The organism is Natrinema pallidum (assembly GCF_005890195.1).
GTDB lineage: Archaea > Halobacteriota > Halobacteria > Halobacteriales > Natrialbaceae > Natrinema > Natrinema pallidum.
In genome coordinates, this window is sequence record NZ_CP040637.1 from 1,570,872 (window position 1) to 1,624,172 (window position 53,301).

The 53,301-nt window shown below is 65.8% G+C and carries 64 protein-coding genes (2 of these 64 running past the window's edge); 28 read left to right on the top strand and 36 right to left on the bottom strand.

Features of this window, described 5'->3' with window-relative positions:
* Together FGF80_RS07745 and hemA are read left to right on the top strand one after the other, a co-directional pair.
* Positions 1-51, top strand: partial view of a precorrin-2 dehydrogenase/sirohydrochlorin ferrochelatase family protein gene (locus FGF80_RS07745; protein WP_006185914.1) — the final stretch only. Its footprint begins 606 nt before the window's first position; the window shows 51 of its 657 coding nt (coding positions 607-657); the start codon falls outside the window, past its left edge; it ends in the stop codon at positions 49-51.
* On the top strand, positions 51-1,397 hold the full coding sequence (gene hemA, locus FGF80_RS07750) for a glutamyl-tRNA reductase (RefSeq protein WP_006185915.1): 1,347 nt from the start codon (positions 51-53) through the stop codon (positions 1,395-1,397). The genes FGF80_RS07745 and hemA overlap by 1 nt, the downstream gene beginning before the upstream one ends.
* A gap of 403 nt (positions 1,398-1,800) precedes the next feature.
* Here hemA and FGF80_RS07755 read toward each other — a convergent pair whose 3' ends face one another.
* The 5 genes from FGF80_RS07755 to FGF80_RS07775 all read right to left on the bottom strand — a co-directional run bounded on the left by FGF80_RS07755 (position 1,801) and on the right by FGF80_RS07775 (position 4,334).
* Entirely contained in the window at positions 1,801-1,998 is a 198-nt protein-coding gene (locus FGF80_RS07755; protein WP_006185916.1) for a hypothetical protein, read from the bottom strand.
* A 151-nt stretch (positions 1,999-2,149) separates the two neighbouring features.
* The gene (locus FGF80_RS07760; protein WP_138653197.1) at positions 2,150-2,785 is read right to left on the bottom strand and encodes an HAD family hydrolase; all 636 of its coding nucleotides are present in this window, start codon (positions 2,783-2,785) and stop codon (positions 2,150-2,152) included.
* A 77-nt stretch (positions 2,786-2,862) separates the two neighbouring features.
* Positions 2,863-3,267 (bottom strand): LWR-salt protein, encoded by a 405-nt coding sequence (gene lwrS / locus FGF80_RS07765; protein ID WP_138653199.1) that lies wholly within the window; start codon positions 3,265-3,267, stop codon positions 2,863-2,865.
* Positions 3,268-3,299: 32 nt separating this feature from the next.
* Positions 3,300-3,581, bottom strand: coding sequence for a 4a-hydroxytetrahydrobiopterin dehydratase (locus FGF80_RS07770; protein WP_006185919.1), 282 nt, complete (start codon positions 3,579-3,581; stop codon positions 3,300-3,302).
* Positions 3,582-3,665: 84 nt separating this feature from the next.
* Positions 3,666-4,334, bottom strand: a complete 669-nt coding sequence (locus FGF80_RS07775; protein ID WP_138653201.1) for a helix-turn-helix domain-containing protein — start codon at positions 4,332-4,334, stop codon at positions 3,666-3,668.
* 159 nt (positions 4,335-4,493) lie between these two features.
* Here FGF80_RS07775 and FGF80_RS07780 point away from each other — a divergent pair, with 159 nt between their 5' ends.
* Entirely contained in the window at positions 4,494-5,834 is a 1,341-nt protein-coding gene (locus FGF80_RS07780; protein ID WP_138653203.1) for a TIGR00341 family protein, read from the top strand.
* Positions 5,835-6,037: 203 nt separating this feature from the next.
* Here FGF80_RS07780 and FGF80_RS07785 read toward each other — a convergent pair whose 3' ends face one another.
* Together FGF80_RS07785 and FGF80_RS07790 are read right to left on the bottom strand one after the other, a co-directional pair.
* Positions 6,038-6,244, bottom strand: a complete 207-nt coding sequence (locus FGF80_RS07785; RefSeq protein WP_006185923.1) for a dodecin family protein — start codon at positions 6,242-6,244, stop codon at positions 6,038-6,040.
* Positions 6,245-6,325: 81 nt separating this feature from the next.
* Positions 6,326-7,756, bottom strand: coding sequence for an MATE family efflux transporter (locus tag FGF80_RS07790; RefSeq protein ID WP_138653205.1), 1,431 nt, complete (start codon positions 7,754-7,756; stop codon positions 6,326-6,328).
* A gap of 109 nt (positions 7,757-7,865) precedes the next feature.
* On the opposite strand from FGF80_RS07790, the gene FGF80_RS07795 reads away from it, so the two are divergent.
* On the top strand, positions 7,866-8,447 hold the full coding sequence (locus tag FGF80_RS07795; protein WP_006185925.1) for a hypothetical protein: 582 nt from the start codon (positions 7,866-7,868) through the stop codon (positions 8,445-8,447).
* Here FGF80_RS07795 and FGF80_RS07800 read toward each other — a convergent pair.
* The 7 genes from FGF80_RS07800 to FGF80_RS07835 form a co-directional block, all read right to left on the bottom strand.
* Positions 8,436-9,521, bottom strand: a complete 1,086-nt coding sequence (locus FGF80_RS07800; protein ID WP_138653207.1) for a geranylgeranyl reductase family protein — start codon at positions 9,519-9,521, stop codon at positions 8,436-8,438. The genes FGF80_RS07795 and FGF80_RS07800 overlap by 12 nt on opposite strands.
* Before the next feature lie 224 nt (positions 9,522-9,745).
* Positions 9,746-10,102, bottom strand: coding sequence for a hypothetical protein (locus FGF80_RS07810; RefSeq protein ID WP_006185927.1), 357 nt, complete (start codon positions 10,100-10,102; stop codon positions 9,746-9,748).
* An 82-nt stretch (positions 10,103-10,184) separates the two neighbouring features.
* On the bottom strand, positions 10,185-10,772 hold the full coding sequence (locus FGF80_RS07815; protein ID WP_006185928.1) for a GTP-dependent dephospho-CoA kinase family protein: 588 nt from the start codon (positions 10,770-10,772) through the stop codon (positions 10,185-10,187).
* A gap of 5 nt (positions 10,773-10,777) precedes the next feature.
* Positions 10,778-10,975 (bottom strand): transcription elongation factor subunit Spt4, encoded by a 198-nt coding sequence (gene spt4, locus FGF80_RS07820; RefSeq protein ID WP_006185929.1) that lies wholly within the window; start codon positions 10,973-10,975, stop codon positions 10,778-10,780.
* Positions 10,976-10,977: 2 nt separating this feature from the next.
* The gene (locus FGF80_RS07825; RefSeq protein WP_006185930.1) at positions 10,978-11,547 is read right to left on the bottom strand and encodes a DNA-directed RNA polymerase; all 570 of its coding nucleotides are present in this window, start codon (positions 11,545-11,547) and stop codon (positions 10,978-10,980) included.
* The gene (locus FGF80_RS07830) at positions 11,548-11,940 is read right to left on the bottom strand and encodes a PIN domain-containing protein (RefSeq protein WP_138653209.1); all 393 of its coding nucleotides are present in this window, start codon (positions 11,938-11,940) and stop codon (positions 11,548-11,550) included. It abuts the gene before it with no gap.
* A 4-nt stretch (positions 11,941-11,944) separates the two neighbouring features.
* Positions 11,945-13,177 carry a translation initiation factor IF-2 subunit gamma gene (locus FGF80_RS07835; RefSeq protein WP_006185933.1) on the bottom strand — a complete coding sequence of 411 codons (1,233 nt, stop codon included), beginning with the start codon at positions 13,175-13,177 and terminating at the stop codon, positions 11,945-11,947.
* Positions 13,178-13,449: 272 nt separating this feature from the next.
* Here FGF80_RS07835 and FGF80_RS07840 point away from each other — a divergent pair, with 272 nt between their 5' ends.
* Complete coding sequence (locus FGF80_RS07840) at positions 13,450-14,448, top strand: DUF5787 family protein (protein WP_138653211.1); 999 nt, start codon at positions 13,450-13,452, stop codon at positions 14,446-14,448.
* 34 nt (positions 14,449-14,482) lie between these two features.
* Here the strand turns inward: FGF80_RS07840 and FGF80_RS07845 are convergent, their stop codons facing one another.
* The 5 genes from FGF80_RS07845 to FGF80_RS07865 form a co-directional block, all read right to left on the bottom strand.
* Positions 14,483-15,307, bottom strand: a complete 825-nt coding sequence (locus FGF80_RS07845) for an MBL fold metallo-hydrolase (RefSeq protein ID WP_138655503.1) — start codon at positions 15,305-15,307, stop codon at positions 14,483-14,485.
* A 36-nt stretch (positions 15,308-15,343) separates the two neighbouring features.
* Entirely contained in the window at positions 15,344-15,670 is a 327-nt protein-coding gene (locus FGF80_RS07850; RefSeq protein WP_138653213.1) for a hypothetical protein, read from the bottom strand.
* Between the two features lie 56 nt (positions 15,671-15,726).
* Positions 15,727-16,122, bottom strand: a complete 396-nt coding sequence (locus FGF80_RS07855) for a DUF2237 family protein (RefSeq protein WP_138653215.1) — start codon at positions 16,120-16,122, stop codon at positions 15,727-15,729.
* A gap of 168 nt (positions 16,123-16,290) precedes the next feature.
* Positions 16,291-16,623, bottom strand: coding sequence for a DUF4234 domain-containing protein (locus FGF80_RS07860; protein ID WP_175417004.1), 333 nt, complete (start codon positions 16,621-16,623; stop codon positions 16,291-16,293).
* 475 nt (positions 16,624-17,098) lie between these two features.
* Positions 17,099-18,565, bottom strand: a complete 1,467-nt coding sequence (locus FGF80_RS07865) for an ATP-binding protein (protein ID WP_006185941.1) — start codon at positions 18,563-18,565, stop codon at positions 17,099-17,101.
* A gap of 147 nt (positions 18,566-18,712) precedes the next feature.
* On the opposite strand from FGF80_RS07865, the gene FGF80_RS07870 reads away from it, so the two are divergent.
* A complete protein-coding gene (locus FGF80_RS07870) occupies positions 18,713-19,084 on the top strand; it encodes a universal stress protein (protein WP_006185942.1) in 372 nt (123 codons plus the stop codon).
* Positions 19,085-19,086: 2 nt separating this feature from the next.
* Positions 19,087-19,683 (top strand): GNAT family N-acetyltransferase, encoded by a 597-nt coding sequence (locus FGF80_RS07875; RefSeq protein ID WP_006185943.1) that lies wholly within the window; start codon positions 19,087-19,089, stop codon positions 19,681-19,683.
* 439 nt (positions 19,684-20,122) lie between these two features.
* Here the strand turns inward: FGF80_RS07875 and FGF80_RS07880 are convergent, their stop codons facing one another.
* Complete coding sequence (locus FGF80_RS07880) at positions 20,123-20,353, bottom strand: winged helix-turn-helix transcriptional regulator (protein WP_006185945.1); 231 nt, start codon at positions 20,351-20,353, stop codon at positions 20,123-20,125.
* Between the two features lie 336 nt (positions 20,354-20,689).
* Here FGF80_RS07880 and FGF80_RS07885 point away from each other — a divergent pair, with 336 nt between their 5' ends.
* Positions 20,690-21,067 carry a hypothetical protein gene (locus tag FGF80_RS07885; protein WP_006185946.1) on the top strand — a complete coding sequence of 126 codons (378 nt, stop codon included), beginning with the start codon at positions 20,690-20,692 and terminating at the stop codon, positions 21,065-21,067.
* 188 nt (positions 21,068-21,255) lie between these two features.
* Here FGF80_RS07885 and FGF80_RS07890 read toward each other — a convergent pair whose 3' ends face one another.
* Positions 21,256-21,714, bottom strand: coding sequence for a universal stress protein (locus FGF80_RS07890; protein WP_006185947.1), 459 nt, complete (start codon positions 21,712-21,714; stop codon positions 21,256-21,258).
* 116 nt (positions 21,715-21,830) lie between these two features.
* Here FGF80_RS07890 and FGF80_RS07895 point away from each other — a divergent pair, with 116 nt between their 5' ends.
* Together FGF80_RS07895 and FGF80_RS07900 are read left to right on the top strand one after the other, a co-directional pair.
* Complete coding sequence (locus FGF80_RS07895; protein ID WP_138653217.1) at positions 21,831-22,298, top strand: universal stress protein; 468 nt, start codon at positions 21,831-21,833, stop codon at positions 22,296-22,298.
* A gap of 167 nt (positions 22,299-22,465) precedes the next feature.
* Positions 22,466-23,656 (top strand): DHH family phosphoesterase, encoded by a 1,191-nt coding sequence (locus FGF80_RS07900; RefSeq protein WP_138653219.1) that lies wholly within the window; start codon positions 22,466-22,468, stop codon positions 23,654-23,656.
* 33 nt (positions 23,657-23,689) lie between these two features.
* Here the strand turns inward: FGF80_RS07900 and FGF80_RS07905 are convergent, their stop codons facing one another.
* A complete protein-coding gene (locus tag FGF80_RS07905) occupies positions 23,690-24,127 on the bottom strand; it encodes a DUF5807 family protein (protein WP_006185950.1) in 438 nt (145 codons plus the stop codon).
* Positions 24,128-24,425: 298 nt separating this feature from the next.
* Between FGF80_RS07905 and FGF80_RS07910 the strand changes: the two genes are divergently transcribed.
* Positions 24,426-24,926: a PadR family transcriptional regulator gene (locus FGF80_RS07910; RefSeq protein WP_006185951.1), complete on the top strand. Its 501-nt coding sequence runs from the start codon at positions 24,426-24,428 to the stop codon at positions 24,924-24,926.
* 6 nt (positions 24,927-24,932) lie between these two features.
* Here the strand turns inward: FGF80_RS07910 and FGF80_RS07915 are convergent, their stop codons facing one another.
* Together FGF80_RS07915 and FGF80_RS07920 are read right to left on the bottom strand one after the other, a co-directional pair.
* Positions 24,933-25,370: a DUF7112 family protein gene (locus tag FGF80_RS07915; RefSeq protein ID WP_006185952.1), complete on the bottom strand. Its 438-nt coding sequence runs from the start codon at positions 25,368-25,370 to the stop codon at positions 24,933-24,935.
* A 27-nt stretch (positions 25,371-25,397) separates the two neighbouring features.
* Positions 25,398-25,796, bottom strand: a complete 399-nt coding sequence (locus FGF80_RS07920; RefSeq protein ID WP_006185953.1) for a 30S ribosomal protein S6e — start codon at positions 25,794-25,796, stop codon at positions 25,398-25,400.
* A gap of 335 nt (positions 25,797-26,131) precedes the next feature.
* Between FGF80_RS07920 and FGF80_RS07925 the strand changes: the two genes are divergently transcribed.
* From FGF80_RS07925 to FGF80_RS07940, 4 genes are all read left to right on the top strand, one after another.
* A complete protein-coding gene (locus FGF80_RS07925; protein WP_138653221.1) occupies positions 26,132-26,410 on the top strand; it encodes a hypothetical protein in 279 nt (92 codons plus the stop codon).
* Between the two features lie 53 nt (positions 26,411-26,463).
* Positions 26,464-26,808: a hypothetical protein gene (locus FGF80_RS07930; RefSeq protein ID WP_006185955.1), complete on the top strand. Its 345-nt coding sequence runs from the start codon at positions 26,464-26,466 to the stop codon at positions 26,806-26,808.
* A gap of 75 nt (positions 26,809-26,883) precedes the next feature.
* Entirely contained in the window at positions 26,884-27,300 is a 417-nt protein-coding gene (locus FGF80_RS07935) for a hypothetical protein (protein WP_049908111.1), read from the top strand.
* Positions 27,301-27,471: 171 nt separating this feature from the next.
* Positions 27,472-28,704 (top strand): MBL fold metallo-hydrolase, encoded by a 1,233-nt coding sequence (locus FGF80_RS07940; protein ID WP_138653223.1) that lies wholly within the window; start codon positions 27,472-27,474, stop codon positions 28,702-28,704.
* A 221-nt stretch (positions 28,705-28,925) separates the two neighbouring features.
* Here FGF80_RS07940 and FGF80_RS07945 read toward each other — a convergent pair whose 3' ends face one another.
* The 4 genes from FGF80_RS07945 to FGF80_RS07960 form a co-directional block, all read right to left on the bottom strand.
* Complete coding sequence (locus tag FGF80_RS07945; RefSeq protein WP_138653225.1) at positions 28,926-30,218, bottom strand: DUF5305 domain-containing protein; 1,293 nt, start codon at positions 30,216-30,218, stop codon at positions 28,926-28,928.
* Between the two features lie 23 nt (positions 30,219-30,241).
* On the bottom strand, positions 30,242-31,402 hold the full coding sequence (locus FGF80_RS07950) for a signal peptidase I (RefSeq protein WP_138653227.1): 1,161 nt from the start codon (positions 31,400-31,402) through the stop codon (positions 30,242-30,244).
* 240 nt (positions 31,403-31,642) lie between these two features.
* Positions 31,643-32,188 carry a DUF1102 domain-containing protein gene (locus tag FGF80_RS07955; protein ID WP_006185962.1) on the bottom strand — a complete coding sequence of 182 codons (546 nt, stop codon included), beginning with the start codon at positions 32,186-32,188 and terminating at the stop codon, positions 31,643-31,645.
* A gap of 14 nt (positions 32,189-32,202) precedes the next feature.
* The gene (locus FGF80_RS07960; RefSeq protein ID WP_006185963.1) at positions 32,203-32,730 is read right to left on the bottom strand and encodes a hypothetical protein; all 528 of its coding nucleotides are present in this window, start codon (positions 32,728-32,730) and stop codon (positions 32,203-32,205) included.
* Positions 32,731-33,249: 519 nt separating this feature from the next.
* On the opposite strand from FGF80_RS07960, the gene FGF80_RS07965 reads away from it, so the two are divergent.
* Together FGF80_RS07965 and FGF80_RS07970 are read left to right on the top strand one after the other, a co-directional pair.
* On the top strand, positions 33,250-33,918 hold the full coding sequence (locus FGF80_RS07965) for a DUF7344 domain-containing protein (RefSeq protein ID WP_006185964.1): 669 nt from the start codon (positions 33,250-33,252) through the stop codon (positions 33,916-33,918).
* An 88-nt stretch (positions 33,919-34,006) separates the two neighbouring features.
* Positions 34,007-34,582 carry a hypothetical protein gene (locus FGF80_RS07970; RefSeq protein ID WP_138653229.1) on the top strand — a complete coding sequence of 192 codons (576 nt, stop codon included), beginning with the start codon at positions 34,007-34,009 and terminating at the stop codon, positions 34,580-34,582.
* Between the two features lie 115 nt (positions 34,583-34,697).
* Here the strand turns inward: FGF80_RS07970 and FGF80_RS07975 are convergent, their stop codons facing one another.
* A complete protein-coding gene (locus tag FGF80_RS07975; protein WP_006185966.1) occupies positions 34,698-35,621 on the bottom strand; it encodes a TIGR03571 family LLM class oxidoreductase in 924 nt (307 codons plus the stop codon).
* Positions 35,622-35,792: 171 nt separating this feature from the next.
* The gene (locus FGF80_RS07980) at positions 35,793-37,766 is read right to left on the bottom strand and encodes an aconitate hydratase (protein ID WP_006185967.1); all 1,974 of its coding nucleotides are present in this window, start codon (positions 37,764-37,766) and stop codon (positions 35,793-35,795) included.
* Between the two features lie 285 nt (positions 37,767-38,051).
* Here FGF80_RS07980 and FGF80_RS07985 point away from each other — a divergent pair, with 285 nt between their 5' ends.
* The 7 genes from FGF80_RS07985 to FGF80_RS08015 all read left to right on the top strand — a co-directional run bounded on the left by FGF80_RS07985 (position 38,052) and on the right by FGF80_RS08015 (position 43,584).
* On the top strand, positions 38,052-38,534 hold the full coding sequence (locus tag FGF80_RS07985; protein WP_006185968.1) for a deoxyuridine 5'-triphosphate nucleotidohydrolase: 483 nt from the start codon (positions 38,052-38,054) through the stop codon (positions 38,532-38,534).
* 79 nt (positions 38,535-38,613) lie between these two features.
* A complete protein-coding gene (locus FGF80_RS07990; protein WP_138653231.1) occupies positions 38,614-39,168 on the top strand; it encodes a metal-dependent hydrolase in 555 nt (184 codons plus the stop codon).
* A 124-nt stretch (positions 39,169-39,292) separates the two neighbouring features.
* A complete protein-coding gene (locus tag FGF80_RS07995) occupies positions 39,293-39,757 on the top strand; it encodes a copper resistance protein CopD (RefSeq protein ID WP_138653233.1) in 465 nt (154 codons plus the stop codon).
* Positions 39,758-39,852: 95 nt separating this feature from the next.
* Positions 39,853-40,290 (top strand): hypothetical protein, encoded by a 438-nt coding sequence (locus tag FGF80_RS08000; RefSeq protein WP_138653235.1) that lies wholly within the window; start codon positions 39,853-39,855, stop codon positions 40,288-40,290.
* Between the two features lie 102 nt (positions 40,291-40,392).
* Positions 40,393-41,292, top strand: coding sequence for a phosphogluconate dehydrogenase (NAD(+)-dependent, decarboxylating) (gnd, locus tag FGF80_RS08005; RefSeq protein ID WP_006185972.1), 900 nt, complete (start codon positions 40,393-40,395; stop codon positions 41,290-41,292).
* Positions 41,293-41,460: 168 nt separating this feature from the next.
* On the top strand, positions 41,461-41,766 hold the full coding sequence (locus tag FGF80_RS08010) for a HalOD1 output domain-containing protein (protein WP_006185973.1): 306 nt from the start codon (positions 41,461-41,463) through the stop codon (positions 41,764-41,766).
* Between the two features lie 591 nt (positions 41,767-42,357).
* Positions 42,358-43,584: an orc1/cdc6 family replication initiation protein gene (locus tag FGF80_RS08015; protein WP_006185974.1), complete on the top strand. Its 1,227-nt coding sequence runs from the start codon at positions 42,358-42,360 to the stop codon at positions 43,582-43,584.
* A 603-nt stretch (positions 43,585-44,187) separates the two neighbouring features.
* Here the strand turns inward: FGF80_RS08015 and FGF80_RS08020 are convergent.
* Entirely contained in the window at positions 44,188-44,553 is a 366-nt protein-coding gene (locus FGF80_RS08020; RefSeq protein ID WP_006185975.1) for a 4a-hydroxytetrahydrobiopterin dehydratase, read from the bottom strand.
* A gap of 113 nt (positions 44,554-44,666) precedes the next feature.
* On the opposite strand from FGF80_RS08020, the gene FGF80_RS08025 reads away from it, so the two are divergent.
* Positions 44,667-46,118 (top strand): HNH endonuclease, encoded by a 1,452-nt coding sequence (locus tag FGF80_RS08025; protein WP_049908112.1) that lies wholly within the window; start codon positions 44,667-44,669, stop codon positions 46,116-46,118.
* A gap of 74 nt (positions 46,119-46,192) precedes the next feature.
* On the opposite strand, the gene FGF80_RS08030 is transcribed toward FGF80_RS08025, so the two are convergent.
* A complete protein-coding gene (locus FGF80_RS08030; RefSeq protein WP_006185977.1) occupies positions 46,193-46,636 on the bottom strand; it encodes a hypothetical protein in 444 nt (147 codons plus the stop codon).
* A 261-nt stretch (positions 46,637-46,897) separates the two neighbouring features.
* On the opposite strand from FGF80_RS08030, the gene FGF80_RS08035 reads away from it, so the two are divergent.
* Positions 46,898-47,155 (top strand): hypothetical protein, encoded by a 258-nt coding sequence (locus tag FGF80_RS08035; RefSeq protein ID WP_006185978.1) that lies wholly within the window; start codon positions 46,898-46,900, stop codon positions 47,153-47,155.
* A 274-nt stretch (positions 47,156-47,429) separates the two neighbouring features.
* Here FGF80_RS08035 and FGF80_RS08040 read toward each other — a convergent pair whose 3' ends face one another.
* Positions 47,430-47,942 carry an SHOCT domain-containing protein gene (locus FGF80_RS08040; RefSeq protein WP_138653237.1) on the bottom strand — a complete coding sequence of 171 codons (513 nt, stop codon included), beginning with the start codon at positions 47,940-47,942 and terminating at the stop codon, positions 47,430-47,432.
* Between the two features lie 257 nt (positions 47,943-48,199).
* Complete coding sequence (locus FGF80_RS08045) at positions 48,200-49,459, bottom strand: hypothetical protein (RefSeq protein WP_138653239.1); 1,260 nt, start codon at positions 49,457-49,459, stop codon at positions 48,200-48,202.
* Between the two features lie 147 nt (positions 49,460-49,606).
* On the opposite strand from FGF80_RS08045, the gene FGF80_RS08055 reads away from it, so the two are divergent.
* Positions 49,607-49,882: a DUF393 domain-containing protein gene (locus tag FGF80_RS08055; protein WP_138653241.1), complete on the top strand. Its 276-nt coding sequence runs from the start codon at positions 49,607-49,609 to the stop codon at positions 49,880-49,882.
* Positions 49,806-50,339 carry a pyridoxamine 5'-phosphate oxidase family protein gene (locus FGF80_RS08060; protein WP_455429714.1) on the top strand — a complete coding sequence of 178 codons (534 nt, stop codon included), beginning with the start codon at positions 49,806-49,808 and terminating at the stop codon, positions 50,337-50,339. Before FGF80_RS08055 ends, FGF80_RS08060 begins: the two co-directional genes overlap by 77 nt.
* A 16-nt stretch (positions 50,340-50,355) precedes the next feature.
* On the opposite strand, the gene FGF80_RS08065 is transcribed toward FGF80_RS08060, so the two are convergent.
* The gene (locus FGF80_RS08065) at positions 50,356-52,920 is read right to left on the bottom strand and encodes a heavy metal translocating P-type ATPase (protein WP_138653243.1); all 2,565 of its coding nucleotides are present in this window, start codon (positions 52,918-52,920) and stop codon (positions 50,356-50,358) included.
* A 117-nt stretch (positions 52,921-53,037) separates the two neighbouring features.
* Positions 53,038-53,301: the end of a beta propeller repeat protein gene (locus FGF80_RS08070; RefSeq protein WP_138653245.1), read on the bottom strand. The gene runs 963 nt beyond the window's last position; 264 of the gene's 1,227 nt are visible here — the last part of the coding sequence; the start codon falls outside the window, past its right edge; the stop codon is at positions 53,038-53,040.

A 53,301-nucleotide genomic window follows, 5' to 3' on the forward strand; every position in this document is an offset into this window, starting at 1 on the left:
ATTGAGGACGTGCTCGGCGATGAACTGTCAACCGGGGGTGAACGGCCGTGATGTCGACCGGCGTCGTGACTGCCGCGCGAGTGACCCACGAGAGCGGGACCGTCGACCAGTTGGCCACAGCCAGCCCTGACAGTCAGGAGACCGCCGTGACGGAACTGCTGACCGTTCCCGATATCGAGGAGGCGTACGTCCTCTCAACGTGTAATCGGGTCGAGGCGTACGTCGTCGGTGCTGACCACGCCGTCGGCCGGGCCGCACTCGAGGAATTCTTCGCCGCGACCGACGACGAGGCCGTCGTGATAACCGGCCACGACGAGAGCTTGCGGCACCTGTTGCGGGTCGCGACCGGCCTCGAGTCGGTTATTCTCGGCGAGGACCAGATCATCGGTCAGGTCCGGACCGCCTACGAGGACGCCCGCGCAGCCGGCGGGATCGGCTCGATGCTCGAGGCCGCCGTCACGAAAGCGATTCACGTCGGTGAACGTGCACGGACCGAGACGGCGATCAACGAAGGGGTCGTCTCACTGGGGTCGGCCGCGACGCGGCGGGCCGCCGCGGAACTCCCCCTCGACGGTGCGACCGCACTGGTCGTCGGAGCCGGCGAGATGGGACGGCTCGCGGCTCGCAACCTTGCGGCGAGCGGGATCGACGAACTCGTCGTCGCCAACCGAACCGTCGCCCACGCCGACCACCTCGTCGGCGATCTGGAAGTCGAAGTCGACACGAGGGTCGTGCCGCTCGAGGCGCTCGAGACCGTCGTGACCAGTGCCGAAGTCGTCGTCACGGCGACCGGCAGCGATGAGCCGGTACTCGGACCGCGGCATCTCGATGCCGAGTCCGATCGCGACGCAGGGGAAGGCGAGACCGAACAGGTGATCGTCGATCTCGGCCAGCCGCGGGACGTCGCGCCGGCGGCCGGCACACTGCCGGCGGTTCAGGTGTTCGATCTGGACGACCTCGAGTCGGTCACCGCGGAGACGCGCGAACAGCGGGCCGACGCGGCCCGGGAGGTCGAGGCGATGATCGACCGCGAGTACGACCTGCTCACGGAACAGTACAAACGGGCACGCGCCGACGAGGCGATCGCCGCGATGTACGAATCCGCCGAGCGGATCAAAGATCGGGAGGTCGAGACCGCGCTCTCCCATCTCGAGGGCGAGGTCACCGAGGGGCAACGAGAGGTCGTCGAATCGATGGCCGACGCGCTGGTCAACCAATTGCTCGCGCCGCCGACCAAGAGCCTCCGCGAGGCGGCGGCCGAAGACGACTGGAGCACGATCCATACCGCACTCCAACTGTTTAATCCGGAGTTCGACGGGGACGACGGCCCGCTCGCGCCGCCGTCAGTCGTCACCGCGAACGCCGATCCGGGGCTCGGTGCGACGGACGACGATTGAGCGAGCATCGCCCGACGGCTCGGTTTTCGTTGCAGGTCGGTTCCACTCGAGGCAGTCTCGAGCGCTGCCAGTGTACTGTCATCGGGTACTGAGGCTTCGATGTGCCCAGCATCCCGGCAGAAGCGTTCCTGTCGAAGAATTAGTAAGAAGGCATGAATGCGGGCGCAGTTGCCACAAGCGGGCGGAGCGGCAATCGTGAGCGATCCCCCGTTGCCGGCCCATCGAGAGATCGTACGGGCTGACGTATTAGTGTAACAATCGGTCAGTATCAATTATAGTTTCTCGAGTAGGTCCGATTCGATCCCGCCGACCGGTACGTGGCACCGGCTGACGCTTCGTTCTCGAGTCCGGACCCCGCAGTCAGTGCTCTGCGGTGATAGAGCGTCGCGGCGGTCACCGCGACTCAGTCGCTCGAGGGAACCAGGTCGCGAACGAGAAGTGCACCGGAGACAGCGGGAACGGTCGGACGGACGGGCCCGTCGCTCGAGTCGATCGCGTGGCCCGTTTCGACGTGGTGGTGGATCGCCGCCCGCGAGCGGCTTTGCTGGGACGGGTCGTCGACGGCGGACGCGCTCCAGTCGCAGTCGAGACAGTACTTCATCGTCTCCGTCTCCCGCTGTCTTCCTGAAGCCCTTTCGGTCCGAGGGGACGAGTGTGGCCCCGGCCATCGCTCTCGACGCTCTCCGAAGTTGACAGCCACCTCACATAATCGGACCGTAAGCGGGTCCCAGCCGTCGAGCGTCGGTGGCGGATCAGGACAGTTCGTCGAACGAGCGGACGCGATAATCGCCGAGCACGCACTGCCCCCGGCGCTCGTGGCCGACGCGTTCGACGTGAATCGCGTCGATCCCGGCGTTCCAGGCCGCACCGACATCGTTCGCGCCGTCGCCCGCGAGCACGCCCCGATGGCCGTTGTGGGCGACCCCGAGGTCGGCTATGACGGACTGCACCGGTCCCGGGTCGGGCTTCCAGCCCGTCTCCTCGGTACAGCACAGTCGCGCATCGAACCAGTCGCGGATTCCCACGGCGTCGAGGACCGGCTCACAGAGGAACTCCTGACAGTGGGTCACCAGCCCGACCGGCACCTCGAGATCGGCGACGAAGGCGGCGTCCTCGTGGAGGTACGTCTGCTCGGCCCGGACCAGCGGGTCTTCCTCCTCGTGGAATGCCTCCCAGAACGCCGTCGGATCGACTCCCCACTCCTCGAGTTGGCGATCCCGGGAGCCGGTCAGCCCGTTCCAAAGGATGTCCGCTTCCTGATCGGTGAACTCGCGGCCGAGTCGGTCGCCGACCTGATCGAACACCTCACGGGTATACGACCACTCGACGTCGACGAGCGTGCCGTCGAGGTCGAGCAGCCAGAAATCGTACTCGCGCTCGAGAGCCATGCGGAACCAAACGTAGGGAGGTCGCGATTAAATGCCTGTCGACCGGTCGAGTCGTCCGCGCCGCCGGTCTCGTCCTCTCAGTGGCTCCGCTCGGACGAGTCGGTCACGCGTACGCTCGAGCCCAGATACTTCGAGAGAGCGTCCGAGACATCGTCGGCCTTGAACGTCTCTAGCTCAGCCGCGATCGCCGTTTTCAGTGCGTCGAAGTACTCCGTGTCGGTCCGGAGTTCGCGGAAGTCGACGGACTCGACGGTTCGTTCGGGGATGTCGAGCCACTCCGCGGCGAGTCGGCGGCCGTATTTCCGGTCGGCGACCTCGCCGCGCCACAACGTGTTCCGGAAGAACAGCCACCCTTCCGTCCCCGGTTCCGGTGCCTCGCGAGAGAGCGTGACCGTCGTCTCCGCGGACGTCGGCTCGAGGGAGACGAACGGCCGTGCGGGCTCGAGACGGAACCGGACGCGGAAGACGTAGGCGGCGTCCATCGTGCAATCGGTCGCTGTTTCGGGGTCGGGGTTCAGGCGTCGCGCTCGGACTCGATCAGTTCCGCCATTTCGATGTCGGCGTCGGTGATGCCGCCCTCCTCGTGGGAGGTGAGCCGGATCTCGACGCCGGAATATCGGATGACGATCTCGGGGTGATGAAACTGCGCTTCGGCGATCTCGCCGACCATCTGGGCGAAGTTGACGCCTCGAAGGTAGTCATCGAACTCGTAGACGCGAACGATCTCGTCGTCCTCCCGGTCCCACTCGGCAGGGAGTTCCGCTTCGATCTCCGCATCGGAAAGTAGGTCAGCCATGTCAGGCCGAACGCAAGCCAATCAAATAACGATTGTGCCGCGCTCCCAACCCGTCGCGGGCGCTCAGTGGGAGGCGGCCGGCGATCAGTCGAGCCGCGACTCCTCGCCAGCCGGCTGGAGTTCGGCGTCGACCAGGGTCTCGTAGGCCCGCCGAAACCGTTCGGAGAGTGCTTGATGGGAGATCCCCAGTTCTTCGGCCAATTCCTCCATCGAGACCCCGCGGGGGATCTCGAAGTAGCCGTACTCGAGCGCGGCCTCGAGCGCTTCCCGCTGTTCGGGTGTCAGTCGCGTCTGGTGGTCCTCGGCGTCGAGCGCGTCGGTCACGTCGGTCACGCGCCGGAGGTCGGCGTTGACGCCGCGCTCGAGCAGTCGGTCGTAGGCAACACAGAGCGTATCACGGTCACGGTAGCGGACGGTGACCTGCCACCAGCCGTCGCTCGCCCGCGCCTCGAGCAGGGAGCCGCCGTCGGCAAGCAGATCGTCCCAGAGCCGGCCCGTGCCCGCCCCCTGGCCGAACGTCACGTCGTACAGTAGTCGCGATCCGGTTTCGACGAGGAGTTCGGCCGTCTCGACCGAGGGATCGGCCTCGAAGGCCGCGGCGACCGTCTCGGGATCGACACCGGACACCCACAGCGACGGCCGCGTCTTCGACACCGAGGACTCGAGTTCGAACGTGGCCTCCGGCGCGCGCTCGAAGGTGGCCGCCAGGGCTGTGTCCGCGGCCGGAAGCCGGAGATCGGCTATCGTCGACATCGGGCGTCGTACACCGCCACCGCGTAAAAACCGCTGTGACGACGAGGATGACTGTCGTGTCCGGTGACCACTGCCGGACTCGACTGCGGTACCGACGGCTGACGATCACCCGTCCACTGCCGACCCGAGTACTATCCGCGGCTCGGTCGTCCCCGCAGTATGCGCTATCTCGAGATTACGGTCCCGGAAGGGAGACGCCGGGCCGTTCTCGACGTTCTCGAGGACGAGGGGGTCGACTACGTCGTCAGCGACGAGACCAGCGGCAGGGGGTACACCGCGGTCGTCCGGTTCCCGATTCCGACCCAGGCCGTCGAACCCCTGCTCGACCGACTGCGGCGGGCCGGGATCGGCGACGAGGCCAGCGTCGTCGTGCTCAACGCCGAGACGGTCATCTCCGAACAGTTCACGACGCTCCGGCAGCGCTACAGCCGCGGCGGGCAAACGGGATCGCGCACCTCGAGACAGGTGTTGCGCACGAAGGCCGACGAACTCACGCCCCCGTTTGCGATCTATACCGTCATGCTGCTGATCAGTGCCGTCGTCGCCACCGCCGGATTGTTGGCCGATTCGCCGGCAGTGGTGATCGGTGCGATGGTTATCGCGCCGCTTTTGGGGCCCGCACTCGCCGCCAACGTCGGCATCGTGACCGGCGACGACCGACTCAAACGGACCGGCTTCACGTATCAGATCGCCGGCGTGGCGATAGTCATCGCCGCGTCGGTCGGTCTCGCGGTGCTGGCCCGGCTGGCCGGCCTCGAGCCCGCCGGGGTCGACATCGTCGTCGCCACCGAACTCGAGGAGCGGGTCGCGCCGAACCTGTTCTCGCTGGCGGTCGCGCTGGGCGCGGGAATCGCCGGCATCCTGAGTCTCACGCGTGGCTTTTCGGAGGCCATCGTCGGCGTGATGATCGCCGCGGCGCTGATTCCGCCGTCGGCCGCGGTCGGCATCACGGTCGCCTGGGGGATGTCCGGCGCGGCGACCGGAGCCGCCGCCCTCGTGGTCGTCAACGTCCTGTCGATCAACCTCGCCGCGCTGGCGACGCTGTGGATCGCCGGCTACCGTCCGCAGGGACTGTTCGAGGTATCGCCGACACGGACGCCGACGTACACCTACGCGGCGATCTTCGGCATCGGGCTGTTAGTGCTGGCCGCACCGCTGGCCGGCGTCACCCTGCTGGACTTCCACACGACCGAACTCGAATCGGCGACCGAAGCGGAGGTCAACGCGGTGCTCGCCGAGTCGCAATACGACGGTCTCGAGGCCGAAGACGTCGTAGTCGAACTCGACGGCGACTACCCGATACAGTCGGTCGAGCGGATCATCGTGACGGTCTCCAGCAGCGAGCCCGGTCCGGTGCCGGGACTCGCCGATCGCCTGTACGAGGAGATCAGCCCTCACAGCGACGCGGGAGTCACGGTCGAGGTTCAGTACGTCGTTACCCAACAGCGAGGGGGTAACGGCGACCAGCAGGTGTCGGTTCGATCCACGGACGGCCCATGAGGAGTAGTATCAGTGTAGCGCCGCTTCGAGGCCGGCACCGATCGCGATGCCCCTTCCGAGAGGTGTCTCACCGGCGTCGTCTCCCCCCCCAGTGCAGTCGTCGGATCGTCCGCCCGTTCGACCATGGGTCGCCGAGAACGCCGAGCACTAACGCGGGTTCCGGTTCGGGGACCGGCAGGACGGAATCGGTCCGTCTCGAGAGGCTACCGCTGGAGTCCGAACGAGACGTGAATCGTCGTCGTGTACTCCTGAATCCGGCCGCCCTGTACGTCGGCCGTCTGGGACTCGATTTCGATCCCGCTGCTCCCCTCGAGCGTCTCGTCCGCGTCGTCGAGCGCGGATTGTGCGGCGTCTTCCCACGATTCGGTCGAAGTACCGACCAGTTTGATGACTTTGGCTGTTTCGCTCATGGTGCGCGGGAACGGATGCCGCCGGCGAACATCGTCCTTGGCCGGAGGCATGCCGGCACGGGGTGTCCCACCCAGGGGACGTTAGCCGGGTCCGGAAGACGGCCGGTACCGGCGGCTCACCGCCTTCCAGCGACCGCTCCGGAACAGCCAGTAGTTGATCCCGCCCGGGACGGCGGTCTCGAGGAACAGTGCCAGATAGAGTCCGCCGATGCCAAGCGGCGTGACGAGTCCGAGCGCGGCCGCCGGGAGCGCGAAGGCGTAGCGACCGAGCAGGGAGGCGACGAACGGCCAGCGAGTGTCGCCGGCTCCCAGTAGCGCCCCCGCGGCGGCCCCGTCGATGCCGTAGCCGATCGAACTGAGCGCGCCGACGGCGACGAAGACGGCAGCCTGTGCGACCGCCGCGGGATCGGTGACGAACAGCCCCGCGATCGGCCGCGCGAAGAGCACGACCAGGACGGTCACCGCGGTGTAGATCACCGCCGAGAGCCGAATGATTCCCGCGCCGTACGCTCCCGCCTCGGTTTCCTCGCCGGCACCGAGGTGTTGCCCGACGAGCGAACTCGAGGCGAGCGACAGCCCCCAGTTGACGCTGTTGATCAGGGCCCGAACCCGACGGCCGACCTCGAGGGCCGTGACGACGACCGGGCCGAACGAGGCGGCGATCCAGAGCAGCGGGAAAACGATCGCGCCCTGTGCGAGCCGGCGGCCGATCTCCGGCAGCGAAATCTCGATCAGTTGGCGGAGCAGCGGCGGCTCGAACCAGGGGCCGCCGCGAGCGATCGGGACGGGGCTTGGCTCCATCCCGAGCCGGCCGTACGACCGGCCGACCATCCCCCATGCGAGGACGAGCGTCACGAACCCGCTCGCGAGTGTCGTCCCGATCGCTGCGCCCGCAGCACCGAGTCCGAATCCGAAGATGAGCGCACCGCTGAGGACGATATTGAGGAGCGCGCCGCCGGCACGGGCGACCATTTCGGTGAACGTGTCGCCGACGCCGGTATACGTTCGACTGGCGATGAGGTTGAGGAGTTCGAAGACCACGGCCGGCGCGACGTAGACGAGGTAGGCGCTCCCGTGACGGAGCGCGGCCGGCCCCGCACCGAGCAGGCCGATCAGCGTGTCGGGGACGGCGAGAAAGATCCCCGCGATGGGAAGCGCGAAGCCGATCGCGAGCAGGACGCTCTGATTGACCGCCAGCGACGCGCGGGCGGTTTCCTCACCGCCGTAGTTCTGCGAGACGAGCGTCACGGTGCCCCCAGCGAGGCCGAGCCCCAGCAGCGTCACGATCTGCCAGTAGCCGAGCGCGAACGCCAACCCCGCGGACCCCGCCGTCCCGACGGCGATGCCGACCATGGCGAGGTCGGCCGTCTGCTTGGACATGATCGCGAAGCCGGTGACGATCCGGGGCCACGCCAACTCCATCGTCGGGCGAAACCGCTCGGCGTCGATGATCCCGCAGCGCTCGAGCGTGCGTGCGACGAACTCGACCGCGGTCCTGCGCCGCCCAGTCATCCCTCGCCCGTTGCGGCAGGGGCCCCTTCGGTCTGTCGTTCGCCGAACCGACTCACGAATATGGAATAGCGTCTACACTTAACCTGCTTCGATGTGAGGTGCCAGACGTATGCGTCCGCCCTTCACCTCCGGCCGTGCCGTAGCGATGACGCCGCCGTCGATCGCGAGCTACGAGTCATCGGTGCCGGTGGCACTGCACGATTTCGACGACATCGAAACCGTCATCGATGCGGTCGCCGGCTCCCCGTGGTTCGTCCAGTCGACCATCGCCGGGCTGCTCACGCTCGGTATCGGTGGTCTCCTGATCGCGACCGCACCGGCCGGAACACGACGGCGGACGGACCGGGCGCTCGAGGACCCCCTCACCGCGTTTCTATACGGGTGTCCGATCTTGAGCGGCGTCATCGGCCTGTCGCTGCTGATCGCGATGACGGTAACCGAACGGACGCTCGTCGTTTTCGCGGTCGTCGCGTCGCTCCTCGTGGCAGTGGTCGTCAGCGTGCCCGGCTATCTGGCGATCGGCCGCCTCGTCGCCGACGACTGGCTGCCGGCGCTGGGCGTCGCGGTCGCCGTTTCCGCGGCCGTCGGTGCCGTTCCCACCCTCGGACCCCTGGCCGGGTTTCTGATCAGTAGCTTCGGGATCGGCACGGTCGTCATGGGCCTGGGACACGGCCGCGGCTCAGCGACGTGAAAGCATCGTCTTGAGGTGCTCGAGCGAGACGAGCGACGTCGGTCGATCCATGTGGACGCCGATTTCGCCCGACAACGCCCCCAGCCCGAGCCGCTGGACGGGTTCGGGCAGCGAGTACGCCCGCCGAATCCAGCGGCCGAGTTGCTGTTCGCGCTCGAGATCGGCGCGCCAGGCGCGCTCGTAGGCCGCGAGCGTGGCCGGTCGATCGGGGTCGATCTCGCGGACCGCGTGATCGGCGCTGGTCATGCCGTAGAGGATGCCGCCGCCGGTGAAGGGCTTGGTCTGGGCAGCCGCGTCGCCGATGAGAAAGACCCGACGGGTCGTCACGCGGTCGGGCGGGCCGATCGGGATGGCCCCCGAGCACCGGTGGGCGACGTCGATCTCGTAGCCGTCGATCAGGTCCTCGAAATGCTTAGTGACCTGTACGCCCGGCGGGGCCGCCAGCCCGTACTCGACGCCGGCCTCGCCGCGGGGGATTCGCCACGCGAAAAAGGTCGGCGGCGTGAGGTGGACGTCGACGAAGTCCTGGTGGTCGTCCTCCTCGGAGAACGCGAGCACCCCGTGAAGCAACTCCTCGGGCTGGGGAAGGTCGAGTTCGTCCCGGACCCTCGAGCGCGGGCCGTCACAGCCCGCGAGCATCTTCGCCTCGAACTCGTGGGTCCCGTCGGGTCCGCTGGCGACGACCGTGACGCGGTCGCGGTGTTCGGTGACCGAAGTGACCGTATGTGCCTCGCGAACGTCCGCGCCCGCCTCGCGGGCCATCGTCGCGAGATGACGGTCCAACCCCACGCGGTCGATGACGTTCGACGCGACGTCCGTCTTGTAGAACGGGTAGGCGTCGCTAGTGGGGCCGCCGACGTGGAACCGCGCGCCGTAGATCTCGTTTTGAAACAGGTCCTCGCGAGCGTCTTCGCCCGTGAATTCCCAGATATCCGTACTCACGTGGCCCGAACAGGCCAGCGGCTCGCCGACCTGTCCCTTCTCGAGGGCGAGGACATCGTAGCCCTCCGCGGCGGCTCGACGGGCGAAGCGCGCGCCCGGCGGGCCGACGCCGACGACGAGGAAATCGTACATGCTCGGCACGTTCACGGCGGACGGTAAATAGGTTCTCGAGATACGACCGGTATCACCATGGATGCCGCGTGTCGAGGGCCGCATAAACGAACCGGTACCGCCGGCGGGGCTGCGTGTTGGAGTTCGGGCAGCGGTTCAAGGACGGGGACGCAGTCGCATTCGAGATTGCGGGGATCGGCACGCTCGAGCACACTGTCGTGGAGTAAGCGGTCACCATCGACCGATTACGGTGATCGACGCCCGTCACGCCGATCGCACGCGGCGCTGGCGGTGAGGAGGAAGCCGATCACGCCGAGATAGCCGACGAAGGGGACAACGCCGAGTCCGTCGGTGTCGAAGACCGTCGCGCCGAAGAGACTCGCCCCGACGAGGCCGATCGCGTACCCGATCCTGTCCGGCGTCCGCTCGAACGTGAGCCCCTCGAGCGAGAGCAGGTCGGGCGTCCGGACGGCGAAATACGACCAGCCGGTGTATAGCGCGCTCACGCCGAGACACACGCCCCACGTGGCGTCGGCGAGGAGCGATGCAGCCGTTCCAACGCCGATGCCGATACCGACCGCGATCGGGAGGGCACGATCCATGAGCAAACCGTCACCGCTGTCCCGGATAAGAGCGACGGCCCCGAGCGGCTAGCCCGGCCGCGGTCGACTCGCGGCCGACGCGCTACGCCCCGTCGTCCGCATCCTCGAGGAGCGCCCAGAATCGGTCGGTGTCGCCCTCGAAGCGCTCGAGCAGGTCGCGCATCTCGGCGCGGTGGTCGTCGGCGACTTTCACGTGGACCATCCCCTCGTCGGGCTGGCCGTAGACGACGCTTGCGCCCTCGGGCGCGGCGACGATCGCCGGCAGCGCGACGAGGTCCTCCTCGCCGTCGACCAGAATCGTGGTGGGGTCGTCGGTCGAGAGCGCGCGCCGGAGTGCCCGGACGACCGGCGCGCCGAGTTCGGCCGGCGGGTTCCGGGTCTCGATACTCGCGCCCTCGGTGACCGCATCGTGGATCTCCTCGTCGACCGCACTGCGTTTCGTTCGGCCGTCGACGAGCGCGACGGCGGGACGGTGGCCCGCTTGCAGGAGGTGGTAGGTGACGACGTCGCCGACGGCGATGACCGGACCGTCGACGGCCTCGAGGAGCCGTTCGGCGTCGGTCTCGATCGGGCCCATCGGCTCCTTGAGTTCGTGACGGAGGTCGTCCGGCAAAACCAGTAGCTGTTCGTCGGCGGCGAGCGTCGGCGCTTCGTCGTCGTCGCGGGTCACGCGAGTCAGCGAACCTTCAGAGCGTACGCGCCCGGTTCGGTGATCTGCATCTCCGTCGCGATCTGACTCTCTTCGGGGTGGGCGATGATGACGTAGCCCGCCCAGTCTTCGGTCAGCGACGAGGAGTTGCAGGCGTCACAGGTCTCGTTATCCGGTTCGTTGACCCGGTGACACTCGCGACAGACGAGACGGTCGGATGCCATGGTTATTCACCTGCGGCCGCTTCGCGTTTTTCGCGTTCGTCCTCGAGCCAGCCGTGCTTGCCGAGCCCGGGCTGTTTCGCGGTGAGCCCGATCTTCGAGTCGCGGGGGTTGCGCTCGTCGATGCTCTTGGTGACGATGCGGGCCCGGACGGCGTCCTCGACGCCGAGCGAGCGGGCGGATTCGTTCGAGGCGAGTTGCTGGTTCTCGCCGTCGAAGGCGAGATACTCGTCGCTGATCTGCGAGACGTGCAGCAATCCGTCGACGGGACCGATCCCGACGAAGGCACCGAACTCGACGACTTCGACGACGGTGCCGTCGACGACCTCCTGCATCTGCGGATCGAAGGTGACGGCGTCGAACTCGGCCTCGTAATAGACGCCCGGACGGTTCGGCAACACCGTTCCTTCACCGATATCGTGGACCTCGGTGACGGAGACGATGCTGCCGACCTCTTCGTCCATCCGCCCCTCGAGTTTGTCCTGGAGCAGTCGTTTGACTCGATCCGGCGAAACGTCGCCGAGCTCTTCCGGCGGTACTTCCACTGTGTCCTTCAGTCTAACCCGTTTGTACATCTATGGTTGAGTGATCGCTAACTTGTTTCTCCCGCGTAATGCAATTACCGGTCTGCTCGCTTCGAGCACTCGGTCGCGCAGCGGGCGGTCGTTCGTGACGACGTAGTCGACGGTCCCCTTGCGGGCGAGTTCGACCAGCGCGTCGTCGGCGTACGATGCCTCCGTGTCGACGACGAGACAGCGTTCGGTCGCCAGGTCGTAGCCAACGGTCGCGGCCGTCCCCTCCTGGCCGCCCTTTTCGGAGAGCCGCCGAAGTTCCTCGAGGACTGCCTGTGGGATGGTCGGCTCGTAGCTCTCCAAGAGCCGCTCGAGTTCCTCGAACAGCCGCACGTCGAGTTCGACGGGCATCATGAGCGCGCTCGTGTCGATGGCGACCCGCGTCGGCGTGCCCATCGCGTCAATCCGTGAGCGTTCCCAGGCCGATCAGCCGCCAGCGCGCGCCGATACGGCGGTTGATCGCGATTTTCGTACCCGGATCGGCCGCGACGGGCCGCTTGAGTGCGACCTCGCATTCGCCCTCGCGAGCGCTGGTAACCGAGCCGACGGTCGTCGCCGTCCCGACGGTCATCATCAGCGGCTCGCCCGTGCTGATCTCGTCGACCGTCTCGCCGCTCTCCGCCCCGACGACCCGCTCGAGGAGGTCGACGTCCATGGTGAACTCGTTCCACGTCGGCGGGAGCGAGCCCGGCGGACCGGCCATCCGGCCGGCCAGCGCGTCGCCTTTGGTCAGCGAGGGGTCGAGCCCGGTCCCGACGCCGAGCAGCCCGCCCGGCGTGACGGTGTCGACGGCTTCGCCGCCGGCCTGCAGCGATCGAATGGTCGTCTCGATCGGGACGTACTCGGTCTTGCCGCCTTCCTCGACTTCGCGGCCGGGTCGGATCTCGATATCGTCGCCGACCTCGAGTTCGCCTTGCACGAGGCTGCCGCCGAGAACACCGCCGGCGAGGTCCGTCGCGGTCGTCCCGGGTTTGTTGATGTCGAAGCTGCGGGCGACGTGCATCCGAGGGTCGGCGTCGGGGTCCCGATCCGGCGTGGGAATCTCCTCTTCGATGGCCTGCATGAGCAGGTCGAGGTTGACCTCCTGGCCCGCGGAGACGGGGACGATCGGGGCGTCTTCCGCGACGGTCCCTTCCACGAACTCCTTGATCTGCTCGTAGTTGTTCCGCGCGGTCTCGCTGTCGACGAGGTCCACCTTGTTCTGTGCGATGACGATGTTGTCGATCCCGATGATGTCGAGCGCCATCAGGTGCTCTTCGGTCTGGGGCTGTGGGACGGGTTCGTTGGCGCTGACCACCAACACGGCACCGTCCATCAGCGACGCGCCCGACAGCATCGTCGCCATCAGGGTTTCGTGCCCCGGGGCGTCGACGAACGAAACGGTCCGGAGCGGCTCGCTCGGCGTGCCGTCCGCACACTCCTCTTCGACGGTGTAACACTCGGGTTCGTCCAGTCCCTCGCAGTGACGGAACGTGGCGTCGGCGTAGCCGAGCCTGATCGAGATCCCGCGTTTCATCTCTTCGCTGTGTTGGTCCGTCCACGAGCCGCTGAGCGCTTGCACCAGCGTCGTCTTGCCGTGGTCGACGTGACCGACGAGCCCGATGTTCACCTCCGGTTGTCGATTTCCTACCATAAGACGATGAGTAATCTTGGGTATTGATTCCGCTGTGCGACTGATAAAGGTTGCGAGCTATCGCTTGGCTCGGACGAAACGGTATGCCGACAGTCCCCATCCGACCGAACGCCTCTCACGGGACGGGTCCGGCGGTCGTCCGTAGCGCAGTCGGCCACCAGTGCAGGGGCGGCCGACGATTCGACTCCCTCGAGTGGGGACGCGAATGCGGGCGCAGCGTCGCGGCCCGCCGAACCCGACGACTTATTTCGGTTCCCACACTCCCTGTGACCGTGTCGGAGTTCGCCTTCGAACTCGAGTTGTGCGCCCGCCTCGAGGAGCGACGCGACGGACTCGTCGCTCGCCAGCTCGGCGGCGGCGTCGCCGAACCCGGTGGGCGAATCCTCGATATCGTCCGTGTCGAACCCGGACCTGAATTCGAAGACCGCGTCGCGATCACGAGCGAGACGATCCCGGACGCCGCCATCGAGTCGGCCGTCGGCACCGGGCAGGCGCGCTACTGGAAGGACGCCTTCGACTGTCATCCCGAGCGCGCTCGCAGCGCCACGGAGCGGGCGCTCGAGATCGGCTTCTTCGAACGCGACCACAGCGCCAGCGCGGCCAGCAGCCGCGAGTACGTCCGCCAGGTTGCCCGCTACCCCGAGTGGTACGACCGCATCGTCGGGATCGAGAACAAGCCCGATCTCGGCCGCCCGGGAGATCTCGAGGCCCAACTGCGGACGGACGTGAGCCTCGCGCTGGTCGACGAAGTCGTGCTCGCGACCGAGAGCTACGTGACGCGCGCCCATCTGCACCGGCTCCCCGAGGCGGTCGGCGTCTGGCGGCTCCACCGTGACGGGGCGGACGCGGGTCGCTCGCTCGAGATCGAGGTGCTCCGCGAGCCGACGCCGTTGGCGGTCGACGAGCCCGGGATCGAGCCCCTCGAGTCCCACCCCGGTCGGACGGAGATCGCGCCCGTCTCGCCCGCCGCGAAGGCGCGGGCCCGCCGACGGATCGCCGAACGGGCCTATGGAAAGGGCTGGCGAACGTACGACTTCCCCGAGTGTGTGGCCTGCCGCCCGGACGACGCGAGCGGTGCGACGCTACCGTACTGCGAGTGGAACGGTCGCGTGATCGACGCCGGATCGGAGTGTGGGAGCGCGTGTCCGGGCTACGAGGCGGCGTCGGCGACCGCCGTCGATCTCGAGGCCGAGCGCGATCGGCGAACGTCGTGGGAGGCCGAGCCGAGCGGAAAGCGTCGACGGCAGTCGGGACTGGATCGGTTCGGCTGACGCTTGCGGCCGCGGCATCGACGGCAGGTCGCGGTCACAGGACGTACTGTTCGCCGTCGATCGCCAGCGGCTCCTCGAACGCCTCTGCGGCGGGATAGAAGTGAGCTAGATGGACCAGCCGCGTCCGCGTGGCGTCCAGTTCCGCGGCCAGTGCGAGGGCTCCCTCTCGTGTCATGTGTTTCGTGCCGAACGTCCGGGCGACGCCGGTGGCGTCCTCGTGGCGGCCGCCGAGGGGGTGATGGTCGCAGAGGCTCGCCGGGACGATCGCGTCGGCCAGCAGGAGATCCGGATCGGCCAACACTGCGCGGGACTCCTCGGGAACCGCGTAGCTCGTATCGCCAGTAATCGACAGTTTCGCGCCCGTCTCCGGGTCTTCGACGGCGAGTCCGTAACAGATCAGCGGCGGATGCTCGACCGGCACCAGCGTCACGTCGAGCCCGCAGATCCGTTCGGTCTCGAGGGGCGTCGTCGGTACGACAGTAACGCGATCGAGGTAGTGATAGTCGGCGCGAACCGTCTCGGCGACGCTCGCGCCCGTCTCGGGGTCGGTCTCGTCGGCCGCATAGACCGACAGGTCGTCCAATACGCGAAAGACGTTGCCCAACCCGTCGAGGTGGTCGAAGTGGATGTGGGTAATGACGGCGGCATCGGGCAGCGGGACCTCGTCGCGGAGGAACTGATACCGGAAGTCGGGGCTGAAGTCGATAAGCAGCGACTCGTCGGTCCGCTCGTTCTCGACGTGGACGGAGAATCGCGTGCGCTCAACGCCGTGCTCTCGAGCGGCGGTACAGGTGTCACAGTCGCAGCCGACGGTCGGCGTCCCCGTCGTGTCGCCGGTTCCAAGCAGGGTTACCCGCATCGTCACTGCGGCCCTCCGGCCCGCTCGCGTGTGCGATTACACATACGATCGCCCTTCCGCGAACGCCCGCCGGAGCAGCGGATGGTCCTCCCGTTCGTCGACTCGTTCGGCGGGGAGGACGTACGGCGAGAAGACGACGCCGTACTCGGCCCCGACGGTCTTGGCCAGTTGCTCGAGTTGCCGTTCGCGCTCCTCGTCGGCCGCCTCGAGGACGATCAACACCTCGGCCTCGGCGTGGACATCGCGATTGCCCTGGACGGCGTCGCCGAACACGAAGAGTTCACGGATCGACTCGCCGTAGTCGGCCCGTGCCCGGGCCGCGAACGCGTCCGCGGCGTCCCCCTGTGGTGGGTCATCGCTCATAGGGGGTGATTGACAGCCGTCGCATAAAGGGTATTCCCCGCGAGACGGGGGAATCCCTACACCGTCCCGGGATCGGCGTCATCGCCAGGATCGTACTCGTGGTCGCGAAGGAGGTCCGGATCGACGTCGCGCAGAACCGCCTCGTGGGTCGCCTCGAGCACGACCGGTGGCGCGCAGTCGGCTTCTTCGGCCTCGATCCAGCGGCCGAGACAGAGACACCACTGATCGCCGGGTTCGAGTCCCGGAAACTCGAACTCCGGTTTCGGCGTGGTAAGGTCGTTTCCTTGCGCCCGACTGAATCGGAGAAATTCCTCGGTCATCACGGCACAGAGTTCGTGTCGGCCCCGATCGGACTCGACCCGGCGACAGCACCCGTCCCGCAGGAATCCCGTCATCGGATCGGTACAGCAGGGCTCGAGTTCGGTCCCGTATACGTTCCGGTCGTCGGGCATGTGACTCGCAACGGCAGGCGGGTGGAAAAGCGTGGCGTCGAGCGGCCGTCGGGCAGCCGCGCCGCCCTCGAGTCCGAATCCGTCGCGGCGGCGAAAACCGTTCGTGCGACCGTCTCCGGTTCGGAACTCGGGGTCGGCAGCGACCCCGTTATGTCGATGGACGCAGCGTTATTGCTGTGCAACAGCGTTGATCCCGGTCTGGACCCAGTACCAGGAGATGATCGGGAAGAAGATGAAAAGCAGGAAAATCGGCATTGCCCCTTGGTCCGTGACACTCTCTGCTGCGTTGGAAATCTGCCAGAAGACGATAATGTTTACGAACGGAATGATCGCCAGAATCGGGGACAGATCTTGGTTCGTTCCCTGATCGAGCGCCTTTGCAGTCTTGTACGTCCAGTAGATCGGGTACAGTCCAAGTGTGATGATTGTGAGGACAACCTGTTTGACAAGCGATCCGGTTGTGAATGCTGATTTGTCTGTAATTTTTGATATTTCAGACATATACGAGATATTTTTACTCCGTACATATATGTCTTCTTGAGTATCGCGGCTTTGGGCCCATATAGAAATGAATGTTATATTAAATTTACCATAGAATATCGGCAAACGTGATGCTAATAGCGGATGATAATATACTCACAGGTTTCTGGGACAGGCAAAAAAGCACTCCACTACATTATTCTCCATTACTGACTAAATCCGCTGAATCTCTGGTACATCATTTAAAAATCCCAGTAGAAATATCTACCATACTATGGTAAACACTGAAACGATTCACACACTGATCGCGAAGCCGTCATCTGACCAGGTGTGCGATAACGGTCAGTAGTGACTATATTCTCCGCTGTAATACCACCCCGACAACACGGATTCGCTACTATCGCCACCGGGGACTATCCAATCCGTCGGAGACGACTCGTATACGATGCCGGTGCGAAAACAAGGATAGAAGTCTAATCCAGTTTCGAGTCAGGCGTCAGTGATCGTGGTCGTGATCGTGTGAGTGGCCACCGTCGGCCCCGTGGTCTGACGACGATCGTCTCGCATCGCTTGGCTCACCCCCATCGCTGGCCTTGTCGATATCGCCGCCGGCGACGAGCGCGTCGTGGTCCCCCTCCATCATGTCCATGTTCTTCAGCGTGTCCCGTTCCTCGAACTCCTCGACGGCGTTCAAGAGGTCCTCCTGGGTCAGCGTCGTTCGGTCCTCGGTCAGCGCCTCGAGCACCGCTTCCCGGAGCACCATCCGGAGGTCGCTGCCGGTCAGCCCCTCCGTGACCTCGGCGATGAGATGCGGATCGAACTCGTCGATGTCCATCGTTCGCGTGATGAGGCCGAGAATGTCGGCCCGCATGCCCGAATCGGGTTTGGGGAAGTTGATGATCTCGTCGAACCGTCGCCAGGCGGCGTCGTCTAACTGGTCGGGATGGTTGGTCGCGCCGATGAGCAAGACATCGTCATCGATGAGCGAGATGTTGTCGATGCTCTTGAGAAGGGTGTTGACCGCGCGCTTGAGCGCGGCGTGTTCGTCGCTGCGGCGGGTCTTGGCGACGAAGTCGAACTCGTCGATAAAGAGGATACAGGGCGACAGTCGTTTCGCGACCTCGAACGTCTTGTCGACGTTTTTCGCCGTTTCGCCCAAATACTGGCTCGTGATCATCGAGAGTTTGACCTCGACGAACGGCAGGTCCATGTCCTGTGCCAGCGCCTGCGCGGTGGACGTCTTCCCGGTTCCTGGCGGCCCGACGAACAGCAGTTTCCCGATCTCTCGCAGCCCGATATCGGCGAGATAATCCCGGTGTTCGATCGCTTTCGAAATCTTGTCGAGTTCGTTCTGCTGATCCTCGGTGAGCACGAGGTCGTCGAGGGACATGTCGACCTCTTCGGGCGCGCGAACTTCCACGAGGTCCAACATCTCCTCGTCGTCCTCCTCGTCGAAGTACTCGTTGAGGAGGCCGTCGATCCAGACGCGATCGGCCTGAATCGGTCGGTTCCGCTCGCGTGCCGCCTCGTGAGTTACGTCGAACTCGTAGTCGTCGTGGGACGCGAAGTGTTTCGCCAGCGTCGGGTTCTCGAGCAATCGGTCCGCGTCGACGCGCTCGGCGAACCATTCCTCGGCCATCCCCTGCTGGGCGAGGGTGATCGTCCCGGAGAACTCGTCGCGTTCGGTGAACATCAGTTCGGAGACCGCCTCCCACGGGCGGTCGACGCCGGTCGCCTCGCGGGCGGTAGTGGTCGTGACCGATAGCGGACGGTCGATGCCGGCGGGTTTTCGAGTGCCCCCGTTGCCGCCCTCGGTGTCGCTCCCGTCATCGTCGGCGACACCACCGGTCCAGTAGACCTGCCGGAACGACGGCGGGAGGTCGTTCTCGTCTAGCGTCCGGTCGTCCGAATACACGCTCGTCGTGAGCAGGAACTCCACGACATCGAGCGCTGCATCACTCATTCGGTGCATGTAGTCACTACACGTTCTTAACAGCGTCGTCCCGTGCAACGTATGTGAGTGAGTTTCACTCCCGGCGGTCGCGCTGGTAGCGTGTCGGCCCCGGACATCGGCACAACCGTTTTCGTGTACGGGCGCACAGTCACCCGTATGAACGTGTTGCTGGGTCTCGGCGGCAGCGACGAGTCAGTGAAGACACTCCGGCGAACCCTCGATCGAACGCGCGAGGTCGGTGACGAGTTGACGATCGTCGTCGTCGAGAAACCCGAGTCGAAACGCTCACAGGAGGAGATGTACCGACAGGCGGTCGACGCCCTCGAGGAGGCCGGCATCACCGATGTCGAAGTGGAGAAACTCGACGGCGATCCCGGAAGCGCGCTGGTCAACTACGCCGAGCAGGGGGACTACGACCAGCTGGTCATCGGCGGCGGAACCCTGAGCCCGATGGGGAAGATTCAGCTCGGGCCGATCACCGAATTCGTCCTGCTGAACGCCCCGACGACGGTCAAACTGGTGCGATAACGATGGCCGGTACGCGTCAGTATCCCGACGAACCGTCCGGCCCCTTCCCCTCGCCCCCGACGACGGTCGAGGATCGAGACGGACGGTCGATCGAGGTTCGGACAGCCGAGTCGTTCACCGGTGAGACGCTCGACGACGTCGTCGGGATGTACACCGCGTTCGATCCGACCGACCGCGCACAGGGGATCCCGCCGACCGGCGAGGAACGGATCCGGACCTGGCTCGAGACGATCGGTGACGACAGCGTCAACGTCGTCGCGCGCCACGACGGGGACGCGATCGCCCACGCGATGCTCGTTCCCGATACCGACGATCCGGCCGCGGTCGAACACGCGTCCGACATCGAGTGGGAACTCGCGATCTTCGTCCTGCAGGCCTACCAGCGGGCCGGGATCGGGACGGTCCTGCTGAAGAACCTCCTGGGCCACGCGATCGATGTCGGCATCGAGCGAGTGTGGCTGACGGTCGAACGCTGGAACAACCCGGCGATCGCGCTCTACGAGCGGGTCGGGTTCGAGTCGACCGGCACCGAGAGCTTCGAACAGGAGATGGCGATCCGCCTCGAGAGCGACGACAACGGCGTGACCGACGGCGGTTGACCGCGTCGGACTCCCATACCAATTGTGTAAATACATTTTATTTATTTAACGTAATGGGAGAAACAATATGTGATAATATGGCGGCGAACTCAGTAAATATTCTGATGTGGTTGGCACTCGGTGCTGAATAGAGAGGATATGTTCAGCAATGGATTCTACTTTGAGGGGTAGTACGGGTGCAGACGAAGCCTCCCAACGGATTCCGGGAGACCGGCATCCTTCTGGAAGTGCCGAACAACTGCCCCTTGATCCCGAGGTACCACCATTCGTTCAGTATCATCACCATCTCAGGACCCGACGAGTTGTAGATGGTAGAACCAGATATTTGCCCAAGATTCGTCGCGCGTTCGAGTTTGTTAGCGGCCTCTTCGCCCTGATCGTCGTCAGGTACGTTGGTCACCCCATTCGCCGTCATCGTCGAAAGGCGACCCATCGTCCGTCATTCCTCAGCAGACCAGACTAGAGAATTCCCGACTTTCTTCTTTGAGACACGTCCGTTATCCAGAAGACGTCGAAGCCGATAGTCCGCACTCTGGCGCGCAATCCCGAGTTCGTCGGCAACTTCTTTTGTGCCCGCGGGCTCGTGTTTTCGAACCGCATTAAATACTTCCTCATCGGTGTGTTCGGGCTCAAATCGCCCGTCTTCGTTTCTTTCCCGGTCTTCATCCATTAGTCTCTAGGTCGCAAGGTTCTCCCATCAACCTTCTGCTCAAAGGCAGATGGCACAACACTTAATGCGGTATGCTACATAGCAGAAGGTGCGAAGAAAGTCCGGACTCTCGGGGCGTGACCGTCATAGGAAACGCCTGGGTGTTGGAGCCATCCAGGCCGGGCTTCTGAGGCCAGAAACCCATGAAGATATCCGCCCTCGCCGGACTTCAACCCTCCGGCACGACGGTCGAATCGACTACTGAAGATAACTGTGACGAGTGCGCGAAGTTTGAGGACGGCTTCGCGTGCGCTGATCGCTCATCTTCGGCCGCAAGGACTTCTCGGGTGACTTCTGATGAGCGGTGAGGACGTCGATCCCGAGAAGGCTGAATCCCTCGCTTGTGACTGCCTGGTGGAATATTTCCGGCACCCCGCGGAGTCCACCCGGAGCGATGTCGCCCGACTCGCCGAACTGACTTCGTCCATCAAGGTCGCCCTGGAGCGCGGCGAGACACCCGAAAAGCACAACATCGAAGAGGCTCGCTTCTACATCCGGCAGGTCGAAAAGCGGCTTGACGAAGTGACCGCGCTGTTCGGCTGGAACCCGTGGGATACGGGCGCGACATGGAGCGAACTCACCGACGAACAGCAGGCCGAAATCGAAGAACGTGACCGCCAGCGACTCGGTGACGACATCGACCCGGAGACGGGCATCAAGGAGGAGTGCGAATGATGTACGACAACGTCCGCGTGACGGCCCGTATCGTCCGCACCGACGACGGCAGAACTACACGAGTATCGCGTCGGTGGCGTTTCGTACCTCTCGGCTGAGGGGCCGCGAGACGCGCTGAACACCCACGACATCCACGGCCAGGTGGTCGCCTACGAATAACGAAATCGTATTTGCAACAACTGAGACGGTTAGACCGAGAGGACGGGTTGGCTCGCGTAGGAGAGGACGTACTCGGCGGCTTTCTCGAGGACCTCCGCTTCGGTTTCGGTAACCGGTTCCCGGGGGAGGACGATGAAGTCGGCGTCGATGTCGTCGGCGGTGTCGAGCACGACGTTGCCCGGATGACGCGTCTTCCGCGTTTGCGAGAAGCCCTCGTCGACGGAGGTCGCAAGCGGTACGTCCGCGTCAGCGGCGATGTCGCCGATATCGTCGAAAAACCCCTGCGTGTTCTCCGCGACGGCGGTCTCGTCGACCGTGCCGGCGTCCAGTCCCCGGACGACGCCGCGTCCGAGGACGAACAGCGCGTGGACGGAGGCGTCGTAGCGGTCGGCGACGGCGACGGCGTATTCGACGGCGGTGGCTGACTCGTCGCTCCCGTCGACCGGTGCGAGAACGGTGTCGACGGTAAACGGCTCGCTGGCGTCCATACGCGGCAGTGGGTGGCCGGTCACAAAAAAGCCACCCCACCACTCCGGCGACGGGTCGGCTGCCACGGCCCGATCGAACGGGGGTCTTTAAGCAACCGTGAGCGTAACCGCTACGTATGTTCGATACGGTCGTGGTCGCCACCGACGGCTCCGACAGCGTGAAACGCGCCGTCGACATCGCGCTCGATCTCGCCGACCGGTTCGATGCCGAGGTCCACGCGCTCTCGGTGATCGACGCCAGCGAGGTCGACGCCTCACCCCAGCAGCTCCGGGACGAACTCCGCACCGCGCTCGAGACGACCGCCGACGCCGCGCTCACGACCGTCGAGGAGCGGGCAGATAGGGACGTGACGACGGCTGTCCGCGAGGGACGGCCCGCCGCCGAGATCTGCGACTACGCCCGCGAGGTCGACGCCGACGTGGTCGCGACCGGCACCCGCGGTCGTCACGGCGAGAACCGTCTCCTGCTCGGCAGCGTCGCCGAACGGATCGTTCGCACCTCGCCGGTCCCCGTACTAACGGTGCGGCAACTCGCGCCCGCGGGCGAAGACGGCGGGGACGACGGGAACGCGATCGTCGCCTGACCGCCCGTCCCATACGACCGCGCTCGCCGACCGGCGGTGACGATCGACGAGCGCGTCCGAGACGCGTGTCCGGGCTCGGGCGGCGTCGCACGACGACTCGGCGCAGCGACCGAGCGACGAGCCGCGAGACCGGCGATTACTTCCCGGGCGGTCTCCCAGTACGCAGCATGTACGACGAACTCATTCGGAGTGGCGATCTGTCGCTCTCGCGGAAGTCCGTCCTGCCGGGGACCGGTTTCTTCCTGCCCGATGCGCTCGAGGACGACCTCACGGAGCAACGAACCGAGGCCGCACTCGAGGGGGCCGACGCTGCGGTCATCGCCGATCCGGACGCCGACGGGCTGGCCTGTGTCGCGCTCATTCGAGAGGCCTACAACGACGTGCGGAACGTCCCGGAGCCGGACGAGATCGAGGGCGACGCGACGGACGCGGCCGGCGAACCGCTCGAGGAGCCCGAGCCGACGCCCCACGGCGTCGCGTTGCTCCCTGCCAGTCCCCACGACGTGGAGGACGCGCTGGCTCGCGTTGCCGAGTACGGCGACAACGGGATCGATATCTTCGTGTGCGATCTCGCGCCCGATCGGTACGAGTACGTCGAGGAGGAACTCGCGGCCGCGCTCGAGATCGCCGACCGTCTCGCGTGGTACGACCACCATCAGTGGGGCGACGACGTCGCACGGGCGGTCCGGGAGGCCGGAGTCGACCTCGTGATCGGCGATTCCGACGAGGAGTGTAGCGCCGACGTGGTCGCTCGCTCGCTCGAGTACGGGTTCGGGCCGATGTACGAAGAACTGGCCGCCGTGACCAGGGACCACGACCTCTGGCTACGCGAGGACCCGCGCAGCGACGACCTCGCGGATTACGCGTACTGGACCGATCCCGGGGAGTACGTCGAGGTCGTCCGCGAGTACGGCGTCGACCTCCCCGAATGGGTCGAGGAGTACATCGCCGAGCGCCGCGTCGAGAAGGAGGCACTCATCGATCAAGCCGTTGGCCGGGCCGAACTCCGCGAGATCGGCGGCTACACGGTCGGGATCACTTACGGTCGCTGTTCGCAAAACGAGGTCGCGGAGGCGATGCGTGAACGCGGTGCCGACGCCTCGATCATCGTCAAGCCCGCCGGTTCAGCCTCGATTCGCGGAACCGACGAGTTCGAACGCTGCCACGAGGTCGCGGGCAAGGTCAACGGCGGCGGCCACCCCAAGGCCGCGGGCTGCAAGCCCGACATCTACGACGACATGCTCGACTACGCGAACCACTGGACGACGCGGGGTGCCGTGACGAAACGCGTCATCCTCGACGCCTTCCGTGACGTCGTTACGGAAGCGGCCGCGGAAGCCGACGACAGCGCGACCTGACCGCTGTACGGAGGCTCCCGACTCGACTCGGGACTACTTGTCGGTCTCGTCGGTCACGTTCCACCGATCCGAAAACGCCGTTCCGCACGTACACTGGGCGTAGGCGTGGACGACGGCACCGTCGGCGTAGATGCCGCCGACCTCCTCGTTTTGATCCTCGGCGAACGCGAAAACGAACTGAACCGCGTGCTCCTCGTCGTCCGCCGCGTCCGGACACCGACCGCCCGCCAGATCGGCCGTGATCTCCCCCTCGTTGCTCATTGCGGACTTGGCGAACTCCATCGCACCGGTTCCCGTCGCCGCCTGAAAGGCGCTCCGGCCGCGCTCGCCGTCGACCACGATCACGATCCCGTCGTCAACGCGATCGCCGAACCGTTCGAGTCGATCGTCCGAGACGTAAGAGTCCGCCAGAAACAGCGCAACGTCCTCGAGGCGGTCGCCCGCCAGAAACTCCTCGCGTGGGTTACTCATGGCCACGGATTGATGCTCGACGTGGAAAAAGGGCGGTATTCGCGTCGCTCCGTTCGGGACCGACACCGGACCAACGGTCACCCGTCCGGGTACAGTCGTGTTAGCAGTTAACATTTGTCGTTTTCAACACGATATCTTAATTTATGAGGTCGGATGACCGTTCGTTTCCCTGCCGCTTAATACGTCACAGTGACACGGGCTCAGTAGTCGTATCTCCATCCCGCGCTCGCTCCCCCGTTGGTCGACCACAGCCGGCGGCCGAGGACGACCATCTCACGACCTCCACCAGTGATCGTCAATGTATGAAAACAGCCGCACCGTCGAATCCGTGCTCGACGAACTCACGAGGAGCATACTCACGGACAGTCAGTCGAACCCGTCCGATCCCGCCCTCGAGTCGACTGAGGACGCACCGAAAGACATCGAACGGCAACTCGACGAACTCATAGAGCAAGTCCACGGAGCGTTCCCGGCCGACGATGTCCAGTTCGACGAGGCCATCGTCAGGGACAATCTGGAGGAACTCCTCCTGGTGCTCATCGCGCTTCACGGGGAGACCCACGGCAAGGAACTCATCTCGGCGTTGACCTCCCTCTTCGAGACACAACTCAGTCCGGGGACCGTCTATCCGACCCTCCACGAGTTAGAGGAAGCGGACGTACTGTCGATGCACGCCAAGGTTCGAACCAAGGAGTACTCGATCGCCGACGAGGCGTACGTGCGTTCGACCGTCGAACGGACGATGGTCCGACACCTCGCCTTCGGGCTCTTGCTGTCCGCCGTCCTCCCGCGACTGTAACTCGGGCTACTCGTCTTCGAGGCTGTCCGCGATCTCGCTCAGGCTCTCGGTTGGCGGCTCGCGTGCGTCGTAGTAGGTCGTCTCGCCGGGCGAGCGGAGACCATAAAGGAACTCGGGTTCGACGACGTCGATCAGGACCGAGCCGCCCGCCGGAACGTCGTGGTCGGCGGTCCACTCGGTGAGTCGGTCGGTCCCGCCGCTGGGGTCTCGAGCCAGGTCCGGCGTGTCGTAGACGCCCGGGATCGACAGGTCGTCGCCGGTCAACGCCCGTTCGACTCGCGCGAACAGTTCCTTGCCGTCGAGGACGACTCGGACGACCTCGTCGGTCGGGAACGCCTCGCGGTCGTCGGCTGGCACCTCGAGTTTGACGCCCGTCGCCGTCTCCGTACACGTCGACCGGACAGTCGGGACCGAGGGATGGTCGCTCGCAACTCTGTCAGTCATTGCAAACGAATGAATGCGGGTGGCGACTTACTCGTCGTCGCCGTCGTCGCCGAGCAGTTCGTCGACGTCGGTACTGCCGCGGTCGACGATCGAGGCGTTGATCTGGGCGACGGCGTCGGACACTTCGCGGCCGCGGACGGTGATCCGGCGTCGCTCGCCGTCACGGGACGGTTTGTAGCCCGTCTGCTCGTCTTTCATCATGACTTCCTTCAGGTTCGGTCCCGCAACCTCGTCGGTGAGCGGGCGGCCGGCCTCGTCGGAACCGCCGGTGATCTCGAGCGTGTAGCCGTCGAGCCCGACCGCGCTCCCGTCGACTTCCTCGCCGATGGACTTCCCGATAAAGCGGTTCGCGTCCTGTTCCTCGGCCTCGAGCTGGTGGGCCAACCCGGACTCCGGGTCGCCGACAACGACAGTGAAACTTGCCATGCCCGACGGAAGACGGCCGTCGCTCAAAAGATCATCGATCGTCACCCAACTTTTGCGCTGCGGGCCGGCTTCGCCGACCCTCGGCAAAACTTGGATGAAAAGCACTCCTCCCTCCGTTTCGTTCACTGCGTTCACTCCACATCGGTCGTCGGCCCGCTCGCTCCCTGCGGTCGCTCGCGGTCGGATCGAGTGAGCGCCTGCCCTCCCCCGGGTCGGACGGCTCTCGCAACGCTCGAGCCGTCCTCCCGGCCACCGAACTGGACCGCGATCCCTCTACGCCCGTCTCCGCAAGTCCCGCTCGAACAGTCAAGTAGCTGCAACGCCTACCTCGAGCCGTGTTCATCGATCCGGGGCGACTCGAGGGTCGCCTGCGTGAGGAGTTCGGCGGGACGACGGACCAATCGCGGGTCGTCGTCCGGCAAGCCGTCGATCTCGCGGACTCGGGCGCGTACGAATCGGACGTCGGGACCGCCCTGACCAACGAGATCGTCCTCGAGGAGCTGGCCGACGCTCCCGAAGGGACCCCGCCGGAACGGTGGAACTGGTGGATCGGCTCGCTCGAACTTGCATACGGCGGCTACAACCGGTTCGATATTCAGCGCTATCGGGGATAGCGACCCGCAGCGAAGGGCAACACCGATTGTCCTCCGGACCGTAGAGAGCCCCGATGAGCGAACTGTCGCGACCGGTCTGGCCGGCATACCCGCTGTCGGTCCTCGTCGCGGGACTCGGTCACTGTTATCTCGGCCGATGGAAGCGCGGCGGGATCTGGTTCCTCTGTTACGGCCTCGCGCTCGTGTTCCTGAGCGCGCGAACCGTCTCGGGTGCGCTCAGCCTCGAGGAGCCGTTCGTGGTAACCGCACTGCAGTTCGACGCCGTGAGCTACACGGACGTGGCCATCCCACTGACGATCCTCCTGGTCTGTCTGCTCGACGTCTATCTCATCGGGCTTGTCGAACGGACCACGCTCCCGCCGGCCGGCGCGGACGACCGTCGCTCGAACAGTCCCTGACGTTCCCACGTCGGCGACGCCGGGTTCGAGTGGCGGCCCCGCGTGGTTTTTGTGCTCGTCGACCGAACGACGAGTATGGGACGTCTCAGTTCCGTCCTGCTCAAAGGGCTCGGCGCACTCGTCCTCGTGATCGTCGTGCTGAGCGTCGTCGGCACGATCGTCGGCATCGCCCTCTCGGTGATCGCGGCCGTCCTCTCGCTGGTCCTGACGCTGGCCGTCCTGTCGGTGCTCGCGCTGGCGGCCGTTGGACTGCTCTCGCTGTTCGGTTCGGACTCGAGCGCCGGGAACAGCTCGGACACCCCGACCGAAAACCGCCCCGATCCCGAAGAACGCGTTCGCTCCCGGTACGTCGACGGCAACCTCGACGACGAGGCGTTCGAACGGGAACTCGAGCGAGTCCTCGACACCGAGGACCGATCGACCCGACCGGATGTCGACGGGTCGCGGACCCGTGGCCCGGCGAGCGAGCGGGATCGGCTTCGAGATCGGTGACGGGCCGGGGAGACTCGACCGCCCCGCAAGGAGATCGAACGCGAGTTCGGCGAGAGTCTTCGGGACGATCTGGGTTGGGCTCGAATATCGCCCTCGGTTGTGTGGGCACTCTCTACGGATAACGGCGGGTCGATCGACGAAGAAAAGCAGTTGGCGAGCATACGTCCGGTAATGGATATTCAGTTTCTCGGCGGCGCACGTGAGATCGGCCGAAGCGCCATTCTCGTGGACGATTCTCTCCTACTCGATTTCGGGATGGTGACGGACACACCGCCGCAGTTTCCGGTACAAACACCGACCCCGGATGCAGTCGTTGTTTCGCACGGACATCTCGATCACGTCGGGACGATACCGTCCCTGCTTTCCGGTGACGCACGGCCGTCGATTCATTGGACCCCCCCGACGTACGAGCTGACGCTGACGCTCGCGCGGGACACACTCAAACTACACGGGGGATCATACAACTGCCCGTTCACCGAGACCGATCTCAAGCGCGTTACACAGGTGTCGAAAACACACGCGTATCGGGACTCCTTCGAAGCGGCTGGCTATGACGTGACGTTCTACAACGCAGGACACATTCCGGGAAGCGCTCACGTGCTCGTTGACGATGGGGAGACACAGCTGCTCTACACGGGCGATTTCCACACTGACGATCAACGTTTGGTTTCGGGGACGACTGCACGACCCGATGCCGACATCGTCATTTGCGAGAGCACATACTCCGACGTGGAGCATGCGGACCGATCCGTGGTGGAGGAGCGATTCGCCGAGAGCGTCGAGACGACGCTCTGGGAAGGGGGGACAGTCGTCGTCCCCGCGTTCGCGATCGGCCGGACACAGGAGATGATGCTCATCTGTGACGCGTACGACATCCCGTGTTACGTCGACGGGATGGGGCAACGGGTGACCGAGATGCTTCAGCAGTATCCCGAGTTCGTTCGCGACGCAGATGCGTTTCAACGAGCGAAATCCCACGCGCGGTTCGTCACCGGACGTAACGGTCAGCGAAAGCGGATTACTGAACAGAAGGCAGCGATCATCACCACCAGCGGAATGCTGTCCGGGGGCCCTGCGATGACCTATATTCCCGAAATTCGGGCGAATCCGACGAACAAGATCGCGATGACCGGCTACCAGGTCGAGGGGACGCCCGGCCGGGACCTGCTCGAGACCGGCAGCGCCGACATCGACGGCCGAACGCTGCCGATCAGCGCGCAGGTCGAGCAGTACGACTTCTCCGCACACGCGGACCGCGACGGGCTCCGGACGTTCCTCGCGGGCTACGAGGACGCGCGAATCCTCGTCAATCACGGCGACCGCTGCGAGGCGTTCGCCGCTGCGCTTCGCGAGGATGGCCTCGACGCCGCCGCACCGGCACTCGGCGACCGCCTCGAGTGGTGACGAGCGGACCGGACGGTCGCCCGGCCCAGTCCAGCACGTTCACCGTCGGCCGTCGTCATCCGCATCGGCGTCGTGATTTCGATCGCCGATTCGGACATCAGCGATCAGTCGACGCGGGCAGAGCGACGGTGGCCGACGGGCTCGATCACGTGACCGCGTCCACCAGACACGACGGGTCCGCGACCGTACTCGAGACGGTGCGGAGCGAGGCCGACTGTCGCTCAGTCCTCCTCGCCGGGTTCGCCCGCTGTCGGCGCATCCGCGCCGGTCGGTCGCGTGTGATTCCGGCGCTCGCTCGGAGCCGGGCCCCCGTCACCGGCCGCGTCCGCTTCGGACCCGGTCTCGGAACTCGAGTCCGGGCGGTCACTGATGTCGTCGCCGACCGCAATCGACGGCGGTCGCGGCGGTTCGAAGACGGCCACGAAGTCGTCACGGCGAACGGCGTATACCGCCCGGTCCGGGTCGAAGACGATCGCGGTGTCGACGTCGATACCGTACGCGGCCAGCGCCGCCAGGGTGTCCACGTGCGCCTGAGGCCCCTCGAGCGCCGCGTCGGGAAGCAGTAGGACCGTGATGACCTCGTCGAACTGCTCGCGGTCGTCGCGGTACGCGAGCCACTCGCGGTCGGCCGCCGTCGGTTCCCCGAACCGACGCGAGGCGACCACGAGCGCACCGAGGCCGCCGAGCCCGGCCGCGACGAGCAACGGTCCGCCGAGGGATCGCACGGGGCCAGCAGCGGTGGACGCGGAGACGGTTTCGTACTCCTCGTAGGGCTCGTCGTACGCGTCGCTCGCTCCGTCCTCGACTCGATAGGTCCCGTCCGCGACGGCGATCGGGACCGTGTAGTCGTCCGCGACCGACCGCTCCGCGCCGTCGATCGTCCCGTCGATCCCTCGCTCGAGGACGAGGAGGAGTTCCGTTTCCCCGGGACTCGCCCCGAGGTCGGATTCGATCCGGTCGATCCGTGCCGTGACGGCGGAGACGTTGACGTCGAACGCCGCGGTGACGGGCTCGCCCGGTTGGACCGCCGTTTCGTTCGTCGCCGCGAGCGGTTCGCGTTCGCGCCAGTACACGGTCCCGTTGTCGGGGTCGACCGACTGATACACCAACTCGACCGTCAGGGAGACGCTCACGTCCGCGGCGCTGTCGGCCGCATAGCCCCCCACGAACGTTCCGTTGACCGTCGGACTGACCGCCGAGTAGTACAGCGGTTCGTTCTCGAGTCGCGTCCCCGCCGGATAGACCGCGGTCGGTTCGGTGACGGAAGCGCCATGCGAGATGTTCCCCGTGGCGGTCCAGGTCGTCTCGACCTGACGGGCCGTTTCCGCCTCCCCAGTCGGGGCCGCGTAGGCGCCGTAACTCACCCACGCACCCGCTGCGAGTAGGCAAACCAGGACGACGACGGCCCCCGTTCGATACGTCGCTAGCAGGACACGGAGTCGCACCCGATGCTCCGCGTCCGCCCTCGTTCGTTCCTCCGTCGCGCCGTCGGTTTCGGTCGATCGGAACCACATAGGTCGTGCTCTGATACGCGGTCTCAGTACAACCGCCGGACAAGCGATTGCGCCCCTGTACACCGACTGCGGATCGCCGCCCGTTTCGAGCGGGCGTCGCCCGGACCAACGAGCCGTCGACTCAGCAGATAACTCCCGCCTCCGAGCAGCGACACGATCGTCGCGAACGGGAGCCACGGGTGGTACTCGTAGAGTGCGTCGATGACCGGCGCTGGAAGGACGCACAGATAGCGATACTCGGTGACGTACGTCGGGTAGTGGCCCGTTTCGTCCGGGGCCGTGATCGAAACCGCAACCGTCCTCTCTCCGCGTGGCCCGACCGTCGCCCGTTCGGGCTCGAGGCGGACGTTCTCGTCGCCGGACTCGACGTAGGACCGCGTCGGAACGAGCCCGCCGTTGGAAATCGAATAGGGGACCTCGTCGGTCGTCCCTCGCTCGATCACCAGCGGGCGGTCCGACTCGAACTCCGCGCTGATGACATCGTAGGACTGAGTTCCGGCCGGGACGATCATCGCCGCGGCGGCGGCGAGAACGATCAGAAGCGCGAACCCCACCGCGAGCAACCAGGGATCGGTCCAGCCGTCTCCGGTCCCGCGCCCGTCGTCGGTCCCCCTCGACTCGAGGGAGGGAGAGCGCCGCTCGCGAACCGTTTCGACGGCGTAGAGGACGACCGAGAGTCCGAGGATCGGCAGCGCGAGTGCCGACGCGTCGCCGGATTCGCTGACGCCGAGTCGGGCCCCGATGCGCTCGATCGTCTCACCTGCCGTCATCACGGTCGTCCCCAGCAGCGGCACCGTCACGACCTCGCCGTTCACTCGCCAGCCTTCGGCGACGATCTGGGCGTCCCGGACGTGGGGCTCGCCGCTGTCCTGATCAGTAAACGGGTTCGCGTCCCCGCGCGTGACGTAGCCCTGCGGGGTCTCCTCGACGACCCGATGAGTCGTGAGACCGCCGCCCTGGATTTTCGTCGCCTCGAAGACGATGACGTCGCCCGGCTCGGGATCGTCGGTCAGTTCGCTGGGGAGCGCCACGAACCCATCGCCGGTATCGATCGTCGGCTCCATGCTCCCCGTTTCGACGAATCCCAGTAGGACCGGCTGCCCGAGTAGCTGCCCGACGACGAGAGCACCGAGGGTAACCAGTACAACGACCTGGCCCCCTCGTATCACCCCTCGCCGAATCATGCCTCATCTAGTGCAGCAATATTATACTATTTATATATTTGTGATAGGTATAATACCGAGTGGATAGAAACGTGTCCCTCACAGTTCGAGGCCACCGCCGATCGGGTCCGAACTCGGCCTGTCGCCCCTTCCACCGATGACTCGAGGTGGGGAGACCCGTGGTCGCATCCGTGGGAGTGGACCAATCGTCGAAGCTGGGCCCCATTTTTTATCGAGTCAGAAAGAAATGTGGACGGCCTGTTAGGTTGCCCTGGCCCTCACTGTCGCGTCCGCATCGAAGTTCTCAACGGCCGACTCTCCGGTCTCGATTCTGAGGCCGATCACTTGCGCGGTGCCCGTCTCGAGGGTGATGGGATCGTCGTGAAGTGGGCTATCGACGTCGGTCCCGGGGTAGAACTGGACGGTCAGTCCACTCGCAGTCGGGTCGAAGTCGCCGTCCGCCAACTCACCGATCGACACCTCGATCTCCTGGGTGCCCTGGTTCTCGATCCGGAACAGTTCGTCGAACTCGTAGACCGAATTCGGCCCGACGCCGTCGCCGTTGTCCGCCGTTCCAGTCGCATCGTTGATGTCGATCGAAAGTTCGTTGTTGGCGCCGCTGTCCTGGTTAACAAACGTCGCATTCGCCGCCTGCGTCGGGCTGAGTGCGAGGTACGCCTGATCCTCGTCGGCGACGGTGACCCCGACCGATCGATCGGCTTCGGCGCTCGTGAACGCACCCGTCCCGAGCGCGACGCCGCTGGTAGCGACCGCGCCGAGTCCGGCCAACAGCCGTCTCCGATTCATACTCGGCGACCTCGTCAGGCCTCCGCTCCGATCGTCAGCGTCCCCGAGAGGTTCGACGTCCCGGAGTTGATGGCGAAGTCCACGTTGACCGACTTGCCGACCCCGAGTTCGTAGGTGTCGTCACCATCGCCGTCGTCCTCCGCGAGCGCGACGGTGAGACCGTCCGAGCCCGGTGCCGAGATACTCCCCGGTAACTGCGTACTCAGGTCACCCGACCCGCTCAGACTGACCTCGACGGGTTGAGTCCCCTGATTCGTGATCGTAAACACGTCCTCGGCGACGGTGTCCGCGTTCGGGTTCACGCCGTTGCCGCCGTTGCCGGAGTCGGTGAAGTCGACGGCGTACTCGTCGCCGGTCGTGTCGAAGTACATATCGTTCGCCTCCCCCGAGTTGTCCAGTCCGAGGTACGCGTTGGCGTCCTCGGTGACCTGCACGTCGACCTGTCGGTCGGCCTCGACGCTCGAGAATGCGCCGGTACCGATAACCGCGGCTGTTCCCGATGCCAGTGCTCCCATTCCGATGACGAATTTGCGTCGTTGCATTGGTGAATGCTCCGTTGTCGTGTGTCGCTCGCGTGTGACCGCTCGTCGCCTCCGCTGCGACTCGTCGCGTCTGATCCCCGCCGCGGGGATCACGGATCAGGGATGGCTGACAAGGGATATTGTAATACGTTCGTGTCCGACCTCTCAACTCCTCCTTCGGCGTATTCAACCGTTCCCCGACCGGCTCGGAACGAGCGGCTATGCTCGATTGACCCGCCCGAAGCGGGATTCAACATCGGATGCCCTACGGCCCGGTGTCCGTCGGTTCGGAGGTAACGGGTCACTGACCGACCGATCAGTGCGGTATCGGGATCGTTGACTCCCGTTTCCGGTCGTCCCTGCAGCGTCGGGAGACGGTCCATCGACGGTTGACACGTCGGTCTGCCAGGATTTCGTCTCACGATACCGGTCGCCACAGGAGAAAGGAGTCGATGAACACGGGATTTTCAAACCGGCCACGGGCAATTACTTATTTATGTCCTAACATTTTTATCGGGGAATGTAGTACACCGATCCGAAATGGGGGCAACTCAGATCGAACCGTCCGGGGACGCTGACGCATCGAAACCGGACCCGGACCCCGAATCGGACGAAATGGGGACGAACGCCTCGGCGGCGGCCGACTCGCTCACCGAGGACGAACTCTTTACGATCCTCTCGAACCGACGACGGCGGTACATCCTCCACGAGTTGATGCGGGCGGACGAACGGCTCGACATCGGTACCCTCTCGCAGGAGATCGCCGCCTGTGAGGACGATATCGAACTCACGGCGGTCTCGAGCAGCGACCGCAAACGGGTGTACACGGCGCTTCGCCAGTCGCATCTCCCGAAGATGGACGAGGCCGGCGTCGTCGATTTCGACCGCGACCGGGGAACGGTCGAACCGACCCCAGCCCTCGAGGACGTCGAAATTTACATGGACATCGTCCGTGGGCGCGAGATACCCTGGAGCGACTACTATCTCGGATTGGTGGTGCTTTCCGGCCTCGTATTTGCGGTCGTGTCGTTCGGACCCGGCCCGTTCGCGTCGCTCTCGCCGTCGGCGTGGGGGCTGTTCGTCGTCGTCTCCTTCGGCGTCTCCGCGGTCGCCCACCGCTACTACGCGCGCCGAACCCGACTCGGAATCGGCGACGACCCGTCGGCCGTGGCCCTCGAGTACCGGGACGAAACGGACCTGGACGGCTGATGGCGCGTCGACCGGTCGGCGCGGCCTCGAGACCGCACGTGCCATCGGCAGCGCCCCCGCCAGCGAACCCACTGGATACGAACGGCCCATGAAACGAACTCGGCGTGCCGCGCTGGCCCTGATCGCCGGTTCGAGTAGCGTCCTCGCCGTCGAGACGTTCGGGTTCTCGAGCGCGGACGCCGATCGCGACGTTCGCGTCGCCCCCGTCGGCGACGCACACGCCTACCTCGGATTGACCGAGGACGGGGTCGAGGACGACGGCGTGCTGTTCGGCGGGGGCCCACGCCACCCGCCCGTCCGGTTCGATCTCAGCAATCAGTGTCCGGCGTCTCTCACGGTCGCACTGACCGTCGACCCGTTCCGCCTTCAGTCGGTCGACGGGGAATCGATCGACGGCACCCGGTTCGTCATCGACGGCGGGACCGGGGGATTGGGACCGGGCGAGCGGGTCGACGCCGTGACGATCGGGGTCCCGCCGGACTCGGTCGACGGCGGGGGGACGATCACCGGACTGGTCGCGATCGATGCGCGGGGGGACGACATCCACATCGAAGCCGAGCGCGAGCTTACGATCGCGGTCCCCGATACGCGGTCGGGACAGCAACGCTCGGTCACGACCGGGCAGTCGGGGGCAGTGCCGGCTTCGAACGCGAGCGAGTCCTGACGAACGCGGTCCGTCGGCGAGCTTCGGCGGCGAAAACCGGGCCTAACGGAGCGGCCGTGAAACGCATCGGGGGGTGGGTTCCGGGCCTCGCTCGAAGTACTGCCACCGAACGCGACTACAGTTCACCGATGATCTCGTCGGCGAACGTCGACAGCGCCGCCTCCCGGTCGTCGTTTTGGAGGCCGATAATCGCGTGGTCGAGCCCGGCGTCCGCGAGTCGGGCGAAGTACGCCCGGAACCACTCGACGCCGGCGTGAAAGCCGAGGTGGAGCGGCTCCGGCTCGGCCGTCGGATCGTCGGCCAACTCGACCCGGACGGCGATAGCGAACGGCTTCTCGCCGGCGACCTCGCGCCAGTCCACGAGGTAGTCCTCGAGTGTCCGTTCGGGCAGGTGATAGAACAGCCAGCCGTCGCCGTGCTCGGCGATCCACTCCCGGGACTGCCGGGCGTGGCCGGTCGGGAGCAGCGGCAACGTCTCCGTCGTCGGCTTCGGAACCACGTCGAGATCGCCCTCGAGCCGTCCCCATCGCCCCTCGAGTTCGGGAAAGTCCTCGCGCCAGACGGCGCGAATCGTCTCGACGGACTCACGGAACAGGTGGCCACGCTCCTCGCGATCGACGTCGAAGGCGGGGTACTCGGGGTCGCGGTCGCCGGAGGCGACGCCGAGGACGAGCCGACCGTCCGAGAGGCGGTCGACCGTCGCCGCGGACTTCGCGACGTGGAGGGGATGGCGGAGCGTGAGCACGACGCTCGAGGTCCCCAGCGCGATGTCGTCGGTGTGGGCGGCGACGTGCGAGAGCCACGACCACGTCTCGAACGTCTGGCCGGCATCACCGAACGCCGGCCAGTAGGTCGGGACATCGCGAGCCCAGAGCCCGTCGAACCCGACCGACTCGGCGTGCTTCGCGAGGTGCAGTTCGTCGTCGATGGTCGGCGACGAACGGGTCGCTCCCGTGAGCGGAAAGCCGGCACCGAAGGTCAGCCCGTCGCGATCGAACAGGCGTCGATAGCCAGCGTTTTCGTGTCCACCGGCAGGCATTCGCCTGTGCTATCGGCCGGAACGGTATGACGATGGCGTTGCCCGGCCGCCGTTGCCGGTACCGCGGCGCTCGAGATCGTGCGGACGGGAGCGCCGTCGCGCGGGCTCTCGAGGAGCGTCGTCACTCCGCGGCGATGAGAAAAAGGGAGAATCGAGAGCGTCGCCGGGTCCTCAGTCGTCGGCGGGCGTCGCGCCGCTGCCGCCTTCGGCCTGGTCTTTCGTCCAGGACAGCTTGCCGCCGGCAGCGAGGATTGCGCGCTCGCGCTCGGAGGCGTCGAGCGTCGCCGTGTACTCGTCCTCGCCGTTGATGCGGACGGTGAACTCCTCCTGGCCGCTGGTGACGGCGTCGTAGACGTCGTCGACGATCTCCACGTCGTCGCCCTGATCGATGTTCTCGTAGGTGTCCTCGTCGATCGTCAGCGGGACGATCCCGAAGTTGAAGAGGTTCGCACGGTGGATGCGTGCGAAGCTCTGTGCGAGGACGCCCTCGATACCGAGGTACATCGGACACAGCGCGGCGTGTTCTCGCGAGGAGCCCTGGCCGTAGTTCTCGCCGGCGACGAGGAAGCCGCCGTCGGCCTCGAGTGCGCGGTCGGCGAAGGTCTCGTCGACCCGGGAGAGGGTGAACTCGGAGAGCTTGGGGACGTTCGACCGGTACATCAGGATGTCCTGGGTCGCGGGGATGATGTGGTCGGTCGTGATGTTGTCCTCCATCTTCAGGAGCGCTTCACCCTGAATGTCCGTACCGAGCTGGTCTTTCAGCGGCACGTCGCCGATGTTCGGGCCCTTGATGAGTTCGTCGTCGACGGCCTCGTCGGGACTGATGAGGTCCGTCTTGGAGCCGTCGTACTCGTCGGGGAGTTCGACGCCGGGTGCCTCGAGATCGTCGAGGTCGTCGGCGAGGTCTCGCGGATCGACGATTTCGCCCTTGAGCGCGGCCGCGGCCGCGACCTCCGGCGAACAGAGGTAGACGTTGTCGTCTTCGATCCCCGAGCGGCCCTCGAAGTTGCGGTTGAAGGTCCGCAGCGAGACCGAATCCGAAGAGGGGACGTGGCCGATGCCGATACAGGCACCGCACGTCGCCTCGGAGAAGTTGACGCCGGCGGCCATCATCTCCGAAACCCAGCCCTCGCGGGCGAGCATCTCGGAGGCCTGCTTGGAGCCGGGCGCGACGATCGTGTCGGTCTCCATCGAGGTCTCGCGACCCTCGAGCATCTTGGCGACGGGGAGGATGTCCTCGTAGCCGCCGTTCGTACAGGAGCCGACGATGACCTGCTCGACGTCCTCGCCAGCGGCCTCGCTGACGGGCACGACTTTATCCGGCATCGAGGGCTGTGCGATCAGCGGCTCGAGGTCGGAGAGGTCGACGACGATCTCGTCGTCGTACTCGGCGTCGTCGTCGGGCTGGAGTTCGACGTACTCGTCGCCGCGGCCGACGCGCTGGAGGTAATCCTCGGTCTGCTCGTCGGTCGGGAAGATCGACGTGGTCGCACCGAGTTCGGTGCCCATGTTGGTGATGGTCATCCGCTCGGGTGCGGTCAGGGTCTCGACGCCCGGACCGGTGTACTCGAGGATCTTGCCGACGCCGCCCTTGACCGAGAGGCGACGGAGGAGCTCGAGGATGACGTCCTTCGCGGTGGCCCACTCGGGGAGCTCGCCCTCGAGACGGACGTTGACGACTTCGGGCATCTCGATGTAGTACGGTGCGCCGCCCATGGCGACGGTAACGTCGATCCCGCCGGCACCGATGGCGAGTTCGCCGAGGCCGCCGGGCGTGGGCGTGTGGCTGTCCGAACCCAGCAGCGTCTTGCCGGGGGCCGCGAAGTTCTCGCGGTGGACGTTGTGACAGATACCGTTACCGGGTCGGGAGAAGTGAGCGCCGTATTTGCCGGCCGCAGAACGCAGGAAGCGGTGGTCGTCGGTATTCTTAAAGTCGAACTGATAGGTCTGGTGGTCGCAGTACTGCGCCGCGATCTCGGTCTGGACCTCGTCCAGCCCCATCGCTTCGAACTGGAGCCAAACCATGGTCCCGGTCGTGTCCTGGGTAAGTACCTGGTCGATCTCGATCCCGATCTCCTCGCCGGTCTCGAGTTCGCCCTCGACGAGGTGGTCGTCGAGAATCTTCTCGGTGAGAGTCTGTCCCATAGCACTCTGAACTCGGCCGTCCGTCCTGATAAATCCAGCGTGTTTCTGTGAGCAACGACCGGCGTGTGGGAGGTTGAAACGGGGGGTTTCGAGTAAGTATTGCCGGCCGAGCGAACGGGCGTCGAGAAGGTTCTAATAGCCCGCCATATGACCCCAAAAAACGGCCGCGCGCTCGGCTCGAACAGTCGTGCCCATATCTGTCGTGGTGGGTGGTACCGAACCGGTGGGTCGATGCGAACGGATACGTTTTTCTCGTCGCCGCGGCGTTGGGTTGACAGACAACGTATGTTCCGTTCCGGTGCCTTCGTCGCCGACCACGTCTCGCCGACGACCGACGCGCAGATCCAGCCCAACGGGGTGGATCTGACCGCCGACGTCGTCTTCGAGCAGTTGGAGCCGGGCCGTCTCGGCCGGGACGGCAAACAGATCGGCGACCGCGTCGCTCGCCCGCTCGAGGAACTCGAGGAGGCCGACCCCGACACCTACTACCTGCCGACAGGGGCCTACATCGTCCGCTACGGCGAACGGATCGCGATCCCCGAGGGGCATATCGGCTTCGTCTACCCGCGCTCGTCGCTCATGCGCAACTCCTGTATGCTCAATACGGCGGTGTGGGACGCGGGCTACGAGGGGCGCGGTGAGGGACTGTTACAGGTCCACCACGATATCGAACTCGAGCGCGGTGCCCGAATCGCCCAACTGGTCTTCGCCGAGGCCGACCACGAGGGCGTCTACGACGGGAGCTACCAGGGCGAAAACGTCGAGTGAAATCGCGCCTGCGCGTTCGAATCCCTGCCGGTTCGCGTACCGTTTTGCCGTTCGCTCGCGTTCCCTCGAGTGACACACGATGATGGCGACCACTCACGTGTTCGCGGGACTCGCGGTCGTCGCGCCGATCGCGTACGTCGTCCCCGAGTTCGCAGTCGCGCTCGCGGTGGGTGCGATCCTCGGCGGCCTCGCTCCCGATCTCGATCTCGTTTTCGTCCACCGGCGGACCTTCCACTTTCCCGTCGCAGGACTCGGGGTCGCCGTCCCGGCGGTCGGCGTCGCGGTCGTCGCTCCCTCGGCGCTCACGCTCGCAGTGGCCGCCTTCATCGTCGCGGCTTGGCTCCACGCCGCGAGCGATTCGATCGGCGGCGGCCCCGAACTCGACCCGTGGAACGAACGCACTGAGCGGGCGGTCTACGATCACGTCCGCGGACGATGGCTCCGCCCCCGACGGTGGATTCGCTACGACGGCGCACCCGAGGACGCCGTCCTCGGACTCGCGCTCGCGGGGCCGGCGCTGCTCGTCTTCGACGGCCGACTCCCCGCCGTGATCGTCGCCGGGATCGGCGTCTCGCTGCTCTACGCGGGCTGTCGGCGTCGGCTGGTCGCGTGGACACCCGACTGGCTCGAGTGAGTGACGTAGGGTGCGCGCTCCGACGGCCGGCGACCGCATCCCGCGCTCGGACGTGACAGCGTTTCCAACTGTCCCTCGGCCGGAAGTCGGAACGCTGATACGCCCGCTGACCAACCGGCCCCGTATGGTCGACGTGCTCGCCGCCAGAACGGCGCACCTGGTCTTTGCCGCCCTCTGGGCTGGCAGTGTCTGTTTCGTCGCCGCCGTCATCGTTCCGCTCGCACGCGACGGCGCGTTCAACAGGACTCAGCCGCTCGAGGTCATCTCGGGGAAACTGACGAGTATTTCGCGGGTGAGTTCGCTTGTTCTCCTTCTCACCGGGGGCCATCTGGCGGGGAACGGCTACAATATCGAGGGACTCGTCGGCACGACCAACGGCCGACTGGTGCTCACGATGGTCGCGCTCTGGCTGCTCCTGACGGCGCTCGTCGAGATCGGCGTGAAACGGTTCGAAACCGGCCTCACCGGAAAGAAAATCCGTGAACCGGCCCGGGACGCGCTCCCGGTGTTCCGCGCGGCGGCCGTCGCCGCGATCGCCTTGCTGATCGTCGCGGGCCTGCTCTCGGCCAACGTCGCTCGCCTGCTCTGATCGCCGCTCCCGGCGTTTTCTTCCCATCATCCGATACGTCAACGCAGGACATTCTTGCGAAAGATACTTAGCCGGTTGCTGTAACGTACTCGCTAATGATCAGGGGTAAAGACATCGCCCTGTCGGTCCTCGCGGTGGGGACGGCTGCCGTGGCCGGCTACGTCCTGCACTCGGAGCGGTCGGCGAGCCACACATCGCGATCGAAGGCGGACCTCGGTGCGCGAGTCGTCGGGCCCGACGACATCCCGGACGACGCGACGATCGTCGACGCGTCCGCACAACGACTCGGCGAGATTCCCGGCGCGCGGCGGGCGCTCGACCGGGCGATCCGCAACGGTGCACGCGAGGAATGGGAACACATCACCCTCGAGCGCGACGGTGCCTGGTCCGTCGTCGATCGAGTCCGCCAGACGCTGCCCTACTACGACGCCGACGGCGACGGCGAGTACAACGGCGTCTACGTCCGGTACAACGATCGAATCCTCGTTCTCGATGCGATCGGCTGGGCTCGACTCGAGGAACCGATCGCGTAGGCGTTTCGCCGACGGCTGGGCTCGATCCGTTTCACGACGGTCGCGGCCGTCGACCGCCACGGAACCGCAATCACTACCACACCGGGCGGCCGACGCCTATCCATGCAACTGGGCCTGATCGGACTCGGACGGATGGGACGGATCGTCGTCGACCGCACGCTCGCAGCCGGCCACGACGTGGTCGCTTTCGATCTGGACGACGCGGCCGTCGAACGGGCTGCCGACGCCGGTGCCGAGCCCGCCGACTCGATCGACGACTTCGTCGATCGGCTGGGCGCGACCAAGCGCATCTGGCTGATGGTCCCCGCCGGGGACGCGATCGACGTCACGCTCGAGGAACTCGAGCCCCACCTCGACGGCGACGATATCGTCGTCGACGGTGGCAACTCCTACTTCGAGGACTCCGTCCGCCGCGCCGAATCCTGTCCCGCGGCGTATCTCGATTGCGGCACGTCCGGCGGTCCTGCGGGGGCCGAACTGGGGTTCTCACTGATGGTCGGCGGCCCACAGTGGGCCTACGACGAACTCGAGCCGGTCTTCGACGCGGTCGCGACCGGACCCGACGGGCACGAGCGAATGGGAGCCGCCGGCTCGGGCCACTACGTCAAGATGATTCACAACGGCGTCGAGTACGCCCTGATGCAGACCTACGGCGAGGGGTTCGAGTTGCTTCACGAGGGTCGGTACGACCTCGACCTCGAGGCCGTGGCCTCGGTCTGGAACAACGGTGCGGTGATCCGCTCGTGGCTGCTCGAACTCTGTGAAGAGGCCTTCCGCGAGGAAGGAACCGACCTCGGCACCGTGGCCGACCGCATCGAGGGCGGGTCGACCGGCACGTGGACCGTCCAGGAGGCCCTCGAGCAGGAGGTCCCCCTGCCGCTGATTTACACGGCGCTGTCCGAACGGTTCGGCTCGCGGGCCGACGACGGCCGGTTCTCGCGACGGCTGGCGAACCGGCTCCGCTACGGCTTCGGCCGCCACGAGGTCCCGCGCCGCGAGTAGGGACCGCTACGAGCGCGTCTCGGAACACGGATATACGACCTCGGACTACTGGATTACAGTCGTCCTCGCCCGGCCGATGTTCCGGCGTATCGGATCATTCTTTTCTCCATGTATGAATGGTTGAAACATTGGGACATCTTCTTTACTCTTGGTCCCCGACCAGGAGTTATGAATTCGCTCGAACCCGCAGCAGACCTCGACACAACCGACGATCGACTGAGTATGGCCGTCATCGATCTCGTCGCCCGGACCAGCGACACCGATCCGGTCGAGTTGGAACCGCTGTACGACGCGATCGATCCCGATCTCCTCGATTCGCTTCCGGCCGAGGCCGGCTTTACCAGTCTCGAGTTCGCATATCACGGCTATACCGTAACGGTCTCTGCCACGGGCGAGAGCGTCGGGATAACACTCGAGGACGCGGAGGGTTCGGCCGACGAGTCGACGGGGAATCGCATCGATCCGTCTCCGTAAGCCGCCTGAGACCCCAGCGGATGGCGGGCGGACCTGGTCGTCTCCGACGACCCGTGGTTTCGATTGTGGGGTCGTGTTTCGATCATGGAGTCGGGTTTCGATCGTGATTACGTGAGCACCGATGGGGCCGTCTGGTTCGTCGCGGCGCGTCGATCACTGGTCCCGATCGACCGATGCAGACGCTTCGAGCCGTGGCCGACGGGACGGAACGTAACAGACACACACCACTGTTACAAGTGAAGTGCCGTTGGGCAGGGTGGGACGAGGAGTTCCGCGATAACTGACCCGTTGTCGGTCGTCGTCCAATGCCTCGAACCGGTTTCGCACTCGAGAAGAGCCGTCTCACGTCATGTCGGCCCGTGTATTTGGAAACCGAACCGCAGATGCTGAAACCAACCGCAGTTCCGAGAACGTATTCGCAGTTCCGTCTCTCCGCAGTCCGTGGAACGTGTCACTGCTTTAGATGAAAGTGCGGACTGTTCTCTAGTCCTCCCCCCTACACTAGTCTTCACGTGAAACAGTGGTGTGTCTGAGTTCACTTGCATCATATGAAAAGGTGGTTTTAAATATTGTATCTCGCTTGGTACGGACATGCCTCGGTTCGAGCGGAAGCAGAACATCTTCCAGAACAAGGACGCCCTCGGGGAATCGTATCAGCCCGAGCGGATCGAAGAGCGGGACGAGGAGATCGAGGCGTACATGGACGCGCTCCAACCGATCATCGACGGCTGGGAGCCGAACAACATCTTTCTCTACGGGAATACGGGCGTCGGAAAGACCGCCGTCACCGAGTATCTCTTGGACGTCCTCCAGGAAGACGCGACCGAGTACGACGACGTCGACCTCTCGGTGTTGGGCGTCAACTGCAAGACGCTCAACTCGTCGTATCAGGTCGCGGTCGAACTCGTCAACACCCTTCGGCCCGCCGGTGCCGAGATCAGCACGACCGGCTACCCCCAACAGACCGTTTTCAAGAAGCTCTACGGCGAACTGGAAGCGCTCGGCGGAACGGTGGTTATCGTCCTCGACGAGATCGATTCGATCGGCGACCGCGACGAACTGCTGTACGAACTCCCGCGAGCCCGCTCGAACGGCTACCTCGAGTCGACGAAGGTCGGCCTCATCGGCATCAGCAACGACTTCAAGTTCCGCGAACAGCTCGATCCGCGCGTTCAGGACACGCTCTGCGAGCGCGAACTGCAGTTTCCCCCCTACGAAGCGTCCGAACTGACCAACATCCTCGAGTCTCGAGCCGAGGTCGCGATCACAGAGGGCGGCTGCGACGCCGGCGTCCTGAACCTCTGTGCCGCGCTCGCCGCTCGCGACAGCGGGAGCGCCCGCCAGGCACTGGACTTGCTCCGCCTGGCCGGCGAAGTGGCGGAGAACAACGACGACGCCGGAATTCGGGAGGAGCACGTCGAACGAGCGCGGTCGAAACTCGAGCAGGAGCGAGTCGAGGAGGGTATGCGGGAACTGACCACGCACGGTCGCCTCGCCCTGTTGGCGGTCGTCTCGAAGGCCGCCAAGGAGTCGACGCCCTGCCGAACGCGGGAACTCTATCAGGAGTACGAGGCGCTCTGTGAGTCGTCGGGAACCGACTCGTTGGCCCAGCGGTCGGTCCACAACCATCTCTCCGATCTCCGGATGCTCGGCATCCTCTCGGCGAAGGAAAACCGAAGCGGTTCCCGGGGGAACTACTACAGCTACGAACTCGACGTCCCCTTCTCGAGCGCCGTCGACGCGATGGCCGACGTGCTCTATCTCGACGCCGAGATCGAGACGATCCGCGACATCGCGCGGATGAACAGCGTCGCCTGAGTCGGGTTCCGTAGCGGTGGCTCCGGAGACCGACGGACGTGGGACCGTCCGCCCACACCACCGTTGCAAGTGAACGGCGACCGACACGACGCCGACCGCCGCTCCGTGCTGTCGATGTCCGGTTTCACTTGTATCGGTGGTGTGTCACGGTGACCCATTTCAGACGACTGCGTTCGATCGACACCCGATCGCGTCGTTGTCGACCTGTTTCACGCGAAACGGTGGTGTCTCGAGTGACCGCTTCGCAGGGATTAGGTCACCGCGCCGTGACGGCGCGTCCGTTCACGTGCAGGAGTGGTGTCCGTTGATCCCGACTCCGAGCGCCCCTCTCACCTGTCCCCGCTCGTTCAGATGTAACCGTGGTGTGTCCCCGTCTGAGTCGGCTCCGTCCGACCGTTTCCCCGTATGTACCGCTCTCATCCCCCTCCGGTTCGACTCTATCGCGTTCACATCACCGCTCCTGCACCCGGAATCCGCGAGCCAGTCGTCTCGGTTTTCAGTTGCAGCGGTGGTGTGTCGACGGTCGAAGCGACTCCGAGGTGTCCGACCTCGACCGACCGGCAGTCGGAGTGCGCGGATCGGAGCGGTGTCTCGGCGTCGGCGCTACGCGTCCTCGTCCGGTTCGTAGTCGTCGTAGATGCGGTCCATCCGGGCGGCCATCACGAAATCGGTCTTGCGGAGGCCGTCGATCTTGTGCGTCCACATTTCGATCGTCACCTCGCCCCACTCGAGTTCGATATCCGGATGATGCCACTCCGCCTCCGCCAACTCGCCCACCTCGTAGGTGAACTCGAGGGCGTCGCGGAAGTCCGCAAACGCGTAGGTACCCTCGAGATGGTGGTCGTCGATCACCGTCCAGACGTCGTCGCGGATCTCCGCACGGTAGTCGGCGTATTCGTCGGGCTCGAGGGGGTCGTCCTCGGTCGTGCAGGCCTCACACTCCTGATCGGCGAGCGCTGGCTCGGACATGCGACGGGCTACCACGGGGACCGACGTGAAGATTCGCATGGGACTGCTCTCTCGAGGTGGGGCCGTCGTGCCGCCCGTTTTATATGACGACCGCGCAACGACAGCAGTATCGGATGCCATCGACGGAAGAAAACAAACGACACATCGCAGTTCGGTTTTTCGGTGGTGCGGGGAACTATACGAGCGTCCTCGAGCGCCTCTGTAAGTACGTCCTCGCCGATTCTCCGACCGAAGCGGCGGTTCTCGAGTGGCTCAAATCGAACACGCGAGCGACCAGTGACGACGGCATTCGGCGTCGCCTGACCTTTCTCGAGGGGATCGGACTTCTCGAACACGATGGCGATAGCGTTCGACTCACCCAGCAAGGGATGGCGTGGCTTTCGGAGACGGAGCCGGCAGTACTCTACGAGTTGCTCTCGAGCAACGTCCACGGATTCGACACGATACTCGAGGCGCTCCTCGACGGGCCGAAGACGGACGCCGAACTGGGCGACGCGATCGGGTCCGAGCATCCGACATTCGATTGGAACGATACGTCCGGACCCGCCCAACACAGGGGCTGGCTGCAGAGTCTGGGCTACGTCGAGCGCTCCGACGGTGCGAATTGGCTGACCGACAGCGGTCGAGAACTGGCGCGGCGTCGGTCCTCCGTGTATCCGAACCTCGAGCGGGGTGAACGCTATGCGCAGACCGACCTCGAGAACGCGTTCGACACGAGTTTCGGCTCGTACATCAAGGGAATTAGTCCGCGGACGGACGACGAGGGAGACCTGGCGTACATCATCGTCAAAGCCCGCGAGGACGGCCCCTACGGCGACGAACTCGATGGCGAGCGGTTCATCTACATTGGGGAAGGCGTCCCGGAGAAGGGGGACCAGCAGTTGACCGGTGCCAATGGAGCGCTCCTCGAGCAGGCCGACCGATCGACCGTCCCGGTGTACTTCTTCTACCAGCCGGCCGACAGCGATGACCTCCGGTACGAGGGACTGGTCGACGTCGTTGACGCCGAGTACGTCTCACGGGACGGGCGGATGATCTATCAGTTCACGATGGAACGACTCGGGCTCGAGCCAGCCGAATTCGAGGCGCTCTCGGAGTCGGTATCCGAGGGGCTCGCGGACGACGAGGACGACGAACTGCCGCTCACCGACGACGAGGAAGAGTTCACCGCGGTCCAGCGACGGGTTCGCTCGAGCGTGTTCCCGAAGGAAGTCACGGCCGCCTACGACGGCCAATGTGCGATCTGCGGCAAATCGCGTGAATCGCCGAGCGGGAGGATCGACATCGAGGCGGCCCATATCTATCCGAAGCAGGCGAACGGCCGGGACAACGTGCAAAACGGCCTCGCGCTCTGTCGGCTCCACCACTGGGCGTTCGACACCGGCTGGCTCGCGGTATCCGACGACTATCGGATTCTCGTCGCCGACCGCCCCGATCTCGAGGGGTACCGGGAGTTTGCGGCGCTCGAGGGGGACTCGCTAACGCTGCCAGCGGACGAGGACCGCCGTCCGCATGCGACGTTCCTCGCCGCACATCGGGAACGGCATGGGTTCGAATCGCCGTAACTGTCCAATGCAGAACAGCTGCACAGACGGACGGAGACGAATATTGACACGCGGACCCATCCGCGGTGGCGAAGTCATTCGTCGACACAGTCATCCCTACGCACCCCGCGCTGGCGCTCGAGTTCGCGCTCGTGGGCCTCCGCGGCGGGTCCGCGATAGGCCGTCGTAAACGAGCGCGACCGATCGGTCGGCGACGGATCGCGGTCGGGAGCGTCACCTGGTCGGTAGGGGATCATCGCCTCGGGACCGACCAGCAACAGCGCGACCTGGCAGGCCTCCGATCTGATCCCGCGGACGTGCCGCGCGGCTTTGCGACGCGCCTCGCGGTCGGTGTGCTCGAGGGCCGCGTCCTCGTCCTGGATGGCCGCGAGCAGCGTGCGCGTGAGGTAATCGATCGACGCGAGACAATCGCGGATGGATTCGGGTTGGTGCCCACCATCGGCGCGGACTCGAGCGTTCGTCGGCGATGCATCTACTCGGTCGGGGCCTTCAAGGCCCCGCGAAGTGTGGTCGGACATGGCTTCCGGAGCGCTGATACGGGAGCTACTGCGGATCGGTGCCGTGAACACCGGTCCGTTTCTCGAAGTATCCCACCTGACCGAGCGGGGGATTCCGTAGCTTCCGTCCGGATCGCATTTCGCGTCCGATTGACTTAGTACCTTTGCATATACGAATCCACCACTTCACAAATACGCATTTGAAGATACTGAAATACGCAGATACGAGTGGTTTCGGTCGCATGGGCGGGTTCTATTGGCAAGTAGCACACGGACTCCGGTATGCGAGAACGCGCCGACTGGATGGTTCCGACCGACGATGCGATTCTGGAGTACGTCCGGGATGCAGGCGAAGTCCCACCGGCAGTTATTGGACGCAATATCGATTCCCATCCGAACTATACCGGTCAGCGCTGCCGCAACCTTGCCGATAACGGGCTACTCGACCGCAAAAGTGACGGCTACTATTCGCTCACGGAGCTGGGTGCCCGCTATCTCGATGAAGACATCGATACAGGCGAGTTAGATACTGACCACTGATGTCTACTCGGAGATTGGTTACGCGACTCGAGCACGGCTACTACGAGACCGACGACCCCGGTGTGCAGTCTCTCGAGGGTGACCTCGACGGAGCCGACCTCGAAGCGGACGACGACTAATTGCTGCGTAGACCGCGGACACTGGGATGCGCGACCGCGTGAATCGACAGGACCGCTGACGACGCGATTCCGACTCGAGCACGGCGTTCGGGTCGCCGTTGTCCTGACTGCGCTACGGCACCGGTCGCCCGAAGCCGATCCGCGACAGCAGCCGCTTACCGGGGACGGTCCTCGATGTCGCTGATCGACTGCGACTCGGACTGTGATCGGCCATCCGACGACGGCTCGTCCATCAATTCGGCCACTTGCCGTTCGAATTCGGAGTCACTGATTTCGCCCGCAACGTACTGCTCTCTGAGCTGTTGTTTCCGATCGTCGGCCGTCGGTTCGACTTTCTCGGCGGCATCGAACTGTCGGAGCAGCGGGTACCGCTGTTCGAGCCGTGTGACGATCGAGACGAGTCGATCGTCACGCGGGAGCGACGCACTCCGGAGGACGGAGACGACGGTTGCGGCGAGAAATCCCACCGCGATCACGCCGAGGACGAAGACGATCAGAACCCACTCGGCGGCTGCGCCGAGCATCGTCAACACGATCAGCACCTCGTTGGCAGGGACACCGCCGGAAAGTGCCGCCAGCCCGTCCAGTATGCCGATCAATCCAGCCCCGGCTGCCAGAATCCCAGTGATGACGAATCCGGCGAAATACACCCAGTGGCGAGCGCCCATATCTCACTGCAAAGCGCGGAGCCGGATTAAATCCACAGGATCGCGGACACAGTTTAGTTCGAATCCGGTGCATCCGTCCTGTGCGTGCGTGTTCGACCGGACGGTCCGATGCGCCGCTCGCTCATCGTGCCGACGTACACGAGCGGCAGAGCCGCGGGTCCGTTGCTCGCCGCGTTCACGGTTCACGGCCGGCACGCGACGGGGCATCGTCACCTCCGCCCGAAATACCGACGCGCCGGGGGCCACGACGAACCACCTCAGACAGGGTTCCGAAGCGCCCAGACGTCCGCGCGGGGCTCGAGCCGGCTCGGTTCCGCCCCACGCTGCGTAAGGATGCCCGCGTGGTACAGCATCGCCTTCAGTTGGAACACCGTCGGCGAGTGGTAGACGGAACTGTCCTCGAGTGCCGCGGGTCGAAGCTCACCGTCTTCGGTAAGCACGCGGCTCCGGACGCCGTCGGTCCCGCGGATGAACAACTCGACGGTGAACGACGGATGCAATCCGTGGAGATAGTCCACGACAGCCACGAGCGACGGCTCCGCGAACCCGTCCTCGTGCATGCACTGGAGTTCGTGGACGAGCAACGCCGTCGCCTCGTAGTCGAACAGCACGCGGCGGGCCAACTGGCCCCACGCCGGCGCGAGATCGGCGAACCGCTTTCCGGAGCGGTACCAGTTCTCGAACTCCGCGAGGGCCGCCTCGACGGACCCGTAGCGCCCCATCGCGAATCGGACGACTTCCTCGCCGAGCGAGGTCAGTTCGACACCCGCGCTGCCCTCGACATCGACACCCTCCTCGATCAACCCGAGGAACGCGGCCCCCTGCCGGGCGCTATCGACGGCACTTACGACCTTGTACTCCGACAGCAGCGTCCCGGTGTCACCGGCCGCGTAGTGTGCCAGCGGATAGCCCAGATAGTTCTTCGGATGGTTCAGGCCGAACGACGCGTCCGCGACCCCCTGTGCGCTCGCCTGAAACCGCAGCGCCGTCGCCTCGGTCGTCGTCCGATTGCCGACGACGCGGGGCACCTCGAGCGGGTCCACGCTCCCGGCGGCATCGACGCCGAGCACGCCGACGTTCAACTCCCGCGCGAGCGTCCGATCGGTCTCGGAGATGGCGGCCGCCGGCGCGGCGAGATACGCCGCGTTCGCCTCGTGAAGTCGATCGTAGGCCTGGAGGATACCACGCTGCGTATCGACGCCGCCGCTGGTCTCCCCTTTCGCCTCGATGGCGATCAGCGGCGGCTCGTCGCCCAGCCGCTCGACGGCGAGGAGATCGGACTCGAGGTCACGGACCCCGACGAGGTCGGGATACCCGCTTCCGATCCGAACGTGGTTAAACGGTGCCAGACGGTCGCGGACGGCCGGGTCGACGGGCTGTCCGGGGAGCCACTCCGCCATGGCGAACTGGGTGTCGGCCACCGCGTAGGCGGTCGACTCGTCCTCGTCGGGAAAGAGCCGCCGCTTCGTGTGGGCCAGCACCTGCGGTTCCGACAGCGACCGGGCCGCGCTACTCATGGCTCAGCATTGGCCACCGGTCCCAATAATGTTCTGGCGAGCGAATCGATCACGCCCAGCTCGTGGCGTGCACCTGTCACTGCCGAACCGGTCGGCCGGGGACCGTCGCGGGCCATGCGTTTGTGTCTCGAGCCCGTACAGACGAGGATGACCGAGGCGACATTCGTCTACGGCGACGGCTGCGGCTTCTGTACGTGGTGGCCGGCGGACGTCGACGAGCGAACGGCCCTCCGCACCGTCGGCTTCAGCGACTGTACCGACGTCGCCGAGCTGGTGAGGGATGCCGTCGAGTTCCTCCGTCAGTTCGAGGACGACGAACGCATCCGCGAGCGCTCCTCCCAGTGGGTTGCCGACAACCGCGGCCGTTTGGGAACGTCTCTCTCGAAGACGCCGCCGGCGCGCCAGCAGTCCGACGACGGCTGACCGAGCGACGGTCGACGCCCAGGGGCGACCGCACGCGGTCCCGATCTGTTTCGCGGTGCTCGAGCCCGCGGCTCGAGCGGTTCGGCCGGAGCCGACGAACGCGAGTGGGACCGGGAACGGTACACCGGACGACGGAACCGGCGGTATCAGACTCGTCTCGGCGATCGACGAGAAGCCGAAATCGACCGCCGACCTCCAGCGCGTGCGGAACGTTCGGGCGAACCCGCGCGTGACGGTGCTCGTCGACCGCTACCGCGAGGACTGGTCGCGTCTCGCCTGGCTTCAGGGTCGCGGCTGGGCGCGGATTCTCGAGTCCGACGCATCGAGCCACGCCGACGCCGTGAGCGCGCTCGAGGCGAAGTACGACCAGTACGGACGCCACGAACTCGGCGACCGTCCGATCGTCTCGATCGCGATCAGGCGGACCGTCTCGTGGGGAACGCTCGCGGACGAATAAGCGCGTGCGAATGCGGTCAGTCGTCGACGAGCGATCGCTCCGCGTTCCCGACGATGAGAAGGGTCCCTGCGACGACGGCGACGGTCGTCACCAGCGGGTTTACGACGCCGAGGGCGGCCGCGGGGACGGCGATCGCGTTGTAGACGAACGCGAGCCCGAGGTTCTGCCTGAGCCGGGCGCGTGCGGCCCTCGCCAGGGCGAACGCACGTTCGACCGACGCGAGGTCGTCGTCGACGATCGCGATGTCGGCGGCATCGGCGGCGAGCGCCGTCCCGCTGCCAAGCGAGATGCCCAGATCGGCCGCGGCGAGCGCGGGTGCGTCGTTCGTCCCGTCGCCGACCATCGCCACGCGGTCCTCGACCTGCATCCGCTCGACCGCCGCCGTCTTGCCGTCCGGCGAGACGCCCGCGAAGACGTGATCGACGCCCGGGTGCCGGTCGAAGACGTCGGCCGCCGTCCCGTCGTCACCGGTCAGGACCACGATGTCGACCCCGTCTTCGTCCAGGGCCGCGACCGTCTCGTCCCACGCCTCGCGGGGTTCGTCGCCGACGATCACGACGCCCTCGGCGGCCCCGTCTCGGCCGACGACGACCGGGAGCCGGCCGGTCTCGCGCGCCCGTTCGATCGTCGCCTCGAGATCGGACGCGAGCGTCCACCCGCGGTCCCGAAAGAGGTCGGGATGGCCGACCAGTACCGGCCGGCCGTCGACGATGCCCTCGACGCCGGTCGCGTGGGTGTGAAACTCTTGGACCGGTAACTCGCCGGGGACGGCCGATCCGCCGTCGGTACGGGCCGTTCCGTCGGCGTCGACCGCATCACCGTCGCCGCCGAACGCCCCGGCGATCGCCGCCGCGGCCGGGTGGGCCGCTCGCTGCTCGAGGGCGGCGGCGGCCGCGAGCAGGTCGTCGGGAGCGTCGGCTTCGCGAACGGTCATCTCCCCGGTCGTGAGCGTCCCGGTCTTGTCGAAGACGACGATGTCGACCGCGCGCAGGCGCTCGAAGACGGTCTCGTCGAAGACCACGATCCCGCGCTCGAGGGCCGCCTCCAGGCTCGCGGCGACGGAGTACGGCGTCGCGAAGCCGAGCGCCCACGGGCTGGCGACCATGAGCGTCATGAGGGCGGCCAGGGCGGCGGTCAGCCCGCTCGCCCCGGTGAGGAACACGCCCGCGCCGACGACGATCGCGGCGGCGATGACGATCGGGACGAGGGTCGCGGCGAACTCGTCGGCCCGGTGTGTGACCCCGTGGTCCGCGCTCTGGACGTTCCAGACGACCCGCGTGAGCCGCTCGATGCTGCTGGTCGTTCGCTCGCCGACGTCGACCACCGCCGCATCGGTGGTGACGACCGACCCCCCGACCACGTCGTCGCCCGCCGTTTTCGAGACCGGGAGGGACTCGCCCGTCACGACGGCCTCGTCGACCGCACAGTCGCCCTCGGACAGCGTCCCGTCGACGGGGATGCGCTCGCCCTCCCGGACGAGCACGCGGTCGCCGGACTCGAGGTCGGCGACGGGGAGTTCCGTCGTCGAGCCGTCATCGGCGTACAGCCGAGCGGTGTCGACCTGCGAGACGGTGAGGTCGGTCAACCGGTCCGTCGCGCGGCGCTTGACCGTCGCCTCGTAGTAGGTCGCGCCCATCACGACCGAGGCGACGATGATCGTCAGATCGAAGTAGAGATTGGTCTGCCCGAGAGCGGAGACGAGGACGCTGAAGACGTACGCGCTGAGTACCGTCAGGGCCGCGAGCAGGTCCGTCGTGGGCCGTCGGAGTTTCAGACTGACGTACGCGCCCCGCAGGAGCGGGCCGCCGGTCAGGTAGACGATCGCGCCGGTCATGAACAGAAACAGGGGCAGATACAGCGGCCCGCTGAAGCCGGTGAACGCACCCTCGAAGTGCTCGATCGCCCCCCAGTCGGTAAACGACGTCAGAAACATCGGGTAGAGGACGGCCACGAACGGCAACAGGAGGAACGAGCCGAAGACGACGCCGACGACGTACCGCATCTCGAGCATGTCCTCCGAGCGGCGCTTCCGAAGCCCGGACATCTCCCGGGAGCGGCGGGTGCCGCCGGTCTCGTCGTCGGCGGTCGCGTCCTCCCGGAGATACGCCGTGTAGCCGAGCGTACTCAACGCGTCCGCGAGCGCGTCGGTCGCGATCCGTTCGGGATCGTGATCGACGCGGATCGTCTCCGTGACGTAACTCGCCTCGGCCTCGCAAACGCCGTCGCGACCCTCGGCGACGGCCTCGAGGAAGGCCTCGCAGGTCGCGGAGTGCATGCCGTCGATCCGGAAGAACGTGCGGACGGTCCCGGCCGGTCGTTCGTCGCCCGTTGCGGTCGGCTGCGGGTCGGTCTGCGGGTCCGTGGACTGCGAGGGGTCGCCGTCGTCCACGGCGGAGCCGCCGCCGTCGTCACTCGTCCCGAACTCGGCGGCCACGTCTCGGCAGCCGGCCGAGCAGAACTCGTCCGGGGCCGACTCGGCGTCGGGCTCCGGGCGCGGTGTCCCGCACAGCCGACAGCGGTCGTCCCAGTCGCTGCCCGTGCGTCGATCGCTCACAGTGGTAGCTGTGGGTTCGACGGCCATAACAGTGACCGATCGTACCGCCCGCCGAGGTGGCCGGCTCGCTGCCGAGTCGCGTCCTCCGCCGACGTTTTGGCGTCCGGGCCGCTCGCGATCGGGGATGTCGCCCCGTCGCGGCGCTCAGCGTCGTTCGACGACGGTCCCCTCCTCGCCGACCGCGACCGCTCGCTCGCCGGTGGTCGCCGTCGAAACGGCGATGAGTGCGTCCGGTGCCTGCGTCCCGACCCGGTCCCAGCCGGCCGCACGCGTTCGTTCATAGAGCACGCCGTCCGCGTCGCAGGCGATCGTCTCCCCCTCGCGGCGGGCGATCCCGCAGATCGCCTCGTCACCGACCCGGTCCGGCGTCCACGTCGAGCCCCCGTAGCGGTGGACGACCCCGTCGTC

Coding starts and splice junctions, on each gene's coding strand:
- FGF80_RS07755 (WP_006185916.1), bottom strand. CDS start 1,998: ATGAAGTACTGTCTCGACTGCGACTGGAGCGCGTCCGCCGTCGACGAC.
- FGF80_RS07960 (WP_006185963.1), bottom strand. CDS start 32,730: ATGCAACGACGCAAATTCGTCATCGGAATGGGAGCACTGGCATCGGGA.
- FGF80_RS07830 (WP_138653209.1), bottom strand. CDS start 11,940: ATGGGCACGCCGACGCGGGTCGCCATCGACACGAGCGCGCTCATGATG.
- FGF80_RS07785 (WP_006185923.1), bottom strand. CDS start 6,244: ATGAGCGAAACAGCCAAAGTCATCAAACTGGTCGGTACTTCGACCGAA.
- FGF80_RS07955 (WP_006185962.1), bottom strand. CDS start 32,188: ATGAATCGGAGACGGCTGTTGGCCGGACTCGGCGCGGTCGCTACCAGC.
- FGF80_RS07855 (WP_138653215.1), bottom strand. CDS start 16,122: ATGCCCGACGACCGGAACGTATACGGGACCGAACTCGAGCCCTGCTGT.
- FGF80_RS07975 (WP_006185966.1), bottom strand. CDS start 35,621: ATGCCTGCCGGTGGACACGAAAACGCTGGCTATCGACGCCTGTTCGAT.
- FGF80_RS07835 (WP_006185933.1), bottom strand. CDS start 13,177: ATGGTAGGAAATCGACAACCGGAGGTGAACATCGGGCTCGTCGGTCAC.
- FGF80_RS07775 (WP_138653201.1), bottom strand. CDS start 4,334: ATGTCGACGATAGCCGATCTCCGGCTTCCGGCCGCGGACACAGCCCTG.
- FGF80_RS07845 (WP_138655503.1), bottom strand. CDS start 15,307: ATGCGGGTAACCCTGCTTGGAACCGGCGACACGACGGGGACGCCGACC.
- FGF80_RS08000 (WP_138653235.1), top strand. CDS start 39,853: ATGATCAGGGGTAAAGACATCGCCCTGTCGGTCCTCGCGGTGGGGACG.
- FGF80_RS08010 (WP_006185973.1), top strand. CDS start 41,461: ATGAATTCGCTCGAACCCGCAGCAGACCTCGACACAACCGACGATCGA.
- FGF80_RS07910 (WP_006185951.1), top strand. CDS start 24,426: ATGTATGAAAACAGCCGCACCGTCGAATCCGTGCTCGACGAACTCACG.
- FGF80_RS07990 (WP_138653231.1), top strand. CDS start 38,614: ATGATGGCGACCACTCACGTGTTCGCGGGACTCGCGGTCGTCGCGCCG.
- FGF80_RS07915 (WP_006185952.1), bottom strand. CDS start 25,370: ATGACTGACAGAGTTGCGAGCGACCATCCCTCGGTCCCGACTGTCCGG.
- FGF80_RS07875 (WP_006185943.1), top strand. CDS start 19,087: ATGGCCGGTACGCGTCAGTATCCCGACGAACCGTCCGGCCCCTTCCCC.
- FGF80_RS08040 (WP_138653237.1), bottom strand. CDS start 47,942: ATGGGCGCTCGCCACTGGGTGTATTTCGCCGGATTCGTCATCACTGGG.
- FGF80_RS07890 (WP_006185947.1), bottom strand. CDS start 21,714: ATGGACGCCAGCGAGCCGTTTACCGTCGACACCGTTCTCGCACCGGTC.
- spt4 (WP_006185929.1), bottom strand. CDS start 10,975: ATGGCATCCGACCGTCTCGTCTGTCGCGAGTGTCACCGGGTCAACGAA.
- FGF80_RS07985 (WP_006185968.1), top strand. CDS start 38,052: ATGTTCCGTTCCGGTGCCTTCGTCGCCGACCACGTCTCGCCGACGACC.
- FGF80_RS07935 (WP_049908111.1), top strand. CDS start 26,884: ATGGGACGTCTCAGTTCCGTCCTGCTCAAAGGGCTCGGCGCACTCGTC.
- FGF80_RS07900 (WP_138653219.1), top strand. CDS start 22,466: ATGTACGACGAACTCATTCGGAGTGGCGATCTGTCGCTCTCGCGGAAG.
- FGF80_RS08015 (WP_006185974.1), top strand. CDS start 42,358: ATGCCTCGGTTCGAGCGGAAGCAGAACATCTTCCAGAACAAGGACGCC.
- FGF80_RS07795 (WP_006185925.1), top strand. CDS start 7,866: ATGCGTCCGCCCTTCACCTCCGGCCGTGCCGTAGCGATGACGCCGCCG.
- FGF80_RS07760 (WP_138653197.1), bottom strand. CDS start 2,785: ATGGCTCTCGAGCGCGAGTACGATTTCTGGCTGCTCGACCTCGACGGC.
- FGF80_RS07880 (WP_006185945.1), bottom strand. CDS start 20,353: ATGGATGAAGACCGGGAAAGAAACGAAGACGGGCGATTTGAGCCCGAA.
- FGF80_RS07905 (WP_006185950.1), bottom strand. CDS start 24,127: ATGAGTAACCCACGCGAGGAGTTTCTGGCGGGCGACCGCCTCGAGGAC.
- FGF80_RS07945 (WP_138653225.1), bottom strand. CDS start 30,218: ATGTGGTTCCGATCGACCGAAACCGACGGCGCGACGGAGGAACGAACG.
- gnd (WP_006185972.1), top strand. CDS start 40,393: ATGCAACTGGGCCTGATCGGACTCGGACGGATGGGACGGATCGTCGTC.
- FGF80_RS08045 (WP_138653239.1), bottom strand. CDS start 49,459: ATGAGTAGCGCGGCCCGGTCGCTGTCGGAACCGCAGGTGCTGGCCCAC.
- FGF80_RS07825 (WP_006185930.1), bottom strand. CDS start 11,547: ATGTACAAACGGGTTAGACTGAAGGACACAGTGGAAGTACCGCCGGAA.
- FGF80_RS07800 (WP_138653207.1), bottom strand. CDS start 9,521: ATGTACGATTTCCTCGTCGTCGGCGTCGGCCCGCCGGGCGCGCGCTTC.
- hemA (WP_006185915.1), top strand. CDS start 51: ATGTCGACCGGCGTCGTGACTGCCGCGCGAGTGACCCACGAGAGCGGG.
- FGF80_RS07870 (WP_006185942.1), top strand. CDS start 18,713: ATGAACGTGTTGCTGGGTCTCGGCGGCAGCGACGAGTCAGTGAAGACA.
- FGF80_RS07940 (WP_138653223.1), top strand. CDS start 27,472: ATGGATATTCAGTTTCTCGGCGGCGCACGTGAGATCGGCCGAAGCGCC.
- FGF80_RS08035 (WP_006185978.1), top strand. CDS start 46,898: ATGCGAGAACGCGCCGACTGGATGGTTCCGACCGACGATGCGATTCTG.
- FGF80_RS07885 (WP_006185946.1), top strand. CDS start 20,690: ATGAGCGGTGAGGACGTCGATCCCGAGAAGGCTGAATCCCTCGCTTGT.
- FGF80_RS07770 (WP_006185919.1), bottom strand. CDS start 3,581: ATGGCTGACCTACTTTCCGATGCGGAGATCGAAGCGGAACTCCCTGCC.
- FGF80_RS07995 (WP_138653233.1), top strand. CDS start 39,293: ATGGTCGACGTGCTCGCCGCCAGAACGGCGCACCTGGTCTTTGCCGCC.
- FGF80_RS07790 (WP_138653205.1), bottom strand. CDS start 7,756: ATGACTGGGCGGCGCAGGACCGCGGTCGAGTTCGTCGCACGCACGCTC.
- FGF80_RS07780 (WP_138653203.1), top strand. CDS start 4,494: ATGCGCTATCTCGAGATTACGGTCCCGGAAGGGAGACGCCGGGCCGTT.
- FGF80_RS07980 (WP_006185967.1), bottom strand. CDS start 37,766: ATGGGACAGACTCTCACCGAGAAGATTCTCGACGACCACCTCGTCGAG.
- FGF80_RS07970 (WP_138653229.1), top strand. CDS start 34,007: ATGAAACGAACTCGGCGTGCCGCGCTGGCCCTGATCGCCGGTTCGAGT.
- FGF80_RS08025 (WP_049908112.1), top strand. CDS start 44,667: ATGCCATCGACGGAAGAAAACAAACGACACATCGCAGTTCGGTTTTTC.
- FGF80_RS08065 (WP_138653243.1), bottom strand. CDS start 52,920: ATGGCCGTCGAACCCACAGCTACCACTGTGAGCGATCGACGCACGGGC.
- FGF80_RS07860 (WP_175417004.1), bottom strand. CDS start 16,623: ATGTCTGAAATATCAAAAATTACAGACAAATCAGCATTCACAACCGGA.
- FGF80_RS08055 (WP_138653241.1), top strand. CDS start 49,607: ATGACCGAGGCGACATTCGTCTACGGCGACGGCTGCGGCTTCTGTACG.
- FGF80_RS07950 (WP_138653227.1), bottom strand. CDS start 31,402: ATGATTCGGCGAGGGGTGATACGAGGGGGCCAGGTCGTTGTACTGGTT.
- FGF80_RS07850 (WP_138653213.1), bottom strand. CDS start 15,670: ATGAGCGATGACCCACCACAGGGGGACGCCGCGGACGCGTTCGCGGCC.
- FGF80_RS07895 (WP_138653217.1), top strand. CDS start 21,831: ATGTTCGATACGGTCGTGGTCGCCACCGACGGCTCCGACAGCGTGAAA.
- lwrS (WP_138653199.1), bottom strand. CDS start 3,267: ATGGACGCCGCCTACGTCTTCCGCGTCCGGTTCCGTCTCGAGCCCGCA.
- FGF80_RS08020 (WP_006185975.1), bottom strand. CDS start 44,553: ATGTCCGAGCCAGCGCTCGCCGATCAGGAGTGTGAGGCCTGCACGACC.
- FGF80_RS07965 (WP_006185964.1), top strand. CDS start 33,250: ATGGGGGCAACTCAGATCGAACCGTCCGGGGACGCTGACGCATCGAAA.
- FGF80_RS08030 (WP_006185977.1), bottom strand. CDS start 46,636: ATGTCCGACCACACTTCGCGGGGCCTTGAAGGCCCCGACCGAGTAGAT.
- FGF80_RS07930 (WP_006185955.1), top strand. CDS start 26,464: ATGAGCGAACTGTCGCGACCGGTCTGGCCGGCATACCCGCTGTCGGTC.
- FGF80_RS07865 (WP_006185941.1), bottom strand. CDS start 18,565: ATGAGTGATGCAGCGCTCGATGTCGTGGAGTTCCTGCTCACGACGAGC.
- FGF80_RS07920 (WP_006185953.1), bottom strand. CDS start 25,796: ATGGCAAGTTTCACTGTCGTTGTCGGCGACCCGGAGTCCGGGTTGGCC.
- FGF80_RS07810 (WP_006185927.1), bottom strand. CDS start 10,102: ATGGATCGTGCCCTCCCGATCGCGGTCGGTATCGGCATCGGCGTTGGA.